The sequence below is a fragment of the Variovorax sp. GW458-11-26-14-LB1 genome, assembly GCF_059423965.1.
Map to the genome: position 1 here is coordinate 1 of NZ_JBWKYW010000012.1, position 57671 is coordinate 57671.

The following is a 57671-nucleotide window of genomic DNA, read 5'->3' on the forward strand; positions in this document are numbered from 1 at the left end:
CCCCCGTTCTGCCCGCCCTGCCCCACCGTCACCGCCATGGCGGTGCCGGGCGTGACCGACACGGTGCCATCGGCGAAGCCGCCGGCGCCCCCGTTGGCCGAGTTGCCGCCGGCCGCCGTGGACCCGCCGCCGCCGGCGCCCCACATCGTGACGCGCACCGACGACACGCCCGCAGGCACCGTGAAGGTCTGCGCCGAGCCCGAATGGGTGAAGGTCACGCAGCTGTTGTAGCCCGACTGCGGCGTGCACGCAGCGGTTGCAGCCTGCGCACCTGGCATGGCAAACATCCACAAGGCCGTCGCGGCAAGCACACCCTTCAACACCCCGCCGAGCCGCGCCATCCCGACCGCTTCGTTTCTCGTTCTGCTTTGCATCATGGTCTCGTTCAGCGGGTTTCTTGCGCGGCCGCGGCGATCACGACCCAGCGGCTCTTGGCGCTGCTGTCATCGCCCGCGACAGGCTGCGTGTCTTCTTTGGTGTCGGTGCGCAGGCGCAGCACATCCACGCCGCGCCCGATCAGGTAGCTGCGCACCGCGTTGGTCCGCTGCGCGACCAGCTGCATGCGGTCGTCGGCACTGCCTTGCGCGTCCGAGTGGCTGATGTGGATCACCACCTGCGCCTCGGTCGCCTTGATCTGCGCGGCCAGCGTGTTCAGCGTGTCGTGTGCCTGCGGCTTGATGAAGGACTTGGCGGGCTCGAACAGCGCCTCGGCCTGCAGCACGGTGCGCATCGGCAGCGGCGCCACTTCCGGCGCATCCGCAGCCACCTTCTCTGCCTTGGCAGCCTTGGCCGTGTTCGTCTCCCCCGTCGAAGCGAAGCCCAGATGCGTCTCATCGAACTTGAAGCGCAGCCGCACATAAGCGCCCTTGCTCGTGTACTCGTTGGCCGTCAGGTCGCGGTCGTTCAGGCCCACGAAGTTGTAGCCCGCCGACACCCACATGTTCTTCTGCACCTGGTAGCCCACCTCGACGCCGAAGGTCTTCTGCAGCGCGCCGCCCTTGCCGTACAGCAGGCCGGCCTGCACGCCGAAGTCCCAGTCCTGGTTGATGTCCTGCGTGTAGCGTGCCTGCACCAGGTGCGCCCAGTACTTGCTGGCCAGCGTGCCGTCGTCGGCGCGGCTGAGCTTGAAGGCGTAGCGCGCCATCACCGCCTTGCCCGGCTCGGGGTTGTAGTTGACGTGCGCCGAGACAATGTCTGCGCTGGTCTTGCCCGGCAGGCTGGCGCCGTTGTCGGCGCCGAAGACGCTGCTGCCCTGCAGCGCGCCGGCCGCATTGCCCGCGCCCACCACGCGCTCCGAACGGCGCTCGTAGCGCGCCAGCGCGTTCCAGGTGTCGTCGTCCACGGGGCGGTAGGCAATGCCGATCTGGTGGCGCTGCAGGTGGCGCTCGTTGCCCGCGTTGGCGCCCTGGCCTTCGCTGTCGCTCACGATGCTGCGCGCCAGCAGGCTCCAGGACGGATCGAGCTTGAAGCCGAAGCCGGCGCTGAACAGGCGCGTGTTCGCATCATCACCCCGGCGCGCTTCGTACACGCCCGAGGCCTTGATCCGGTCGGTGATGTACTCGATGCCGCTGGTGATCGCGGTCGATTCGCCCAGCCCACCGGCATAACCCGTGCCGGTGTTCTTGCTGTTGCTGTAGCCGCTCATGTCGCGCGTGTGCTCGATGCCCCCGGTCACGCGGATCTGCTCGTTGACCTTGAAGGTGTTGCGCACCCCGATGGCCGCCTGCACGCCGCGCCCTTCGGCGCCGTCGGCGATGCGGTACTCGTTGTACACGCGACCGCCTTCCATGTAGTTGCTCTCGATGCCGACGATGCCGGTGTTGTTGCGCTGCGTGCTGTCCAGCTCGTAGGGGCCGTTGAGCGTGGAGATCAGCTCGTAGCGGCCGTACACGCGCGTCTTGTCGGTGATGGCGTAGTTGCCGCCGACGGCCAGCACGTGGCGCTTGCCGTCCTTGAGGTCCTGCTCGCCTTCCACGAACACCTGCGCGCCGGCCACGCCGGGCACCTCGGTCGACAGGCGCCCGCGCACGGTGGTCTGGCTCTGCGTGTCCACGCCGGCTGCGGCGGCGGCCGCGCCCAGCGTGGTCACGCTGTTGGCGCCGATGCTGCTGCCCATCTGGCCGTTGTAGGTGGAGATCTGGCCGTAGTCGAAGCCCGAGCTGGAGCCCAGCGCGTTGTTGCTCTGGCCGTGGCGCAGGCCCACTTCGGCGACGGTCTTGTCGCTGAGCTTCTTCTGCACGCTCACGGTGGCGCCCTTGCGCTCGTCGACCTGGGTTGCGTCCTTGCTGTAGAGCACCTCGCCGCGCACGGCCAGGGTCGGGTCGACGCGGTACTCGGCGCGCGCCGAGGCTTCGGTGTGGCCGGCCGAGAAGCTCGCGCCGGGGTTGTCGAAGCCCTTGCTGGTCTTGGCCGCCAGGGCCACCACGGCCAGCTTCTCGTCCTGGTAGCGCGCTTCCACGCGCGCGCCGTGGCCGTTGCCCTTGTCGTCGGAATCGGTCTTGACCAGCTCGCCCGCCACGCTGGTGTTCTGGCCGATGCGCGCCACGCCCGTGAGCGCCTGCAGGTTGCGCTTGTTCTGCGGGTTCTGGTCGGTGGAAGCCACCACGCCCAGCTGCAGGTTCTCGCTGACCTTCACTTGCACGTCGGTGCCGGCCACGGTGAACTTGGGGCCGCCCGAGTCCACTTCGTAGGTGACGCGGATCGACTGCGGGTTCAGGTTCGCGTCGATGGAGGCGATGGCGTGCGTGAACAGGATGCGGCGCGTGAGCGGCTCCACCGTGTAGTCCACGAAGCGCGCCACGGCCGTGCGCTGCAGCACGATGTTGGGCTGGTTGCGGTCGCGCACCACGATCTCGATCTGTTCGCTGTTGTCCACGAACTCGCCGTTGCTGGCGCTCAGGTAGTACGGGCCCGAGGTGCCCAGCGCGCGGAACTCCTCCACCTGCTGCGTCTGCGCGGTGCGCGAGACATAGCTGGTGGCGCGCACGTTCTCGTCCTCGTACACGTGCTTCAGGCCCGTGAGCGAACGGTTGCTCTGGCTCAGGTTGCGCACCTCGGTGCTGCTGGCGGTGGTGAAGTCGCCGTACAGCAGGTAGGAGCGGTTCTTGTCGATGCGCACGTAGAGCTTCTGCGTGCTCTGGGCGTCGAAGCCCTTGACCGCGGAGTCGCCGTAGATCGGATAGAACTCGTCCGGACGGATGTCGCGGAACAGGCGGTCCTTGCGGGTCTTGTCGGAATCGTAGGCGGCGGTGAGCAGGTACTCGCCCTTGACGGTGCCCTTGAAGAAGAAGGCGGCGCGACCGCTGGCGCGGCTGTTGGTGCCTTCGTCCTTCAGGCCCGAGAGCTCGGCTTCGAAGGCGGCGCCGGCGGGCATGGCGCCGATCGGCAGCTTGCCGCGCTTGGTGAAGTCCAGCACGCCTTCGACGATGCCCACGCCGATCATGGGGCGCATCTCGGGCAGCAGCGCCAGGCGCACTTCCTTGACGAAGGTGCCGGCGCTCACGCGCAGGCGCGCATCGCCCGGTTCGCCCGGGGGCATCAGCTGGAACTCTGCAGCGCCGCCGTCCATGAAGACCTGCGTGCCGGGTTCGGTCGGGTTCAGGTCTTCGGCCAGCCAGCGGCCACGGTCGGTCTCCAGCGTGAGCTGCGTGCGGGCGGTGACGGGCACGCCGGCCGCGTCGATCAGGCGCACCTTGACGACGACGGGCGTGCGCAGGTCGGCGCGCGCCACCTCGGGCAGGTCGACCTCGATGGCGCCGAGCTTGTCGGGAGCAATGACGGTGATCTCGTCGGCCGAGCTGCGCACGTTGCCGAAGCCGTCCACGGCTTCGAGCTTGAGGGTGTTGGTGCCGGGGCGCAGGGCCACGCCGATGTACTCCCAGGCGGCGATGTTCTTCGATGCCAGCTGGGTCTTCTTGCCGACGCGGCGTTCTTCCAATGCACTGCCGTTGACGCTCAGGCGCAGGCTGGTGCCGGCCGTGCCCTTGACGCGCACGTTGATCGACTGGCCGGCGACGGTGTCGCGGTCCTTCAGGCCGATGAAGGCCAGCGTGTTGTTCTCCAGCTGGGGCAGCAGGGTCTCGAGTTCGATGGGACTCGGCGTGGCCTGGGGCAGCAACGGGTTGGCGCGCGGTTCGAGCATCGCGCCGCCGGTGCCGATGGGGCGCATGGCCTGCGCGCCGACGCCGGTGGCCGAACCGCTGGTGGTCGACGACGGCAGGCCCGAGGTGGGCACGCCGTTCAGCGGCGAGAACAGGCTGCCGGTGGGGATCGCGGGCTGCACGCCCAGCGTACCGCCCATGCTGCCGCCACCGCCGCTGACGAAGCTGCTGGCGTTGGCCGGGGCCACGGGCAGCGCGATCAGCGGCGCCGAGGTGGGCTGCACGGCGCCGGTGCTGCCGCTGGCCAGGGCCTGGCCGGTGGCCGGCAGGCCGCGCACGTCGCCCACGGGCACGACCTTGCCTTCGGGGTCCAGGCGCAGGCGCACCTGGGCTTCGGCCTCGGTGTCGGGGCGCGCGGCAATGGCGGCGCGGCGCGCGGCCACGTCGGCAATGACGCTCTTCTCATCGCAGTTCGTGATGATGAAGTTGGCCTTGTGGAACTCGCCCTTCTTCAGGTCGACGAAGCGGCTCTCGGGGGTGCCCGAGTTGCGGTTGTCGAGCACTTCGAGCTTGGCGCCCAGCGGCAGCGTGGTCTGGTCCAGGCGCAGCACGTGGGTGACGGGCTTGAGGCCGTACAGGCTCCACTTGCCTTCGATGTCGGTGACGACGTGGGTGCCGTCTTCCATGTACAGGCGCACGCCGGGCACGCCGATCTCGTCGGCGCCCTCTTGCCTGCCGTCACGTTGGCCGTCGCGCTTGCAATCGAGGTACACCTTGCCGAAGGCGAAGGCGTCGTCGGAGAACACGCCGCCCGTCACGCGCACGGTCCAGTTGGCCAGGTTCGACTGGATGGGGCCCGAGGTGGCGCGCGCGCGGTTGATGGCGTCGCCGTTGGTGGGCGCGCCCACGCCGATGCGCACGCGGTAGCGCACCATGGCCGACTGGTCGGGGGCCACCACCAGCGTGGGGTAGTTGAAGATCAGGCCCGGGCCAGCGCCGCCGGCGGGGTTGGGCACCACTTGCCCATTGAGGCGCACGCTGTTGGCCACGTAGGCGAAGCCCGGGGGCAGCGTGTCGTTGAAGGTCAGGCCGGTGACGGGGAAGCCGGTCTTGTTGGTGACGGTGAGCGCGTAGTCGATGAAGTCGCCGAACTCGACCTGCCGCTTGCTGCCGTCCTTGCGCAGCACCAGGCCCAGGATGTTGCCCGGATCGAGCGGAATGTGGTTGTGCACGGCGTCGCACGGCGTGCCATCGGGCTTGGCGCCGGCCTGCACCTGGAAGTAGTAGCTGGTCGGGTCGGCGTCCTTCGGCGGCACGGCACTGGGCACGACGGTGCCGCAGCTGGCGAACGAGCCACCGGTGACGGGGATCAGTTGCGAGGGGTAGACGTAGCCACTGCCGGCCGGGGGCGTGACCGAGAGTGCGTACGTGCACAGGCCCGTCACGGGCGGCGTCTGCAGGTAGAACTGGTAGGCGCCGTCGGCACCCGTGGTCATGGAGACGCTGCCGTTGGGGTTGAGCGTGTAGGTGCCCGAGTCGGCGCCGTAGACCTCGGCCGCGGTGATGGGGCCGGCCGTGCCGCTGCTGCACGACTGGCGCGTGTAGGTGACCAGCGCGCCGGCCACAGGTTGACGGGTCAGTGCGTTGTAGACCGTGCCTTGCGGATCGACCAGCAGCGCCTGCACCGAGGTGGCGGTGGCGGCCAGCAGCATGGTGGGCGTGACGTTGACGGTGTTCTGCTCGAAGGCGGCGGCCCAGGCCTTGTTGGTGAGCGACACGCGCCCGCCGATGGCCGATGCCTTCTCGGTGATGCGCACGCTCAGGCGGATCTGCTCGCTCTGGCCCGGGGCCAATGCACGGCTTCCATCCGTCAGGCTCAGCGCCACTTCGGTGGGCAGCTGGAAGGGGTCGGCGCTGTCCTGCGTGCTGCGGTTGCAGGTGGCGCGGCCGGTGAAGCCGGTGGCGGCGTTGAGGTTGCCGTTGGCGGCCTTGGGCGGGCCCAGCAGTTCCCACGACGCGACCTGCCCGCTCGACTTGTCCATGTCGAAGGTGCAGTTCAGGTTGTCGATCACGCGCACGTTGGGCGCGGCGACGGCGCCGGTGTTGGTGACCTTGAAGGTGTAGTCCAGCTCGTAGACGCCGGGCGACACGCGCCGTGCGATGGAGGCCTGCTTGGTCAGCGTGAGCGTGGGCAGCTGGGTCGACACCGGCGTGGGCGAGGTGTCGTTGTTGGGGTTGCCGTCGCCGTCGGCGTCGGGGTTGTCGCCGTTGACGGAGTCGTCCAGGGCCACCGCGGGGCCGCCGGCATTGAGGGCGCCCGAGGCCTTGACGGTGTTCAGCAAGGTGCCGGTGCGGCCGGTGAAGTTGATGCGGGCATCGAACTGCACGGTGAACTGCCCGCCCACGGGCAGCACGGCGCCGTCGGCCAGCAGGTTCGAGGCGGCGGCGGTGCCCTTGAAGGCGGGGTTCGGCGCGGCGACGGTGCCGCCGCTGGGTGCGGGCGCGATCACGATCGAGCCGGGCACGATGGTGTACTGGTTCGCGCCGGGCACGGCGGCGGCCGTGTAGGTGCCGAACTGCGTGGCGCCCGCGCCTTCCATCACGTCGGCGGCCTGCACGCCGTACAGCCACGAGGTGCCGTAGTTGCGCACGTTGACGCTGAAGCGCACGGTGGCGGTGCCGTCGGTCTTGCCGTCGGCGTTGCGGTTCACGCGCGGGGTGGATGCGGCCTTGGCCACACCGATGCGCGCCTGGGTGGAGCTGATGACGATGGTGTTCGAGGGCACGGTGGCCGGGCCCGTGCCGTCGTTGTACTGGCTGTGCGCGGTGTTGCGGATCTCGCCCACCTGGTCGGCGTTGACCTTGACGGCGAACTGCATCGCGATGGACACATTGCGTGCCACGGGCGTGGAGATGCCGATGGCCACTTCGACGGCCGAGGCGTCTTCGGCGGTGCGGTAGCTGAACGCCGGATCGTTGGCCAGGCGGTACAGCTTGACGGCGTTGGCGGCGGTGGTGCGCAGCGTGCCGGGCACGTACTGGGTGCCGGCGGGCACGGGGTCGCGCACGAGGACCAATGCGCTGGGCGCGCCGTTCACGAGCAATGGCGTGTTGGTGGGCGCGATGACGTTGCTCGGCTGCGCGTCCTGCGCGCCGATGTTGGTGCCCGAGACCGAGAAGTCGATGCGCGTCTGGCCGGGAATCACGTTGCCGGGGTAGCTGGCCGACTTGACCAGCTGCAGCGCGGCGGCGTTGCCGACGGTGACGGTGTCGCGGTTGATGGCGGTGAGGCCTTGCAGCGCGGTGGTGGCCGTCAAACCGACGCAGGCCACGCCCGTGGCTGCGGTGGGGATCGTGCCCTGCACCAGCAGCGCGGCGGTCTCGCCGGGCTTGAGCGCGATGGCACCTGCAGCATTGAGTTGCACCACCGGATCGGCCGCATCGACCACGCCGTTGTTGTTGCTGTCGCGCACCACGCGCAAGGCGGCCAGATCGAGCGTGTCGGCCGCGCAGCCGCCAGCGTTGTTGGCCAGCGCCAGCGTGTAGGTGGAGGCGACGTTGCCGGTGTTGGTGAGCAGGTGGCTCAGCGTGACGATGCTCGCGGGCGGGCGCGACAGCGACTGGTCCTGCGTGAGCACCAGCGCCTCCACGGGCAGCACCGTGGCGATCACTTCGTTGGACGAGATGGTCTCGGTCTGCGCCAGGCCGTTGGGCACGTAGGTGCCCGTGGCGATGCTGCGGATCACGATGCCGGCGGGGGCCGGCGCGGCGTTCGCTTCCTGCACGGCACCACCCAGCAGCAGCAGCGCCGCGCCAGCAGCGAGCGCGGCAGCCCATCCGCGCCACGATGGCCGGTGTGTGCTCCTGGGATTGAAAGTGAACAGCATGCCGCGAACCCTTGATCGATCACCGCGTGGGGATCAGAAGAAACGAAAGAACTTTTTCGTTTGCGCCCTCGCCTCGACAGAGGAAGAGAGGGAAGGCGCAAAGGAAAAACGCACAGGCTTTCGCATGCCCTGTGCGAGGGAGCCGACGGGCTTGCGCTCGTCGGCTCCGCTTCACTCAGGTGAAGCTCAGTTGTTGACCTTCACGGAGAACAGCAGCGTGGCGCTGCCGCCAGGTGCCACGGTGTTGCTTGCGCTGCCGCAAGCCACGGTGGTGGCGGTGCTGCTGTAGGCCAGGGCCGTACCAGACACGCCGGTGGACGTGCACTGGGTGGGGGCCGGAGGCTGCGTCGCACCGGTGAAGGAGGTGTAGGCCGGCACCGCGTCGTTGATCGACATGTTGGTGACCGGTGCCACGCCTTCGTTGGTCGCAACGACGCGGTACACGATGCACTCACCGGGCTTGGCGACCAGCGGAGCCGACGAGGACGGGACCTCGGCGCCATCGCAGTTCGTGTCCAGTGCCTGCGTCTTCACGAGGCGCATCTGGCCCGTGATGACCGTGGTCACGTCGGTGGCCGAGGGCGTGCCGCACGAGGTGGCGCCTGCCGGGAAGGTCACCGTGACGGTGGCCGTGTCCACGGCACCTGCCGAAGCGCCGCCCGGTGCGAACACCTTGACGAGCAGCTTCTGCGTGCCGTTGGCCGCCAGCGGGCCCGGGATCGTGCCGGTCACCAGCGTGTCGCCGCTGCCGATCTGGCCGTCGCCGTCCACGTCGATGTACAGCGCGGTGGTCCAGCCAGCCGTCACGTCTGCCGCCGGCAGCGTGGCCGACACCGTGTACGGGCCTGCGCAGCTTTGCGTGCCGGTGTTGGTCAGCGTGTGGGCGTACACGACCGAGCCGCCGGGGGCGATCTGGCCGTTGTTGTTCGGCGTCAGCGTCGCACCGTAGGTCACGGCCTGGGTCACGGTCACCGCATCGGTCTTCGTGTCGATCGCCACGGCGCCCGTCGAAGTCACGATGGTGGAACGCACCTGGAAGTACACCAGCTGGCCGGTGACGGGCGTCTGCGAAGCAGGCGGCGTCACGCAGGCATCGACCGGCGTCTGCGCGTTGGCTGCAACGTCCACCGTGGTGATCGCCGCCCCCGTGCAGGTGCCACCCGCCGCCACGAACTTGACGGTCCAGCCCGCGGGCAGGCTGCCCGGGAAGCTGTTGGTCTGGCTCGCCGCCAGGCTGTAGGTGTTGGCCACCGTGTCGTTGTTCTTGACGAACAGCGTGAAGATCGCGCCGGTGCCGGCAGCGGTCGTCTTCGTGGTGGTCGGCTGCGGGCTCGGGCCCGTGCCCACGTCGCCGTTGCCGGTGTTGCCTGCGGTGCCGTTACCGGTGGCCGTGTTGGTCAGGTCGACCAGCACGCCGATCATGGCGTTCAGGGTGTCGCGGGTGGATTCCGTCTTCGTGCTGTCGCCCGTCGAGGTACCCGTCACGATCGCGCTGAACGGACCGGTGGGCAGCGTGCCGGGAGACGGCAGCGTGGCGGCGAGCACGAACTGCACGCTGCCGTTGGCCGCGACCGGACCGGTGTCGGGAATGCCGTCGCTGTTGTTGTCGATCAACGGCGTGACGCCGTCGGCGGCAAAGAACTTGAAGGTCGTTCCGGCCGGGAAGGTGCCCAGGGCGGCCGTGAGGTTCACGACGTCCGTGGCATTGCCCGTGTTGAACACCGTCTGCGTGAACTTCACCGTGGCGCCCATGGCCGCGCTGGCGACAGTCGTCGTGTCGGCCGCGGTCGTGTTGGGGTTGCCCACCGCCGTGTCCAGCGAGGTGGTCGGGCTGCCGGAAGCAGAACCGAGCACGATGCCGAAGGTGCCGATGACGTTGTAGCTCGCGGGGTTGGTCGGCGAGCCCGTCGTGCCCGGGTTGTCCGACGTGACCGTCGTCGGCACAGTCACGGGGTTGTACTTGGCCGTGTTGGTCGTGGTCGACGTGCCGATGGCCGCCGTGTTGTTGACCATCACGACGAAGCTCACCGTCTGCGTGACGTTCGGCGGCAGCGAGGCCACCACGAAGGCCAGCGTGTTGCCGGTCGCGGTGAAGTCGATGGCGTTACCAGCCACATCACCCTGCGGTGCGTCCGTGAGCGCCGTGCCCGGTGCATTGCTCCAGACGGCCGAACCCGGCACGTACGTGAAGCCTGCGGGCAACGTGTCGGTCATGACGAACCGGCCAGCCGCACCACCCGTGTTGTTGAACTTCAACGTATAGGTGGTGTAGACGCAGCCTGCTGCGGGTGCGCCAGCTGCCGTGGTGGTAGCCGCGCAACCTGCAACCGAGCGCGGACCGCTCACCGATGCCGCGGGCCAGGTGCCGCCATTGGCCGACCAGGCGACCGACGGAACGCTCAGGCTCTTGGTGGCGTTGAAGGCCGCCTGATCCGTGAGGTTCACGTTGTCGACGTCGGCCGCTTGCGTGTTACCCGCCGCGTACAGCGCCGGCGTGCCTGCGGTGGCCGTGATGGTCGCGGCCACCGGCGAGGTGAACGTGCCCGACGAAGCGGTGCTCGGGATCGAGTACGCCACGACGAACGGGAACGTGCCGTTGCCACCCGCCACGGTCTGGGCCGGGACGTTACAGACCGCACCCGGAACGACCGAGCACAGCGCGGTCGTGCTGTCGGGCACGCCGTCGGCGTTCGCGTCGGCGAACACTTCGACCTTGGTGAAGCCGTTCGGGCTGGCCGGTGCGGCCACGCTCAGCGTGAACGTGTCGGTGCCGTTGCCGGTGTTGGTCAGCACGTGCGGTGCATACACGGTCGTGCCTGCAGCGCCGGTCTTGGTATTGACCACATTGGTCGTCACCGTGGTGTAGGTGTCCAGGTTGAACGAGCCGACCTGTTGCACCGTCGTCTGCACGAGGTTGGAGGTGGCCAGCTGGCTGGCGCCGTTCGGGTCCAGGTAGGTGGCCGAAGCCTGGTTACCGATGATGGTGTTGGCGGGTGGAGCCGCAGCGAGTGCGCCGGAACTTCCAAAAAGGAAGCTCAGCGTCAGGGCTGCTGCGCCCGCCCAGAGCGCGCGCGGCGCGGGGCCGGTGCGACGGGCAGACAAGGTAGGGATCACTTGGGTTTCTCCTCGGGGGTTGGGGTCAAAAAAGGTCAAAAAAAGGACGAACTCACCCCGGCCGGGGATTTCCGCAAACGGAAACCGGCAATGGAAAAACCAGCGGGGTTTTGAAAAAGAGAGAACCGGCCGTCAGCGCGGCTCAGGGCCGCCGACGGTCGTCGTCAGCGCGGGAAGCTCAGGGCGTGCTGCGCGCAACCTTCTGCGCGTCGGCACCGGCGGCTACCGGCGCGGGCGGCACCACCGTCTCGACCTTGGCGCGCGCGGTCACCGCGGCCGAGCCGTTGGCGGGCAGCTGACCCAGCGTCCAGCGCAGCGAGCGGTACTCGTTGTAGGGAACCGGCTCCGACTTGCCGTTGACGACGCGCGCCAGCGGCTCGGCGGCAAAGGCGCCGTCCTTGGTCGCGGCCTTGACCAGCGTCGCGCCGGGCTTGGCGGTCTTGGGCAGGTACTCCAGGCCTTCGGGGATCGGCAGGTTGGCCACCAGGCCGGTGACGGCCTTGCCCGTGTGGTTGGTGTAGGTGGCCGTGTACTCGAGCACGTCGCCCGGCTTGACCGAATCGGCCGCCACCAGCTGCTCCTTGCCCTGCGCGTCCTTGACCACCTTGGCCTGCGTCAGCACGACCGCGACGGTCTTCTTCTGCGCGGCCTCGGTGGGCGCGGGCGCGGCCTTCGTGCCCTGCGCGGCGGCCATGCCGCCCAGCCCCAGGGTCATGGCCACGCCGAGCCCCAGGCCGAGGCGAACGGTCAGCCGGACCACCGGCGACATGAATGAATTCACTTGAGACGAACTTCCGATAGACATAGACAACTCCTAAAAAACAACTTCAAAGCCAGACCGAGGCAACACGAAGATCAAACCGACTTGACCTGTGGCCTCGCGAATTGGCGTCGAAGCCATTTCCCAGCCACTTGCAGCACACCACTGACACACCGGCATCGGCGACGACCGCCTCCGATGCCCACGCTCGGCCTCACGCAAGCACGCCCTTTTCGAGCCGCTTCCATGAGCCATTTACCACGTTCATATTATTTTCTGAATGTTTACAAAAACAATCGAACGTCCGCGATCCGCCACTTGCAATGGCCGAGGGTTCCGTGAAAATGTCACGAGAGGCCCCCCAAAGTTAACAACTGTGAATACAGATGTAATCTGGACGCTCGCTTAGATTGTGAATAAACCTGCAATTGAAGTGTGATCAATCTCACAAGCGGATCGCCTCCAAGTTGTTGATGCGTTTGAATAATTTCACTTCCGCACCAACCCGCCGCCTCACGATCACCCAGTGTTTCAAGGGAGAAACGAGGCCCTTCGAGCGGCTTCGGACTGGCCCCTTGGGGCCACTTCGAAACTAAATTTACAAATTCACAGGCTGTGTAATCAGGCACCGCGAATTTCAGGGACTGCATGCGCGCCCTGTCCCCCAATGGTTTCAATCACGGGCAGCGTGAAATACGGCTTGATGAATTTTTCAAAATCCAATTCCATTCAAACAGGCACGGCTGCGCCATTGGCCTGAATTCAATTCAAGCCAATCCCAGCCGGCTCACTTCGCCGGAATTCATTCGTTGGTCTGCCGACACCCGGCCTCAATTCAGAGGCGAATGGGCGGGCGTATTTTTTCAAGGTGACCTTGCGTCACCCCTTCGGATGCCGCGGGCGCTGCCCGCGAAAACTCACTTGCCGTGCCGGTTGTGCGCGCGCTCCAGCGTGTAGCCCACGCCGTAGAGCGAGCGCACGCGGAATTCGCCCGCCACGATCGATGCCAGCTTCTTGCGCACGCGCGACACCAGCGCATCGAGCGACCGGCTGGCGCCCAGCTCCCCGTTGCATCGGGGCCCCTGGGGCAGTTGCTGCCGCGACACGGGCGTGTCGAGGTGGCGCACCAGCACCCGGGCGATCTCGAATTCGCTCGGCGTCATGATGGCTTCGCGGCTCGCGTACTCGACCGCGAGGCGGCTGCGCACGAGCTGGAAACCGTAGAGGCCGTGCGGCTTCGCGTTCCTGCGCAGCGATTTCCTGCCGCACAGCGTCGACACGCGCGCCACGACCTCTTCCGCGTTCCAGGGGCTCACCAGGAAATCGTCGACGTCGAACACCGACACGCGGGGCGTTTCAAGCACGCCGCGCGACCGGGTCAGCACGACCACCGGCGCGGTGGCCGCACGGCTGGCGCCGATGCCGAACAGGATTTCCGGCAGCGCGCCCTCCATCGCCTCGCCCATCAGCAGGAAGAGCCCGACGCCGGGCATCGAGGCGGCCTCCAGCAGGTCTTCCTCGTTGACCACACACAAGGGGCTGAAGCCGGCGTCCTTCAACCGGCCTCGCAGCCAGTCGATCTCTTCGCCGGAGTCCGTCAGCACCACCACACGACCGTTTTTCTGTTCCACCCTGTCCACCATCGCTTCCCTTTTCATCGCTCCCCGCATGCCTCTCACAATGGAGTGGAATGTATTAACGTTTATGTACAGTCGATAGGGAAAAGTGCCGATATTGACCAACGGAAACAGGTAGCCCTGTTCTTTTGTCATCGTGTGCAAACAAACTCACACTAATGGGGCGTCACCCCCTCGACACGGGCGGATGGAATCCCGGATCAGCCTTCCATTCCGCGAAGGCCGATCGCTCATCAACCCCTCTGGGAAGTAGCCTCGGACGCAGGGGCAGCCTTGCGCGCGGACAGCCTTTCGAGCAGCCCGACGAGCCAGCACATCGGACAGCCGCGCAGCAGCAGCAAGGCGCCGACGAGGGCTGGCGGCGCGATCCAGGGATGGGCGGACGACAGCAGCACAGCCAGCGCGATGAGCGCCAGGGCGCCCGCGCCGCGAAGCAGATGCCAGGTGATGGAAACAGAACACATGGTGCAGGGCTCCTTGGGAATGGACACCTGCAAGAGAGGCGGCGAAACGCCGAAACGGTTCGCGGGCCCCCTCCTCACCCCGCGGCCGGCTCGAGCACGAACGCGAAGTCCAGCGTGTGGAACGGCCCGGCCTGCACGCTGCCGTCGGGCGCATGGCCCGGCGCGTGCGCGGCGAAGTCGCCGATGAGCGAGCTGCGCACGCCGAACACCGCGTCGCTGTCGAGGTACGGATCGCCCTCGCGGAAGACGTGCGTGATCAGCGTCTCGTAGCCCGGCGCCTGCACCATGAAGTGCACATGCGCGGGCCGCCACGGATGGCGCCGGGTCGCGCGCAGCATCGCGCCCACCGGCCCGTCGGTGGGAATCGGATAGGCCACCGGCGCCACGCCGCGAAACCACAGCCGGCCCTGCGCGTCGGTGCGCAGCACCGCCCGCCCCTGCATGGGGCCGCCGGGCCGCTGCACGTCGTAGAAGCCTTCGGCGTCGGCCTCCCACACGTCGACCACCGCATCGGCGACGGGCTCGCCGTCGCGCCCGTGCACGGTGGCCTGCACGAACAGCGGCTCGCCCACCGCGCCGGCCGCGATGTCGCTGCCCAGCGGCAGCTGCGGCGCGCCGGCCACGTGAAAGGGGCCGAACACGGTGGCCTCGGTAGCCTGCGGGCTCTTGGCGTGGTTCATGGCCACCGTGAGCATCGACAGGCCCAGGGTGTCCGACAGCAGGATGAACTCCTGGCGCTGCGCATCGCACTTCTGGCCCGTGGCGGTGAGGAAGTCGATGCCCGCGGCCCACTCGGCCTCAGTGAGTCGCACCTCGCGCGCGAAGTCGTGCAGGTGGCGCACCAGCGCCGACAGCACCTCCTTCAGCCGCGCGTCTTCGCAGCCGGCCATGCGATCGAGCACGGCGGCGGTGATGGTGTGTTCATCGATGTTGCGCATGGGCGTCGGGCTCCAGGGGGGAAGAAGGCGCGTGCGCCGCCAGGCGCCGCTGCGTCGGAAACAGGGACCAGGCCCAGCGCTGCTGCGCCCAGCCCCACAGCCCCTGCTTGAAGAAGATCGTGGCCACGATGGCCAGCAGCCCGAGCCCGAGCAGGTACCAGGTGCCGTAGTCGCTCAGGAACTTGTTCAGCGCCCAGAACACCAGCGCGCCCACCAGCGGCCCTTCGATGCGGCCGATGCCGCCGATGACGACCATGAAGATCGCGAAGGCGGTCCAGTTCGGCGCGAAGGCCGCGTCGGGGCTGATGCGCAGGTTGCCCACGAAGTACAGCGCGCCCGCCAGCCCGGCGCCGAAGGCCGCCACCACGTACACCGCGAGCTTCATGCGCGCCACCGGAATGCCCTGCGATTCGGCGGCCATCTCGTTGTCGCGGATCGCCAGCAGCGCCAGCCCGAAGCGGCTGCGCAGGAACAGGTAGACCAGCGACACCGCCGCCACCACGCAGCCCAGCGCCATCCAGTAGGTGACGCTCTCGCGCGTGGCGCGCTCGATGCCGCGCAGCGCCGTGAGCGTGGTGCCCGAGCCCCCGCCCACCGCCGACACGTTGGCGAGGCTGAGCCGGAACACCTCGGCGATCACCCAGGTGCCGATGGCGAAGTAGCCGCCCGACAGCCGGAACGCCACGAAGGACACCGGCACCGCGATCAGCGCGGCGGCCAGTGCCCCGAGCGGAATCGCCACGAACGGGTTGACGCCCGCGAAGTTGCCCAGCATCAGCATCACGTAGCCGCCGAAGCCGAAGAAGGCCTGCTGCCCGATGCTGACCATGCCGCCGTAGCCGGCCAGCAGGTTCCACATCATCGCGAAGATGAAGTAGCAGGCGATCTCGACGAACTCGCGCATCCAGCTGGGCTCGCCCCAGAAAGGCAGCGTGGCGGCCACCGCCACCAGCGCGGCGGCGGTCCAGCCCGCGCGGCGGCTGCTGCCGGTGTCGATGGTGACGACGACGCAGGTCATGGCGCTCAGTCCAGCTGCAGCTGCACGCGCGCGGCCACCTGGCCCCAGCGCTGGTGCTCGGCGCGCAGGCGGCGCGCGGCCTCCTCGGGCGGGTTGGCCACCACCTCGAGGTCCATGGTGGCCAGCCGCTCGCGCAGCTCGGGCGCGGCCAGCGCCTTCGCCACCTCGGCCTGCAGCCGCGCCACCACGGCCGGCGGCGTGGCGCGCGGCATGGCCATCATCTCGGCGAAGCTGGCGTCGTAGCCCTGGATGCCCGCCTGCGCCACGGTCGGCACCGTGGGCTGGCTGCCCAGGCGCTTGCTGCCCGACACGGCGATGGCCACCAGCTTGCCGTCGCGGATGATCGGGCCGACCGTCGGCGAGGCCAGGAAGCCGCAGGGCACCATGCCGCCCATCACGTCCTGCATGGCCGGGCTCGGGCCGCGGTAGGGCACGTGCTGCATCTGCATGCCGGCGTCGGCCAGCAGCATCTCCATGGCCATGTGGCCGGGCACGCCGGGGCCGCCCGAGGCGTAGCTCATGGGCTTGGCTTTGGCCGCGGCCAGCAGCTCGGGCAGGGTCTTGATGCCAGCGCCGGGAAAGCACACCAGCTCCTGGCTGAACGCGGCCAGCTGGGTCACGGGCACCAGGTCTTCCATCGGGCGGATGGCGAGCTTGCGGTACAGGTGCGGGTTGATGGTCAGCATGGTGTCGGGCCCGACCAGCACCGTGTGGCCGTCGGTGGCGCGCGCCACCTCCTGCATGCCGATGTTGCCGCCCGCCCCCGGCTTGTTGTCGACCACCACGGGCTGGCCCAGCGCCTTCTGCAGGGCGGGCTGCATCAGCCGCGAGACGATGTCGCCGGGCGCACCGGCCGGGAAGGCCACCACCAGCCGCACGGGCTTGGTGGGCCAGGTGTCGGCGGCGTGGCCGGGCGCGATGGTGGCGAGCACGGCGGCTGCCGCCATGCAGGCCGCGAGGGGGCGGCGGAAAACGTTCATGGGATGTCTCCTTTTTTGAAATGGGGTGCGCGGATCGGCCGGCGTGGCCTACCAGGCGCCGATGAGGATGCCGGCCGCCAGCTCGCGTTCGTTCCAGCGCGCGATGTCCTCGGGCGCCACCGTGGGAAAGCGCCGCCGCTGGCGCAGCCAGCCGAACAGCAGGCCCAGCATCTGCTCGCGCACCGCGGCCAAGGCCGGGTCGCGGCCCAGGTCGACCAGCTCGTCCGGGTCGGCCTGCATGTCGAACAGCTGTGGCGGCAGGTCTTCGAAATGCACGAACTTCCAGCGGCGCGTGCGCAGCATCGTCATGTGGCAGCGCTCGACGGGTTGGGCCAGCGGCAGCCGCACCTCGTCGCGAAAGGCGAAGCTGTTCTCGCACACCACCAGGTCCTTGCCGGCCGCGCCGGCGTGGCCGTGCAGCAGCGGGCGCAGCGACTGGCCTTCGAGCCATTCGGCCGGCTGCGGCAGGCCCAGCGCGTCGAGCATGGTCGGCACGAGGTCGATGCACTCGACCAGCGCGTCGCTCACGGTGCCGCGGCGCGCATCGGCTTCGGCGCGCGGATCGACCACGATCAGCGGCACCTTCACGATCGGGTCGTGGAACAGCTCCTTCTCGCCCAGCCAGTGGTCGCCCAGGTAGTCGCCGTGGTCGCTGGTGAAGACCACCAGCGTGTCGCGGTCCAGCCCCTGTTCGGCCATGAAGGCGAAAAGCCGGCCGAGCTGGTCGTCGACCTGCTTCACGAGCCCCATGTAGGTCGGCACCACCATGTTGCGCACCTCGTCGCGGCTGAAGTTGCGGCTCACGGTCTCGCGCCGGAAGCCTTCGACCACCGGGTGGGCGTCGATGCGCTCGGCCTCGCTGCGCACCACCGGCAACATGTCGTCGGGCCCGTACATCGCGTGGTACGGCGCGGGCGCCACGTAGGGCCAATGCGGCTTGATGTACGACAGGTGCAGCACCCAGGGCGCGTCGCCGGCCTCGCGCATGAAGTCGATCGCGCGCTCGGTCGTGTAGGGCGTCTCGCTGTGCGCGCCGGCGATGTGCGCGGGCCGGTCGGCCCAGCGCATCTGCCAGCCGCTCAGGATCTCGCCGTCGGGGCCGCGCCCCGAATTGGCGAAGTCGTGCCAGGGGTTGTCGGAGTCGTAGCCCTGCGCGCGCAGCCAGTCGCAGTAGGCATTGCCCGTGACCTTGAAGCCCGGCGGCCAGATGCCGTCGTCGCGCGCATAGGGCTCGAAGCCGCCTTCCATCGCGAGCCGGCCCGCGCCCTGCGTCGGGTCGATGCCCAGGCGCCGCGCGCCCTCGGTGTCGGCCTCGACGTGCGTCTTGCCGACCAGCGCGCAGCGCACGCCGTGCGGGCGCAGGTGGTCGCCCAGCGTCTTCTGCCCCACCGACAGCGGCACGAAGTTCCACATCGTCCCGTGGCTGCTGACATAGCGGCCGGTGTAGGCCGACATGCGCGAGGCGCCGCAGACCGCGCCCTGCGCATAGGCATGGCTGAAGCGCACGCCGCGCGCGGCCAGCGCATCGATGTGCGGCGTCTGCAGGCGCGGATGGCCGTAGCACGAGAGGTGGTCGGCGCGCAGCTGGTCGCACATGATGAACAGCACATGCCTGAGCGGCGCGGGGGAGGTCTTGTCGGTCATGTCAGCAGGTCAGCGGGTCTTGGGGAACAGTCCCTGCGGCCGCAGCACCAGCACCGCGAGGAACACGAGATGGCCGAACCAGATGCCCCAGCCCGGATCGATGCGAAAGCCGATCTGCTGCGCGATGCCCAGGATCATGGCGCCGGCCAGCGTGCCCCAGAACGAGCCCATGCCGCCGATGATCACGGCCTCGAAGGCAAACAGCAGCAGCAGCGGGCCGTCCGACGGCGACACCGTGGTGCGCATGCCCTGCAGCGCGCCGGCGATGGCGATCAGCACGAAGGCGATGCCCGTGGCCAGCGCATACACCTGCTTGGCCTTGAGGCCCATCAGCTCGGCGATCTCGCGGTCGTCGGACACCGCGCGGAAGGTGCGGCCCAGCGGCGTGCGCGTGAACATCCACTGCATCGCGCCCGTGGCCGCCACCGCGACCGCCAGGATCACCAGCGGCAGCGCCCCCAGCGCCAGCGTGTCGCCCAGCGACACCGACGCGGTGGCCAGCGCGCCGACCTCGATGGCGCGCGGGTCGGCCGAGAACAGCTCCAGCAGCAGGTTCTGGATCACGATCGACAGGCCGAAGGTCACGACCAGCGAAGGCAGCGGGTCCTTGCCCAGCGTGCCGTTGAGCACGTGGCGCTGCAGCAGGTAGCCGAAGCCGAAGGCCAGCGGCAGCACCGCGAGCACCACCAACCATGGCACAGATGCGCCGGTCATCGAGACGCCGGCGATCACCGCGAAGGCGCCCAGGATGATGAAGTCGCCCTGCGCCGTGTTGGTCAGCCGCATGACGCCGAACATCAGCGACTGGCCGAGCGCGAACAGCGTGTAGAGGCCGCCGAGCAGCACGCCCTGGAGCAGGGTTTCAAGCATGGTGCTCCTCGATGCCGAAATAGGCTTGCGAGATCTGCTCGGGCGTGAGTTCGCCCGAGCGCCCCGTGAGCGACACGCGCCCGTCCTGGAAGCAGTACACGCGCTGCGACACCTGCCGCGCCATGCGCACGTCCTGCTCCACGATCACGACCGTCATGCCCTCCCCCGTGATGGCCGGCATGGCCGCGTAGATCTCGCGGATGACGACCGGCGCCAGGCCGAGCGAGAGCTCGTCGCACAGCAGCAGCTCGGGGTTGCTCATGAGCGCGCGGCCCAGCGCCACCATCTGCTGCTGCCCGCCCGAGAGCGAAGTGGCGGGCTGGCGCCGCTTCTCGGCCAGGATGGGGAACAGGCCGTACAGGCGCTGCAGGTTCCACGGCCCCGCGCGGCGCGGCGTGGCGCCCATCAGCAGGTTCTCTTCCACGCTCAGGCTCGGGAACAGGCGCCGGCCTTCGGGCACCATCGCCAGGCCGCGCCGCACGATCTCGCCGGGCGGCAGGCCGCCGATCGGTTCGCCCTTGAAGCGGATCGCTTCGGACGGCGCGCGCAGCAGCCCCGTGAGGCTCTTCAGAAAGGTCGACTTGCCCGCGCCGTTGGCGCCGATGATCGCCACCAGCTCGCCCGCCGACAGCGTGAAGTCGATGCCGAACAGCGCCTGCGCATCGCCGTAGAAGGCCTGCAGACCGTGGGTGTCGAGCAGCGCGCTCATGCCTCGATCCCCATGTACACGCGCCGCACCTCGGGGTCGTTCATCACCGCGCGCGGCGCGCCTTCCGCCAGCTGCTGCCCGAAGTTGATGACGAACAGCCGGTCGGCGAGCGACAGCAGTGCATGCACGACGTGCTCGATCCAGATCATGGTCACGCCGCGCGCCTTGATGCGTTTCAGTTCCGCCACCAGCACCGCCGCCTCGGGCTCGGTGAGCCCGCCCGCGATCTCGTCGAGCAGCAGCAGGCGCGGCTTGGTCGCCAGCGCGCGCGCCAGCTCCAGCCGCTTGCGGTCGAGCAGCGTGAGCCCGCCGGCCGGCTTGTTGGCGTGCGGCGCCAGACCGGTCTGGGCCAGCACCTCGTGCGCCGTCTCCCAGGCCTCGCGCTCGGCCTGCTGGCCGCCGAAGCAGGCGGCGGTGACGAGGTTCTCGAACACGCTCATGTGGCCGAAGGGCTGCGGCACCTGGTAGCTGCGGCCGATGCCGGCGCGGCAGCGCTGGTGCGGGCGAAGCCGCGTCACGTCGCGGCCCGCGTACTCCACGCGGCCGGCATCGACGCGTGCGTCGCCCGAGATCAGGTTGAACAGCGTGGTCTTGCCCGCGCCGTTGGGCCCGAGGATGCCCAGCGTCTCGCCCTCGGCCACCGCCAGCGTGATGCCGTCGGTGACCTTGAGCGCCCCGTAGGACTTGCTCACGCCGTGCAAGGCCAGCAGCGTCATGGCAGCCGTCACTCAGAGCAGGCGCAGCGCGCCGCCGGTGGGGATCGCCTTCGCGGCCTCGTTGTTCACCAGCGTCAGCTCCACCTTGCGCTGCTTGCCCTTGCCCCACTGGCCGAGCACCAGCGGCGTCTTGCTGACGTTCTTGAACGGGCCCTGCCCGCCCCATTTCACGGGGCCGACCACGGAGTTGATCGAGGTCGCGGCCACGGCGTCGCGCACGTCGCCGGCCTTGAGCGACTTCGATCGCGACAGCGCGTTCGCCGCCACCTCGAACAGCGCATGCGCGAAGCCGATGGGCTGCGTCCACTGCTTCTTCGTGCCGGCCTCGTAGGCCTCGGCCAGCGCCTTGGCGCTTTGCTGCGTAAGGCTGGAACTGAACGGGTGCGACGGGCTCCACCACACCTCGGTCGAGAGGCCCTCGCCCAGCTCGCCCAGGGCCTCGATGGCGCCCGGGAACAGCAGCGCCTTGCCCAGCGTGATCACCTTGGGCCTGAAGCCCTGCTGGCGCGCCTGCGTGAGGAAGGTCTTGGCGTCGGGCGGGATCACCACGCCGGTGACGATCTCGACGTTGTCGCGCTTGAAGGCGGCGATCTGCGCGCTGAAGTCCTGCGTGCCGTTCTGGAAGCGACCGGGGTCGGTGAGCGTGAAGCCCATCTGCGCGAGCGGCTTGGGAAAGCCCAGTTCCTTGTCGCCCCAGGCGTTGCCGTCGCCGTCGTTGGGGAACAGGCCACCGACCTTCTTGTTGGTGGCCACAGTCTTCCATCCATTCGTGAAGGTGGCGATGACATCCTCCAGGCCCCAGAACAGGTGGTAGGTCCAGTTGAAACCCTTGGCCGGGTCGCCCTTGCGGCCGAAGAACCAGGGCTGCCACGGCACCACGCTGGAGATGCACGGCACCTCGTTGAGTTCGCAGGCATCGCTCACCGGGTTGGCGGTCTCGGGCGTGCCGGCGGTGAGCACCAGCGCGACCTTGTCTTTCAGGATCAGGTCGTTGGCCACCTCGCCCGTGCGGTTGGGGTTCGACTGGCTGTCCTTCAGCACGATCTGCACGGCGTACTTCTTGCCGCCCACGCTGATGCCGTCCTTGAAGGCGGCCTTCATCTGCTCGATCACCCACTTGTCGGCCTCGCCGAAGGGCGCGAGCGGCCCGGTCTGCGGCGACACGTAGCCGATCTTGAGCGTGTCGGCGGCGAACACCAACGGCGCGGCGCCCGTGGCGGCGAGCGCGGCGGCGGCCTGCGTGAACTGTCTGCGGTTGAATGTCATGGCTGTCTCCTTCGTTGTTCGTGTGTGTCTTCGATGCCCGCGCCGTGTGCTAGCCCGGCGGCTCGCCGTCGAAGGCGCGTTGCAGCAGCGCGCGGATCGCGTCGCGCTCGGCCGGGCCGAAGGGCCGCGGATTCCAGTACGGGTTGGCGACGGCGATGTCGGCCGCGCGGTCGAGGTCGGCGGCGCGCATGCCGATGTCCTTCAGCGCCACCGGCGCGCCGTTGTCGCGCGCCAGCGCAAACACCGCCGCCGGCGCCGACACGCCGCCGAGCGCGCGCGCGATGCGCGCCATGGCACGCGGCGCGGCCTGCGCGTTGAAGGCGAGCGCATGCGGCAGCACCACCGTGTGCACCTCGGCATGCGGCAGGTTGAAGCTGCCTCCCAGCGTGTGGCACAGCTTGTGGTGCAGGGCCATGCCCACCGCGCCGAGCACGCCGCCGCAGAGCCAGGCGCCGTACAGCGCGTCGGAGCGTGCCGCCAGGTCGTCGGGCTGCACGCGGATGGCGGGCAGTGCACGTGCGAGCGCCGCGATGCCCTCCTCGGCCATCAGGTCCATCACCGGGTTGCTGTCCTGCGCGTACAGGCCTTCGGCCGCGTGCGCGATGGCGTTGATGCCGCTGGTCACGCTCAGGCCCACGGGCAGCGTGCGCGACAGCTCGGGGTCGTAGATCACGGTGCGCGGCAGCACGCGCGGGTCCTTGCCGGTCTTCTTCAGGCCGTTCTCGGTGAGGCCGTAGATCGGCGTCATCTCGCTGCCCGCGTAGGTGGTGGGAATGGCGACGATCGGCAATCCGGATTCCAGCGCGATGGCCTTGCCCAGCCCCGTGGTGGAGCCGCCGCCCAGCGCCACCGCGCAGTCGGCGCCGAGCTGGCGTGCCAGGTCGCGGGCCTCGCGCGCCGTCTCCACAGGCACGTGCATCACGGCGCGGTCGAACAGGCCGGCCGCCTGCGCGCCGAGCGAGGCCGCCACGCGCTCGGCCTGCGGGCGCTGCTCGGGCGTGCACAGCACCAGCGCCTTTTTCGCGCCCAGCGCATCGATCTCGCGCGCCAGGTGGCGCAGCGAACCGGCGCCGAACACCACGCGCTGCGGGTGGGTGGTGTGGATGAAGTCGTGCATGGCGCGCTCCCTTCTGTCTGGCTATTCGAGGTTCAGGCGGCGCTCGCGCACCAGCCGGGTCCACTTGTCCTGCTCGGTGCGCAGCACGGCGGCGAACTGCTCGGGCGTGTTGGCGATGCCCGTCAGGCCCTGTTCGCGCAGCCGTTGCTGGAACGCGGGCTCGGTCACGATCTTTCGCACCTCGGCCTGCAGCCGGTCGACCACGGCGCGCGGCGTGCCGGCCGGGGCCAGCAGGCCGACCCAGGAGTTCACCTCGAAGCCGGGGTAGCCGCTCTCGGCCACGGTGGGCACGTCGGCATAGGCGGCCACGCGCTGCGCGCCGGTCTGGGCCAGGGCGCGCAGCCGGCCCGCATTGACATGCGGCTGGGCCAGCACGGCCGAGAGGAACATCATCTCGACCTGCCCGCCCAGCAGGTCCTGCTGGGCCGGCCCCCCACCGCGATAAGGGATGTGCGTGACGAAGGTGCCGCTCACGGCCTTGAAGTACTCGGCCGTGAGGTGGTTGCTCGAGCCCGGCCCGACGCTGGCGTAGTTCAGGCGACCCGGCTGCGCCTTGAGCAGGCCGACGAAGCGCACGAAATCCTTGGCCTCGACCTTCGGGTTGACCACCAGCACCAGCGGGTTGCTCGCCACCTGCGTCACGGGCTGCAGGTCTTTGGCGATGTCGAAGCTCAGCTTCGGATAGACCAGCGGGTAGGTCGCATAGCTGTCGAACACCATCAGCAGCGTGTGACCATCGGGCGCCGCGCGGGCCACCTCGGCCCCCGCCAGCGTGCCGCCGGCGCCGCTGCGGTTGTCCACGATCACGGTCTGGCCGAGCGCGGCCTGCAGGCGCGGCTGCAACTGGCGCGCGACGGTGTCGACGATGCCGCCCGGCGGAAAGCCCACGACCAGCCGCACCGGTTTGGTCGGCCAGGCCGGCGCCTGGGCCTGCGCGGCCATGCCCCACAGCAAGGTGCAGGCAACCAGGGCCCGGGAGAGGATCGAGAAAGACATCGTGTGCGTCCGTCGGGTTGGGAAGAAAAAGGAAGACGTCAGCGCACGAAGTGCGGCGGAATCTGCGCGTCGACGTTGACCCACACGCTTTTCACCTGCGTGTACTCGCGCATCGCGTCGAAGCCCATCTCGCGGCCGTAGCCGCTCTGGCCCACGCCGCCGAAGGGCGAGCCGGGGTTCACGCGCTTGTAGCTGTTGATCCAGACCATGCCGGCGTGCAGGTCGCGCGCCACCTTGTGGGCGCGCTGCAGGTCGCGGGTCCACAGGCCGCTGCCCAGGCCGTAGTCGGTGCCGTTGGCGATCTGCATCGCCTCTTCGTCGCTCTTGAAGGTGAGCACGGTGACGAAGGGGCCGAACACTTCTTCCTGCGCCACGCGGTCCTGGTACGAGCGGGCGCGCACCACGGTCGGCTGCACATAGCAGCCCTGCGCCAGGTCGCCGCCGGGCGCGCCGCCGCCCGCCAGCACTTCGCCGCCCTGCGCCTGCGCCACCTCGACATAGCTCAGCACGCGGTCGCGGTGCTGGGCGCTGGTGAGCGGGCCCATCTCGGTGGCCTCGTCGAGCGGGTTGCCCAGGCGGATCGACTGCGCGAGCGGAATGAACTGCTCGAGGAAGGCGTCGGCGATCTTCTCGTGCAGCATCAGCCGCGAGCCTGCGATGCAGGCCTGGCCCTGGTTGTGGAAGATGGCCCAGGCGCTGCCGTTGACGGCGGCCTGCAGGTTGGCGTCCTCGAACACGATGTTGGGGCCCTTGCCGCCGAGCTCGAGCTGCACCTTCTTCAGGTTGCCCGCGCTGGCCTGCACGATGCGCCGGCCGGTGGCGGTGCTGCCGGTGAAGGCGATCTTGGCGATCTCGGGATGCTCGGCAATGTACTGGCCCGCCACGCTGCCCAGGCCCGGCAGCATGTTGACCACGCCGGGCGGCACGCCGGCCTCGGCCATCAGCTCGGCGATGCGCAGCGAGGTGAGCGGCGTGATCTCGGCCGGCTTCATCACGATGCAGTTGCCGGCCGCGAGCGCGGGCGCCATCTTCCAGCTCGTGAACATGAGCGGGAAATTCCACGGCACCACCTGGCCGACGATGCCGACCGGCTCGCGCAGCGTGTAGTTGAGAAAGCCCTCTTCCACCGGAATGGTCTCGCCCTGGAACTTGTCGGCCATGCCGCCGAAGTAGCGAAAGCACGCGGCGGTGCGCGGCACGTCGAGCCGGCGCGAGTCGCGGATCGGGTGGCCGGTGTCCAGCGATTCGAGCCGCGCGAGTTCTTCGCCGTTGGCCTCGATGAGGTCGGCCAGCTTCAGCAGGATGCGCCCGCGGTCGGCGGCGGCCATGCGGCTCCATTTGGGGAACGCGCGCTTGGCGGCGGCCACGGCCTTGTCGACGTCGGCCTTGCCGGCCAGCGCGACCTGGGCGATGGGCGTGTTGTCGTGCGGGTTCAGCGTGGCGAGCGTCTCGCCGGATTCGGCGTCGACGAAACGGCCGTCGATGAAAAGCTGGTGACGGATGGAAAGAGCAGGCATGGGTTCTCCTCGCCCTCCCCGCGCGGGGAGGGCTGGATGGATGAATGGCGGGAAGAAGGAAGCGGCGGGCCGGCCGCTCAGAACTCGACCGGGATCTCGGGCGACTCGCCCTTCTGGATCTCGTAGACCAGGCTGGGCGAGCCGTTCTCCCACACCAGCAGCATCGAGCGCTTGGGGCTGAAGCCCTGGTGGCGGCAGTAGGCGGGCATGGCGGCCATGTCGCCGGCCTTCATGATCACGCGGGCCATGGGCTTGCCGGTGTTCTTGTCGCCGCAGTCCCAGTGGATCTCGTCGGTCATCTGGAAGAACCACTCGACGCGGTCGTTGCCGTGGATGATCGGCAGGATGTGCTCCTCGGTCGTCGGGCACATGTAGCTGTGCTTCACCACCGAGGTGAAGCTCGGGTTCCACGTGACCTGCGAGCGGCTCAGAAAGCCGAAGAGGTTGAAGGCGTGCACCTCGTTCTCGAAGCCGGGCTCGGGGTGCAGCTCGGGCTGGCCCTGCGGCACGTCGGCGAAGGCGCGGTTGACGGGCGCGCCGCGCGCGTCGCTGCGCAGGTCGAGGTCGCCCTTCAGGCCCACGCAGCGCTTGGCCAGCTCGCGCGCCCGGGTGATCTTGGCGGTGTTGTTGCCGCTCTTGCGGCCGTAGGGCGAGCCGGTTTCCTGCGGCGCGGCGAAGGGGTCGAAGGCCTCGTTGGTCCAGTCGTCGAGCATGGCCTCGAAGGTGGCGCGGATCTGCGCCGTGGGGAAGTTCTCGAGCAGGTCGATGCCCGCGTCCTTCATGGTGCCGTTGAAGCTGCCGGCGTACAGGTCGACCGAGTCGTAGTGGTTGATGGTGCCGAACACGTTGTCGAAGTTGACCCAGCCGTAGAAGAAGCCCCAGGCCACGTCGCGCATCAGCGCACGCAGGTAGTTGCCGGCGTCCATGGTGTGGCTCATGGGGCGGCCGTCTCGGGTCTTCCAGGTGATGTGGGCGAAGTACTCGTCGCGGCGGAAACCGAAGCTGCCGAGCGAAAAATCCTTGTAGCCGAGCGTGGCATCGGGCTGCGATGCGATGACCTTGGCGAGTTCTGCGGGTGCGTTCATGGTGTGGCTCCTGGATAGCGGGTTCAGTGCGTCTGGCAGATGTCGGCCCACTTCTCGATGGAGAGGTCGCCCTTGCAGGTCTGCAGCACGATCACGCCGGGGTCGCCGGCCACGCGGAACTGGTAGGCCGTGTTCTTGGGCAGCAGGCCCTGGTGGCCGCGCGAGAGCTTCATCCAGCCCATCTTCCTGCCCTGCGGCTCGCCCTTCACGCGCACGGCGCCGTTCTTCTCGGTGTCGGCCACGGTCTGGGCCGCATCGAGCTGCACGAGGTGCACTTCGATTTCGCCGTCCATCACCAGCGCGAACTCGTCGTGGGCGCAGGTGAACCAGGGCGAGGTGCCTTCGGCGCGCAGCGTTTCCAGCACGTAGATCTGGTTCTGGCCGAACACGACCTTCTCGTAGGGCTGGCTGATGCTGGCGATCTCGAAGCAGTTGGAGAACGCGTAGTGGCGCACGTCGTCGTCGATGGGCTCGACGTGGCCTTTCTCGAAGTGCTTGAGGGACCCGAAGCGGGTCTGGTATGCGACGGTCATGGGTGTCTCCTGAGGTGCCGGACGATGCAGCGTGGTGGCTGCGATGTGTGCACTGTAGGAAACGGAGGGCGCGAGCGGTAGGCCCGAAACGCGGGCCGCATTGTTCGGCAAATCCGTTCAATGCACAGGGTTTACCCCGGAACGGACGGCGCTCGCGTCAGGCGTCCCAGATCAGGCCCGGCGGCAGCAGCCCGCGTTCGATCATGGCCGCGTCCCACGGCGGCACCTTCGAGAACGCCTGGGTCAGGTGCTCGATGAACAGGCGCAGCTTGAAGGCATTGCGCGAGGTGCCCGCGTACACCGCGCTGAGCGAGAACGACGACAGCTGGTGCGCCGGCAGCACCACTTCCAGGTCGCCGCGCAAAATCGCTTCACCGGCCACCAGCGTCGGCAGGCAGACGATGCCGGCGTGCTCCATGGCGTACTCGCGCAGCAGGTGGACGCTGTTGGTGAGCAGCGCCGCGCTCATGTACAGCGTGACCTGTTCACCGGCGTGATGGAAGGTCCAGCGGTCGCGCGTGGGGTAGCCCGAGTACAGGCCGAGCGTGTGCTTGTGCAGCTCGCGCGGGCTCGCGGGCCGGCCGTGCGCGCGCAGGTACTCGGGCGTGGCGCAGAACACGCGGCGCACCGGGAACAGCGGGCGCGACACCAGCTCGGTCGACGCCGCCGGAAAGATCTGCAGTGCGCAATCGACGCCCGCCTTCACCGGGTCGACCACCGCGTCGCTCACGATGAGCTCCAGGTGGATGTCCGGAAAGCTCACCTGGAAGGCGCGCAGCAGCGTCGCGAAATGCCCCAGCACGAAACCCGTGAGCGCATGCACGCGCAGCGTGCCGGTGGGCCCGTCCTTGGCGTCGCGCATCTGGTCCATGATGTCGTTGGCCCGCCCGACCAGCTCGACGCAGTCGCGCAGGAAGGCCTGCCCCACGTCGCTGAGCCGGACCACCCGCGTGCTGCGGTGGAACAGCGGCGCGCCGACGTGGTCCTCGAGCTGCTTCACGCGGCTGGTCACCACCGATTTCGACACCCGCAGCTGGCGCGCGGCCTCGGCAAAGCTCTGGGTCTGTGCGACCCGCACGAAGGTCTCTATGTTCTCGAGGCGGTCCATGGGGCATGCAATGTAGCGGTTGCGCGGCGGCGGCCGGTCGGCCGCACGGGTGTGAAGTACTGCGCAATCCCGCTCGGAGATTGACCGCACCCTTCTCAATTCGCCCACAAATGTGAGCATTTCCCTGTGAGATTGTTAATACGGCAACTATTGTCCTGCCCCGAAGCACCCCGGGTGCACAAGAAATCGAAGCAGGGAGTTCCCATGACCAAATCCACGATCACCGTGATGCTCGCGCTGGCGGCATCCGTTCTCATGAGCGCCTGCGTGCACCACCACGCGCCGCCGCCGCGTGCGGAGCCCGCGCCGGCGCACAAGGGCGGCAACTTCTGCCCGCCGGGCCAGGCCAAGAAGGGCAACTGCTGATCGCCCGCCATGCTGAACCCGTTCCTGCGTGACATGACGCCCGACGAACTGCCGACCGGCACCGCGCGGCCGGCCTACATCGCCCTGCTGCCCGTGCTGGCCTATGTGCTCGTCGCCATCGCCTTCCTGAGCATGTCGGTGGTCGTGCCGAGCCTGCTCGTGGCCTGCCTGTTCGCGACCGCGGCGGCCATGTCGCTGGGCGCGGGCGTGGTGCTCGGCATGAGCATCTGGATCTTTCCGCAGCTGTCGAGCTGAGGGCCGCACGCGATGACTACTTCGAACGCTTCCGTCTTCCGCGTCCAGAGCTGGCGCACGACCCTGCTTGCGGCCTCGGTCGTGCTGCTGATCGTGATGGCGCTGCTCATGAAGTGGCTGGTCGAGCTGCAGGTGGAAACCGCGCAGGAACGCCAGCTGCGCGAAGCCGTCGCGCGCGAGGCGGACGCCCGCTGCTTCGTGCTGCCCACGCGCCAGGAGGTCGACACCTGCCGGGCCGTCAATGCGGCGGGCCTCACGCCCTGACCAACGCGCCGCTCAACCGAAAGTGAACGCGTAGGCCTGCGCGCCGGGGTCGAGAAACTCGATCTCGAACAGCCGCTCCTTGCCGCTGCCCGCCGACTGCCGCACCAGCTGGTACAGCTTCTGCGCATCGACCACGCCGTGGCCCTGGGCATCGGTGTCGGCGCCGTGGTCCGCCAGCGGCGGCTGGCCGTCCACCCGCACCGTGAAACGCACCGGCTTGCCGTCGGCCATCGGGCCGAGCACGAGGTGCAGGTCGCGCGCCTTGAAGCGGTAGGCGATGCGGCCATTGGCCTGGTTCAGCACGGCCCGTTCGCCCTCCACCGTCCAGTCGCCGCCCAGCGACCACTGGTTGGTGCGCAATGAGGAAGCCATGGGCTCGTAGGCCTTCGCACGGTCGCGCGCGATACCGCCGGGCGACGCGAAGCCATGTGCGCGCGCATGGCCCAGGTAGGTTTCGCCGGACTGCGCCGGCTCGGCGCCGGGCGCGGCCTGGGTGCCCTGCCCCTGCGGCGCCACCAGCCCGGAATTGATGCTGTTCGCCTGCCCGGCCTCGGCCAGCAGCTGCTGGATCACCTGCTCGGCCTTGTCGTAGCGGTTCTCGCCGAACTGGTGATGGCGGATGCGCCCCTGCGCATCGACGAAATAGAACGCCGGCCAAGCCTGGTTGTCGAAGCCGCGCCAGATCGAAAAGTCGTTGTCCAGCGCCACCGGGAACCCGATGCCCAGGTCTTTCACGGCCTTGCGCACGTTGGCCGGGTTCTTCTCGAACGCGAACTCCGGCGCATGCACGCCCAGGACGACCAGGCCCGCGTCCCTGTACTTCTCGGCCCAGGCACGCACGTAGGGCAGCGTGCGCAGGCAGTTGATGCACGAGTAGGTCCAGAAGTCGACCAGCACCACCTTGCCGCGCAAGGCCTCGGGCGTGAGCGGCGCCGAGTTGATCCACTCGGTCGCGCCCGCCAGCGAAGGCAGGCGGCCTTCGACGCGGAGCTCGCGCGCGGGCACCGGGGCCGGGCGGGTGTCCGAGACGCGCACGAAGCCGGCGTCTGCGCGCTGTGCCTGCGGCGCGTCCTTGCGCAGCGTGTCCACCAGCGCCTGCTCCAGCGCCGACGTGGTGCCCAGCGACAGGCGCGCGAGCCAGCCGGTGTCCAGCCCCAGCGCGATGGCGCCCACGCCGGCCAGCACGGCGGCGCCGGCGATGCGCCGCACGCCGTCGCCGGTCGGCAGCGTGCGCTTCAGCGCCGAGAGCAGCCGGCCGCCGGACAGCAGCGCCACCGCAAGCGAGGTGCACGCGCCGGCCGCGTAGGCGAGCAGCAGCAGCGAGGTGCCGACGCTCGCGCCGTTGAGCGCCGCGCCCGTCAGGATCAGCCCGAGGATCGGCCCCGCGCACGGCGCCCAGAGCAGGCCTGTGCCCACGCCCAGCCACAGCGGCGAGAACACGGAGGCCTGCCGCTCATCGGAAATGCGCAGGCCCAGCGCCACCAGCGGCCGGCTCAGGCGCTCGGCCACGCGCGGGAACAGCAGCGTCGCACCGAACAGCGCGAGCAAGGCCATGGCCGCGTAGCGCCCGTATTCGTTGAGCGTGACGATCCAGCCGCCGCCCACCGCCGCCAGCGTGGCGACCACGGCAAAGGCCAGCGCCATGCCCACGAGCATCGGCAGGCCGTGCGAGCGGAAGGGCCGGTCGGCGCGCGCGAACACGAAGGGCAGCACCGGCAGGATGCAGGGGCTCAGGATCGTGAGCACCCCGCCCAGGTAGGCGATGAAGAGGATGAGCATCGGGATGTGAAAGATGGGGGGTCGGGTTCAGCGAGCGGGCGCAGCGGCCAACGCCAGCCGCGCCTCGAGCCCGCCTTCGGGTCGGTTGTGCAACGTGAGTTCGGCGCCCATCGCCATGGCCAGCTGGTGCGCGATGGCCAGGCCCAGGCCGGTGCCGCCGGTGCTGCGGTTGCGCGAGCTTTCGACGCGGTAGAAGGGCTTGAGCACCGCGTCGAGCTCGTCGGGGGGAATGCCCGGGCCGTTGTCGAGCACGCTCACCACGAGGCGGCCATCTCTGGTTTGCACACGAAGCGTCACGTCGGTGCCGAACTTCAGCGCGTTGTCGATCAGGTTCATCAGGATGCGGCGCAGCGCGTTGGGGCGGCTCACGATCGGCGCACCGGCCCGGCCGTCGAGCCGCACCTGCTGGCCCACGTCTTCGTAGTCGGCCACCATGCTCTCGAACAGCGCGTCGGCGTCGATGCGCAGCGGCGGCTCGGTGGCGCCGTGCAGCGTGCGCGCATAGGTCACGCCTTCGCGCACCAGTGCGTTCATGGCGTCCAGGTCCTGTCGGAATTTCTCGCGGTCGTGCGTGTCGTCCATCAGGTCGGTGCGCAGGCGCATCCGCGTGATGGGCGTCTGCAGGTCGTGCGAGATGGCCGCCAGGATTTCGACGCGCTCCGCCATGTAGCCCGCGATGCGCTGCTGCATGGCATTGAAGGCGCGCGCCGCGTGCGCCACTTCGGTCGGGCCCTCTTCCACCAGCGTGCGGCCCTTCAAATCAGGACCGAGCTGGTCGGCCGCCGCGGACAGCTGCGCGAGCGGCCGCGTCACCAGCCGCACCGCGACCCAGGCGCACACGGCCAGCACCAGCAACTGGCCCGCCAGCAGCCACATCACCCAGCCCGACACCGGCATGCCCACGCGCATGGCGTGCACGACCACCGACGAGCCGTCGCCCAGCCGCACCTCGATCTGCAGGCCTTCGGGCGGCCAGGCCACCTCGCCGACCTTGACGACCGGGAACGGGCGCATCGCATCGACGATGGCCGCGGCAAACTGCTGCGAAGCCTCCGAGCGGGGCGCGCTGCCCTGCGCATTGCCGCCCAGCACGAAGCGGTAGTTGCGCCGTTCCAGCCGGTCGAGCCAGCCGGCGCGCTCCGCCGCGGGGAGCCGGTCGAGGATGGCGACCGAGCTCGCGATGTCGCGCTCGATGCCGATCATCATCAGCTCGCGAAGCGCCATGTTCCGCTCGTAGCGGATCGCCGCGAAGGTGAGCAGCTGCGCGATCGCCAGGCCCACCACGATGATCAGCGTCACGCGGGAGAACAGCGAGCCGGGCAGCAGCCGGCGCCAGCGCGGTGCGGCGGCGGCCGGGTTTGCAGATGCATTCGCGGAAGTGGACATGAACAGCTTCTTCGTCAGGCGGCGTGGCGATGCGTCATCGGCGCAGCGGGCTCACACCAGGTGGATGGCAACGTCGATGTTGCCTCGGGTCGCCTTGGAATAGGGGCAGGTCTGGTGCGCGGCCTCGGTGAGGGCCTGCGCCACCTCGCGGTCCAGGCCCGGCAGGCTCACGTTCAGGCGCGCCTGCAGAAAGTATTCGCCACCGGCGGTGCCCAGGTCGACCTCGGCATCGACGGCCAGGTCGGGCGGCAGCGCGACCTTCATCTTGCCGGCCGCCTTGCCCATCGCGCCGATGAAGCAGGCCGACCAGCCGGCCGCGAACAGCTGCTCGGGGTTGGTGCCGGTGCCGGCGCTGCCGGGCGACGAGAGCTTGATGTCCAGGCGGCCATCGGAGCTGCGCGCCTCGCCGTCGCGGCCTCCCGAGGAGGTGCGGGTCTTGCCGGTGTAGAGGACTTTGTCGATGCGGGTCATGGGGTTCCTTGAATGCAGGGTGGTTGGAAAACGCACGGATTGTTGGGCCGCCCACCCCCTGCCGGATCGCCTTCTGTATGCCTGTGTATCTGGCCCGTACATCCACACACTACGTTTCCACGGCCCCCCCGGCGCGCCGCCGGAACGCTACATTGCGGCTGCGGCGCCGTGCCGCCAATGCCTTCCTTGCCATGACGCCCAAGACCTCCGACCACATCCTCATCGTCGACGACGACCGGGACATCCGCGAACTGCTCACCACCTATCTGGTGAAGAACGGCCTGCGCGTGGTCGCGGTGCCCACGGGGCGCCACATGCGCGCCGCGCTCGAGGCGTCGGGGCCCTTCGACCTGATCATCCTGGACCTGATGCTGCCCGGCGAAGACGGGCTCACGCTGTGCCGCGACCTGCGCACCGGCAAGTACAAGGCCACGCCCATCCTCATGCTGACCGCGCGCAGCGAGGAAGCCGACCGCATCCTGGGCCTGGAGATGGGCGCCGACGACTACCTGGCCAAACCCTTTTCCGCGCGCGAGCTGCTGGCGCGCATCCGCGCCGTGATGCGGCGCACGCGCATGCTGCCGCCCAACATGGGCACCGTCGAGCCCTCGCAGAAGCTGGGGTTCGGCGAATGGCAGGTCGACACGGTGGCGCGCCACCTGATCGACGACGCCGGCGTGATGGTGGCGCTGAGCGGCGCCGAGTACCGGCTGCTGCGCGTGTTCCTGGACCACCCGCAGAAGGTGCTCAGCCGCGACCAGCTGCTGAGCCTGACCCAAGGGCGCGAGGCCGAGCTCTTCGAGCGCTCCATCGACCTGCTCGTGAGCCGGCTGCGCCAGCGCCTGCGCGACGACGCGCGCGAGCCCCGCTACATCAAGACCGTGCGCAGCGAAGGCTACGTGCTCGCTTCGGCGGTCGAAGCGAGAGACTGACCGACGCCACGCTCTGGCACTGGGTCGGGTGGCGCACCTCGTGCGCCAGCCCGCCCGCGAAGAACAGCAGCGCGAACCAGAGCTTCTTGAATCCGCGAGGGCGCGTCATGGGGATTTCCTTCGGGCGATGAGTGGAGGACGGGCGGATTGTTGGCCGCCTTCTCACCGTGCAACGGGCATTGCGTATGCCTGTGTATCCCGGCCCGACATCGACACACCACGTTTCGTCGAGGTGCCTTCGCGCGCCTGCGATTGAAATTTAGTGTGGCCGGAAGCGGCGCGGATACAGAGGCATACACAAGCCGATCAACAGGTGGGTTTCCCCCCGAACAATCGCGCCGTCACCCCCTTCGCATCCCAGGAGATTTCCATGACCGCCTCCCCCTCGCTGCCACGCCGCGCCTTCCTCGGCAAGGCCGCACTCGGCCTCGCCGCCACGCAGCTGACATCGATCGTTCCTGCCTTCGCCCAATCCGCCGCCACAGGCAGCACCCGTCGCCTCGAACCCCTCAAGAACATCGACGCCGGCAGCCTGCGCATCGGCTACTACGAAGCCGGCCCGGCCGACGGCGCGCCGGTGATCCTTCTGCACGGCTGGCCCTACGACATCCACATGTTCGTCGACGTCGCACCGCAGCTGGCCGCCACGGGCTTTCGCGTGATCGTGCCGTACCTGCGCGGCTACGGCACCACCCGCTTCCTGTCGGCCGACACGCCACGCAACGGGCAGCAGTCGGCGGTGGCCGTCGACATCGTGGCGCTGATGGATGCGCTGAAGATCCCCGTCGCCACCGTGGCCGGCTGCGACTGGGGCGCGCGCACTGCCTGCATCATGGCCGCGCTGTGGCCCGAGCGCGTGAAGGCGCTGGTGTCGGTCAGCGGCTACCTCATCGGCAGCCAGGAGGCCGGCAAGGCGCCGCTGCCGCCGCAGGCCGAGCTGCAGTGGTGGTACCAGTACTACTTCGCGACCGAGCGCGGCCGCGCGGGCTACGAGAAGAACCGCCACGACTTCGCCAAACTCATCTGGCAGCTCGCCTCGCCGAAGTGGAATTTCGATGCCGCCACCTTCGAGCGCAGCGCCGTCGCCTTCGAGAACCCCGACCACGTGGCGATCACGGTGCACAACTACCGCTGGCGCCTCGACCTGGCCGAGGGCGAGGCGAAGTACCAGGCGCTGGAGAACCGGCTCGCCCAGGCGCCGGTGATCGGCGTGCCGACCATCACGCTCGAAGGCGACGCCAACGGCGCGCCGCATCCGGAACCCAGCGCGTATGCGAAGAAGTTCTCGGGGCGCTACGAGCACCGGCTGGTCAGCGGCGGCATCGGCCACAACCTGCCGCAGGAGGCGCCCGAAGCGTTCGCGAAAGCCGTGATCGACGTGGCGCGCGGGTAGCCGCGCAGGCTCAGTCGGCGGTGAGCGCCTGCGTCAGCGGCTCGGCGTCGAAGCGCTCGAACCCGCAGTAGCACAGGAAGTGGCGGTTGGCCGCGCGGCCGAACAGCGTCATGCCGAGCTTCGTGGCCAGCTCGTGCCCCATCGCGGTGACGCCGTTGCGCGAGACGACGATCGGCACGCCCATGTGGGCCGACTTCATCACCATCTCGCTCGTCAGGCGGCCCGTGGTGTAGAAGACCTTGTCGCCGCCGTCGATGCCATGCACCGCCATCCAGCCGGCGATGGTGTCGATGGCGTTGTGCCGTCCGACGTCCTCCGCGAACACCAGCATCTCGGTGCCGCGGAACAGCGCGCACCCGTGCACCGACCCGGCGTGCCGGTGCACGCTGTTGCGCGATTTCATCTGCTCGAGGATGCGTGCCAGCGTGCCCTGCGCGATGCGCGCCGACTGCGCGGCCGGCAGCCGCACGGCGCCGATCTGCGCCATGGCGTCGCCGAAGACGGTGCCTTGTCCGCAGCCGGTGGTCACGACCCGGTGCGCGGTTTTTTCGGCGAGGTTCGCGATGCCGCGGTGGGTCTTCACGGCGGCCGCCTCCACGCTCCAGTCGACGTCGATGCTCTCGACCTCGTCGGCGCGCCGCACCAGGTCCTGGTTGAGCAGGTAGCCCAGCACCAGCAGCTCGGGCGCGGCGCCCAGGGTCATGAGCGTCACGAGTTCGCGCTTGTCGACGAAGACGGTCAACGGCCGCTCCGCCGGGATGTCGATGTCGCGGCGCTCGCCGTGCTGGTCGACGATCTCGATGCGGCGCAGCAGCGGGCCGCGCGCCGGGTTCAGGCGCGGCGCACCCGCGCGCCGGGGCAGCGGGACCGCATCGAAAGCCAGCGGTGTGTCGTCTTCTGCGTCGTCTTCACGTGGGGCCATGCGGAATCCTACGCCACCGCTGCGAGCGGAGCTCGAAGGGGTACTGCTCGCGAACGGGCGCGCCATCGGCTATGGTTCGTTCATGCCTTCTTCGGACACTCCCGCGACCGCGCCCACGGGCCGCCCGACGCTCGACGTCGCGGTGGTCATGCGCCGCGAACGCCTGCACGGCCCCTCGAGCCACTGGCAGCCCTGGCGCTGGACGCTCGACAGCGTGCTGCCCGACGAGCCCGGCTTCGGCACCGAACCGCGCCTCCTGCGCGACGACGACGGCGAGCAGCACTGGCTGCACCCCGGCTTCCAGGTCGAGCTGTACCGCGACGAGGCCGAGGGCTACCACCTCAACGCGATCACGCCGACGCCGTGCTGGTTCGTGCTGTGGCGCATGGACGAAGAGCCCACGCTCGCGCCGCTGCCCATTCCGCGCCCGGTGGTGGTCACGCTCAGCTACTACGAGGCCGGCCGCTGGCTCGATGCGCAGGAAACCGTGGAACAGGTGCCGGCGCCCGCGGAGGTGGTCGACTGGGTGCGCGCCTTCGTCGACGAACACTACGTGGTCGAGCCCAAGCGCCGCCGCCGGCCCGAGAGCTTCCGCTCGCTGGTCGACCGCTTCGGCAACGCCGCGAGCGTGACGACCGAGAAGAAACGCGGACGGGGCGCGGGCGATGTCTGAAGGTTTCCTGGGACGCTGGTCGCGCCGCAAGCAGGAAGTGCGCGCGGCCGAGACCGCCGTGGAAGAAAAGACCCTGCCAGCCGTGGAACCCGTTGCGGTGCCGGCGCCAGTGCCAGCACCCGCCGCGCTCGCCGAGCCCCCCGCCGCCGAAGGCGATCAGGACACCGCGCCGCCATTGACGCTCGCGGACGTGGATGCGCTCGACATCGGCTCCGACTTCAAGCCCTTCCTCACGAAGGAGGTCGCGCCCGAGGTCAAGAACGCGGCCTTCCGCAAGCTCTTTGCCGATCCGCATTTCAATGTGATGGACGGCCTGGACACCTACGTCGACGACTACTCCCAGTCCACCCCGGTGCCCGAGAGCGTGCTGCGCCAGATGGCCAGCGCCAAGTTCCTCAAGCTCTTCGACGAAGACCCCGAAGACATTCCCCCGGAAACCCCCGACGACGCCGAAACGGCGGACGTGGCACAGTCCCAGGGTTCCGAAACGCTTCCCAGCCCGCCGGTTGCCGCGATGCAACCCGCCAGCCAAGAAACCGATGACCACCACGCTGATTTGCGACTGCAACCAGACGATGCCGCTCGAGCCGAAGACGCTCGGCGCGGCACTGGCTGAAACCCTCCCGCTGCATTCGTCGCTGTGCCGCCGCGAGGCGACCTCCTTCCAGCGCGCCATCCAGTCCGGCGACGACGTCGTGGTCGCCTGCACCCAGGAAAAACGGCTGTTCGGCGAACTCGCCACGCAGACGCCCAACGCCACCTCGCCGATCCGCTTCATCAACATCCGCGAGACGGGCGGCTGGAGCCGCGACGCGAAAAGCGCGATGCCGAAGATCGCCGCGCTGCTGGCCGCCGCCAGCCTGCCCGAGCCCGACCCCGTCTCGACCGTGAGCTACACCAGCCAGGGCCGGCTGCTGATCATCGGCCCGCTCGACGCGGCCGAGCGCGCCGCGGCGCTGGTCGGCGACACGCTCGACGTCACCCTGCTCGCGCAGGGTCCCGGTGCAGACGGTGGCGCCCAGGCGCGCCGCTGGCCGGTGATCGCCGGGCGCATCGATTCGCTCACCGGCTGGCTCGGCGCCTTCACGCTGCGCTGGACGCGCGACAACGCGATCGACCTCGACCTGTGCACCCGCTGCAATGCCTGCGTGGTCGCCTGCCCCGAGCAGGCCATCGGGCTGGACTACCAGATCGACAACGCGCGCTGCACCTCGCACCGCGACTGCGAACGCGCCTGCAGCGTGGCCGGCGCCATCAATTTCAGCCGCGAGCCGCAGGCGCTCGACGCGGCCTTCGACCTCGTGCTCGACCTCGGCGTCGCGCCGCAGATCGACTGGCACGCGCCGCCGCAGGGCTACTTCCACCTGCCCGGCGGCGTCGCGCAGGCCGAGGGCCTGCAGACGCTGCTGCGCCTGCGCGAGCTGGTGGGCGAATTCGAGAAGCCCAAGTTCTTCGACTACAAGCAGAAGCTGTGCGCGCACAGCCGCAACGAGGTGGTCGGCTGCAACGCCTGCGTCGAGGTGTGCTCGGCCCATGCCGTGAGCAGCGACCCGCAGCGCCAGCGCATCGTGGTCAACCCGAACCTGTGCGTCGGCTGCGGCGCCTGCACCACGGTGTGCCCGACGGGCGCGCTGGGCTACACCTACCCGCGCGCGCCCGACCAGGGGCTGAAGCTGCGCAAGCTGCTCAGCACCTATGCCGCGGCGGGCGGGCGCGATGCGGCGCTGCTGCTGCACAGCCAGGAAGGCGGCCAGGCGCTGCTCGAACAGCTCGGGCGGCAGGCGCAGCTGGGCAAGGCCCAGGGCGTGCCGGCGCGCGTGATGCCGGTCGACCTTTTTCATGCGGCCAGCACCGGCATCGACCTGTGGCTGAGCGCCGTCGCCTTCGGCGCCTCGCAGGTCGCCGTGCTGTGCACCGGCGAAGAGGCGCCGCAGTACCTCGCGGCGCTCAAGCAACAGAGGGACGTCGCGCAAGCGCTGCTGCTGGGCCTGGGCTACACCGGCACGCACTTCCACGTGATCGAGGCCGATTCGCCCGCCGCGCTGGACGGCGCGCTGGCCGGCCTGCGCACGACCACGCAGCGCGTGCCGGCCACGGCGGCCCGCTTCGCCGTCGGCGCCGACAAGCGCGACCGGCTCGAGATGGCGCTGGACCACCTGATGGGCGCAGCGCCCGCCCTGCAGGCGCCCGCCGAGTCCCCGCTGGCCTTCGCGCTGCCGGCCGGATCGCCGCTGGGCGCCGTCGCGATCGACAAGGACAAGTGCACGCTGTGCCTGGCCTGCGTCAGCGCCTGCCCGTCGGGCGCGCTGCTGGACAGCCAGAGCGCGCCGCAGCTGCGCTTCATCGAGAAGAACTGCGTGCAGTGCGGCCTGTGCGAAACCACCTGCCCCGAGGACGCCGTCTCGCTCGTGCCGCGCCTGCTGGCCGCGCCCGAACGCAAGCAGCAGGTGCTGCTGAACGAGGCCAAGCCCTGGGCCTGCATCCGCTGCAGCAAGCCCTTCGGCACGCAAAAGGCCATCGAGGCCATGCTCGGCAAGCTGGCCGGGCACGCCATGTTCCAGGGCGAGGCGCTGGAGCGCCTCAAGATGTGCAGCGACTGCCGCGTCATCGACCTGTACAGCGCCACCAACGAAGTGAAGATCGCCCCGCTATGAGCCAGACCTTTCCCGCCACTTCCGCGCTCGACGAGGAGGTGGCCCGGGCCGAGCTCTACGGCCTGCTCGCGCGCCTGTGGTACGCCGCGCCCGATGCCGAATTGCTGGAAGCCTTCCAGGTCGCGCCCACCGAGGCGCCGGCCGCGGGCGCCTTCCTGGAAGAGCCGTGGCGCCAGCTGGTCGGTATCGCGCGCGACACCGACGCGGCCGCCGCGCACGAGGAATACGACGCGCTCTTCGGCGGCATCGGCAAGCCCGAGGTCTTCCTGTTCGGCTCGCACTACCTGAGCGGCTTTCTCAACGACAAGCCGCTCGTGCAGCTGCGCCACGACCTCGACAAGCTGGGCCTGGCGCGCACCGAGACCACCTACGAAACCGAGGACCACATCGCCTGCCTGTTCGAGGTCATGCGCTACCTGATCGCCGGCGAGGACGTGGCGGTGGCCAACCTCACGCAGCAGCAGGCGATGTTCTCCAGACACATCCAGCCGTGGCTGCCCGCCTTGTGCGATGCTGTGTTGCAGCATCCGAAGGCGCGGTTCTACGCGGCGCTCGCCGCCTTCACGCGCGCGTTCGGCGACGTCGAGGCGCAGGCCTTCGACATGCTGGACTGAAGCGAACGAATGCGAGGGGTATTCAGGTTGCTCACACCTTGTTGCTGGTCTAGTATCCACAAGGCCGACCGGGTTTCCCCTCTCTCGTCGCGCCCAGCCACTCCTGGAGTCAATATGCAGGACAGCCAAAACACCGGCATCAAGCCGGCCTCCCGCCGCGGATTCTTCATCGGTGCCGCTACCGCCGGCGCCGCCGCGGTGGCCGTCACGTCGCTGCCAAACATGGCCGAGACACCCGTCGCCGCCGTCGCCCCCTCTTTGCCGCCCCCGCCCGAAAACGGCGGCGGCTATTCCCTGAGCGAACACGTCAAGCGTTACTACGCCACCACGTCAGCCTGAGGAGACCCCGTGCTTCTGACCAGAAAATCCCCAGGCACCGCGAGCCCGCGGGCCTCCGACGCGTCGCCCTTCGTTCACAGCCTGCGGCGCGGTCTCGCGAACGCCTTGCCGACCATGGACCGGCGCGCCTTCCTGCGGCGCTCCGGCCTGGGCGTCGGCGTGGGCCTGGCGGCCAGCCAGCTCACGCTGATCCAGAAGGCCAAGGCCGCCGACGGCCGGCCCACGGCCATCGGCGCCGGCAAGATCGAAGTGAAGCGCACCGTGTGCTCGCACTGCTCGGTCGGCTGCGCGTCCGACGCGGTGGTCGAGAACGGCGTGTGGGTGCGCCAGGAGCCGGTGTTCGACTCGCCCATCAACCTGGGCGCGCACTGCGCCAAGGGTGCGGCGCTGCGCGAGCACGGCCACGGCGAGTACCGCCTGCGCTACCCGATGAAGCTCGTGAACGGCAAGTACGAGCGCATCAGCTGGGACACCGCGCTCGACGAGATCACCGCCAAGCTGAAGGAACTCACCAAGGCCAGCGGCCCCGACGCGATCTACTGGATCGGCTCGAGCAAGCACAGCAACGAGCAGGCCTACCTGCTGCGCAAGTTCGTGAGCTTCTTCGGCAGCAACAACTGCGACCACCAGGCGCGCATCTGCCACTCGACCACGGTCGCGGGCGTGGCGAACACATGGGGCTACGGCGCCATGACCAATTCGTACAACGACATGCGCAACGCGAAGATCGCGATGTACATCGGCTCGAACGCGGCCGAGGCGCACCCCGTGAGCATGCTGCACATGCTGCATGCCAAGGAAAACGGCTGCAAGATGATCGTGGTCGACCCGCGCTTCACGCGCACGGCGGCCAAGGCCCACGAGTACGTGCGCATCCGCTCGGGCTCGGACATCGCGTTCCTGTTCGGCATCCTGCACCACATCTTCAAGAACGGCTGGGAAGACAAGCGCTACCTCAACGACCGCGTCTACGGCATGGAAGAAGTGCGCGCGGAAGTCATGAGCAAGTGGACGCCCGACAAGGTCGAGGAGGCCTGCGGCGTGAGCGAGGCGCAGGTGCTGAAGGTCGCGACCATGCTGCACGAGCACCGCCCCGGCACCGTCGTGTGGTGCATGGGCCAGACGCAGCACAGCATCGGCAACGCCATCGTGCGGGCCTCGTGCATCCTGCAGCTGGCGCTGGGCAACGTGGGCACCTCGGGCGGCGGCACCAACATCTTCCGCGGCCACGACAACGTGCAGGGCGCGACCGACGTCGGTCCCAACCCCGATTCGCTGCCGGGCTACTACGGCCTGGTCGAAGGCTCGTGGAAGCACTTCGCCGCCACCTGGGGCGTGGACTTCGAATGGATCAAGGGCCGCTTCGCCTCGCCCGCGATGATGAGCAAGCCGGGCATCACGGTGTCGCGCTGGATCGACGGCGTGCTCGAGAAGAACGAGCTCATCGACCAGGACTCGAACCTGCGCGGCGTCTTCTACTGGGGCCATGCGCCCAACTCGCAGACGCGCGGCCTCGAGATGAAGCGGGCCATGGACAAGCTCGACCTGCTGGTCGTGGTCGACCCGTACCCCTCGGCCACAGCCGCCATGGCCGCGATGCCGGGCCGGCCCGAGGACGCCAACGCGAACCGCGCGGTGTACCTGCTGCCCGCGTGCACGCAGTTCGAGACCAGCGGCTCGGTGACGGCGTCGAACCGCTCGATCCAGTGGCGCGAGAAGGTCATCGAGCCGCTGTGGGAAAGCCGCACCGACCACATGATCATGCAGCAGTTCGCCGACCGCCTGGGCTTCGGCAAGGAGCTCAGCAAGAACTACAAGATGCAGAAGGTCAAGGGCATGGACGAGCCCGTGCCCGACGACATCCTGCGCGAGATCAACAAGTGCTGCTGGGCCGTCGGCTACTCGGGCCAGAGTCCCGAGCGGCTGCAGGCGCACATGCGCAACATGGCCGCCTTCGACGTGCGCACGCTGCGGGCCAAGGGGGCGGTCAAGGACAAGGTCAACGGCTACGACATCTCGGGCGACTACTTCGGCCTGCCCTGGCCCTGCTACGGCACGCCCGAGCTCAAGCACCCCGGCTCGCCGAACCTGTACGACCCGTCCAAGCACGTGATGGACGGCGGCGGCAACTTCCGCGCGAACTTCGGCGTGGAGCGCAACGGCAAGAACCTGCTGGCCGAGGACGGCTCCCACTCGCTGGGCGCCGACATCACCACCGGTTACCCCGAGCTCGACCACCTGCTGCTCAAGAAGCTGGGCTGGTGGGACGAACTCACCGAGGCCGAGAAGCCCAAGGCCGAAGGCAAGAACTGGAAGACCGACAGCTCGGGCGGCATGATCCGCGTGTTCATGAAGAACCACGGCTGCCACCCCTTCGGCAACGCGAAGGCGCGCGCGGTGGTGTGGAACTTTCCCGACGCGATCCCGCAGCACCGCGAGCCGATCTACGGCACGCGCCCCGACCTGGTCGCCAAGTACCCGACGCACGACGACAAGATGGCCTTCTGGCGCATGCCCACGCTCTACAAGACGGTGCAGCAGAAGAACATCGCCGACAAGATCGCCGAGAAGTTCCCCTACATCATGACCTCGGGTCGGCTCGTGGAGTACGAGGGCGGCGGCGAGGAAACCCGCTCCAACCCCTGGCTGGCCGAGCTGCAGCAGGAGATGTTCATCGAGATCAACCCGAAGGTGGCGGCCGAAAAGAACATCCGCAACGGCGAGCGCGCCTGGGTGCACACGCCCACGGGCGCCAAGCTCAACGTGCAGGCCCTGGTGACCGAGCGCGTGGGGCCCGACACGGTGTTCATGCCCTTCCACTTCTCGGGCCGCTGGCAGGGCGAAGACCTGCTGGCCTATTACCCGAAGGGCGCGGCGCCCATCGTGCGCGGCGAGGCCATCAACACGGCCACCACCTACGGCTACGACAGCGTCACCATGATGCAAGAGACCAAGACCACGGTCTGCAACATCGAGAAAGCATAAGGAATCACCATGGCAAGAATGAAGTTCGTCTGCGATTCCGAGCGCTGCATCGAGTGCAACGGCTGCGTCACGGCCTGCAAGAACGAGAACGAGGTGCCCTGGGGCGTGAACCGCCGCCGCGTGGTCACGCTCAATGACGGCCTGCCGGGCGAGAAATCGATCTCGGTGGCCTGCATGCACTGCTCCGACGCGCCCTGCATGGCGGTGTGCCCCGTGCAATGCTTCTACCGCACCGACGAAGGCGTGGTGCTGCACGACAAGGACGTGTGCATCGGCTGCGGCTACTGCTCGTACGCCTGCCCCTTCGGCGCGCCGCAGTTCCCGTCGCAGGGCACCTTCGGTGCGCGCGGCAAGATGGACAAATGCACCTTCTGCGCCGGTGGCCCCGAAGCCAACGGCTCCGAAGCCGAGTTCGAGAAGTACGGCCGCAACCGCCTGGCCGAAGGCAAGCTGCCGGCCTGCGCCGAGATGTGCTCGACCAAGGCCCTGCTGGCCGGCGACGGCGACGTGGTGGCCGACATCTTCCGCACCCGCGTCGTGCACCGCGGCACGGGCGCCGAGGTCTGGGGCTGGGGCACGGCCTACGGCTCGCAGCAGGCCGGCACGCCGCCCACCGGAGGCACCAAGTGAAGCGCGCGGTCGTGATGCTCGTCGCGCTCGCCTCGGGCGCGATGCTGCTGGCGGCCTGCAGCGAGAAGCCGCAGACGAACGCCGAGGGCGTCAAGCACGACGCGGTGCCCTGGAGCGGCACGGGCACGCAGGCCAACACCGGCACCGCCTTCACCGCGCCCGGCTGGAAGGTGGGCGACAAGACGGCGTGGGAGCAGCAGATCAAGACGCGCTCCAACGGCCAGAACGAGTACACCCGAGAAAACTGAACCGGAGGCCGCATGAGCGTCACCATTCGCACCAGGCACGCGTTCCACGCGCTGCTGGCGACCGCGCTCCTGGGCTGGGCGGCGGTGGCGCCGGCCCAGGAGGCCAAACCGGCCGCGAGCGGCGCCGTGACCGCATCGCCCGCCCCTGCTTCGCCTGCCGCTGCCACGGCAGCAGCACCGAAGGCCGAGGGCGGCATCCGCAGCCAGAACATCTTCGACGTCAAGCCCGAGGCCAGCGCCGATCCCAACTACCTCAACCAGACCAACGGCGAGCGCAACAAGGTGCAGCCCGGCAACAACGCGCCGATGTGGCGCCAGGTGAGCGGCGGCGTCACCGGCTACAGCAGCCTGCCGGTGAGCCAGGCGCCCGAGGCCGGCAACCTGATCCAGCGCTTCGTGCAGTACCCGGGTTCGCGCTTCACCAACGCGGGCGAGGCCTGGCGGCAGGTGCGCAACGACTGGATCATTCCGTACGGCGCGGCGCTGCTCTTCGTGACGCTGCTGGCGCTGGCCATCTTCTATTTCACGCGCGGGCCGATCCGCCTGCACGGCACCGAAACCGGCCGCAAGATCGAGCGCTTCACGCCGTTCGAGCGCGCCACGCACTGGTCGAACGCGCTGGCCTTCGTCACGCTCGCGATCTCGGGCATCGTGATGGCCTTCGGCAAGTTCTTCCTGCTGCCGGTGCTGGGCAGCGCGCTGTTCGGCTGGCTCGCCTACGTGCTCAAGACGGTGCACAACTTCGTGGGGCCGCTGTTCGTGGTGACCACGCTGTTCATGATCTTCACCTTCATCCGCAGCAACTGGCCGAGCAAGGACGACTTCACCTGGCTGCGGCACGGCGGCGGCCTGTTCGGCGGCAAGGAGCCCGCGTCGCACCGCTTCAACGCCGGCGAGAAGGCGGTGTTCTGGGGCGGCGTGCTGTTCCTGGGCAGCATCGTCATCGCCTCGGGCCTGTTCCTGGACAAGCTGCTGCCCGGCTTCGTCTACACGCGCGGCGAGATGCAGGTCGCGCACATGGTGCATGCGGTGGCCACGCTGCTCATGATGGCGATGATCATGGGCCACATCTACATCGGCACGCTGGGCATGGACGGCGCCTACAAGGCGATGCGCGAAGGCTATGTCGACGAGGCTTGGGCGCGCGAGCACCACAAGCTCTGGTACGACGACATCCAGGCCGGCAAGATCCCCGCGCAGCGCTCGCAACCCGCCGGCGTACCCGAGCCCGCACGGCCGGCGACGGCGCAGCAAGGAACCTCCGCATGAAGCACACGCTGACCCTTCTTCTGTGCGCACTCGCTGCGACCTCCGCTGTCGCCAAGCTCCCCCCGCCCACGCCGGAAGCGCAGGCCAAGGCCGCCGAGGCCGCGGCCCGCACCGCGTGGAGCGCCAAGACCGACGGCTACCTGCTGTGCAAGTCACAGGACCAGGTCGCCGCCAAGTACCGCGCGAGCGCGCAGGCCGCCGGCAAGCCGGCACCGACCGCGGTGGCCACGCCGCCCTGCGTGGACCCGGGGCCTTACGCCGCTGCCCCCAAGGTTGAAACCAAGCCCATCGAGGCATCGGGCGCCCACTCCCCGGCCCCCACGGCCGCGTCGCCGCCGAGTTCGAACCAGACCTCGGCACAGACGAATCCCGCACCCAAGAAGTAAGCCGGCGGCGCACCGCGCGTGCGCGGACGCGGCTGAAGAAAAAACGACCGCAAATGGCCCGCCGGCAAGGTCCGGCACGGCCGCCTTGTGCATGGCTGTCGGGTGCCATGCCCGACCACGCCGGCGACCTCCAACTTCTATACTGGCCCCGATGCCCACACCCGAACGAACTGCCTCGACCGATGTGCGTATGCGCGGCTTCACGCAGCGCGCCGAGGTGCCCACCGCCCTCGCCTGGATCGACGCCCACACGCCCTTGCTGCCCGGTGAATCCGTGGCCGTCGACGAGGCCACGGGGCGGGTGCTGCTGCAGGAGGTGATCGCGCCCATCGCGGTGCCCGAGTTCGACCGCGCGGCCATGGACGGCTATGCGCTGCGCGGCGGCGAGACCACGGGGGCCGGCGAATACAACCCGCTCGAATTTCCGATCGCCGGCCACGCCTGGCCCGGCCGTCCCTTCGAAGGCGAGGTGCCCGCGGGCGCCGCCATCCGCATCATGACCGGCGCCCCGGTGCCGCGCGGGCTGGACGCCGTGGTGCCCGCCGAGTACGCGAGCGAGCAGGACGGACGCCTGGCCATCACGCGCGCCGTCGCGCCGGGCCAGCACGTGGGCCACGTCGGCGAGGACATCGCGCGCGGCAGCACCGCGCTGGCCACGGGCCGCCGCCTGCGCCCGCAGGACGCGGGGCTGGCGGCGTCGCTCGGCCTGGCGCAGTTGCAGGTGGTGCGCCGGCCGCGCGTGCGGCTGCTCGTCACCGGCAACGAGGTGCGCGCGCCCGGCACGCCCAAGGGCCCGAGCGAGATCTACGACGCCAACTCCGTCACCTTGCGCGGCCTCGTGGCGCGCGACGGCGGCCTGCTCGAGTCGCACCAGCGCCTGGGCGACGACCCGCAAATCATCGCGCAGGCACTGGCCGCGCCCGGTGCCGACGTGGTGCTCATTTCCGGCGGCTCCAGCGTGGGCGCCGAGGACCACGCGCCGCGCCTGCTGGCCGAACTCGGCGAACTCGCGATCCACGGCATCGCGATGCGGCCCTCCAGCCCGGCCGGCATGGGGCGCATCGGCGACACGCTGGTGTTCCTGCTGCCGGGCAACCCGGTCTCCTGCCTGTGCGCCTACGACTTCTTTGCCGGGCGTGCGATCCGACTGCTCGGCGGCCGGCCCGCCGACTGGCCCTACCCGCGCACGCGCGCCACCGTGGCGCGCAAGATCGTCTCGCAGGTGGGGCGCGTCGACTACGTGCGCGTGAAGATCGGCGCCGACGGCGTGGAGCCGCTCGCGCTCTCGGGCGCCTCGGTGCTGAGCTCGACCACGCGCGCCGACGGCTTCGTGATCGCCCCCGCCGAAAGCGAAGGCTTCGGGCCCGGGACCGACGTCACTGTTCATCTGTACGAGTGCCTGTGAAAGCCCAATCGCAATTTCTCGATGTCGTCACGCGGGACGAGGCCGAGCGCCGCTTCCGCGAACACCTGCGCCTCGCGCCGCTGGGCCGCGAGACCATTCCCCTGCACGCGGCGCTGGGCCGGGTGCTCGCCGACGACGCGGTCGCCGCCATCGACGTGCCCGGCTTCGACCGCTCCAACGTCGACGGCTTTGCCGTGCAGGCCGCCGACACCTGGGGCGCGATGGAAGAACAGGTCCGCGCGCTGGCCCTCGTGGGCGAGACGCTCGCACCGGGCATCGTGCCGCAGCGCGAAGTGACGCCCGGGTGCGCCACGGCGATCGCCACCGGCGGCATGCTGCCGCGCGGCGCCGACGCGGTGGTGATGGTGGAACACACCGACCTCGACGGCGGCAACGTGCAGGTGCGCCGCGCCGCCACGGCCGGCGAGAACGTCAGCTACGCCGGCACCGACATCGCGCGCGGCGAGACCGTGCTGCGCGCCGGCCAGGTGCTGAGCTCGCGCGAGATCGGCGTGCTCGCGGCGCTGGGCCTGGCCGAGGTCGGCGTGTGGCGCAAGCCGCGCATCGCCATCTTCTCCACCGGCAACGAGATCGTCGCGCCCGGTGCGCCGCTGCCCATGGGCGCGGTGTACGACTCCAACGCCGCCATCATCGGCGCCGCGGTCGAGGAACTGGGCGGCGAGCCGGTGCGCCTGGGCGTGATCCCCGACGACGAGGCCCTGCTGTCGGCCGCGCTCACGCAGGGCCTGGCATGCGACGCCGTCGTCTTCTCGGGCGGCACGTCCAAAGGCGAAGGCGACCTGTCGTACCGTGTGGTGGCCGCCCTCGGCGACCCGGGCGTGGTGGCGCACGGCGTGGCGCTCAAGCCCGGCAAGCCGGTGTGCCTGGCGGTCACGGGCGGCAAGCCGGTCGTGATCCTGCCGGGCTTTCCGACCTCGGCGGTCTTCACCTTCCACGAGTTCCTGGCGCCCGTGATCCGCGCCTTCGCGGGCCGGCCGCCGCAGCGGCACGCGCACGTGGCGGCCACGCTGCCGATGCGCGTGAATTCCGAGCGCGGCCGCACCGAGTACCTCCTGGTGGGCCTGGTGCCCACCGACGACGGCGTGGCCGCCTACCCGATGGGCAAGGGCTCGGGCTCGGTCACCACCTTCAGCAGCGCCGACGGCTTCATCACCATCGGCCAGCACACCGAGATCGTCGACGCCGGCGCCCCCGTGCAGGTGCAGCTGCTGGGCCAGGGACTGGACGCCGCCGACCTGATCTTCATCGGCAGCCATTGCGTGGGCCTGGACTGGCTGGCCGGCGAGCTGATGCGCCAGGGCATCCGCATCAAGGCCATGAACGTGGGCAGCACCGGCGGGCTGATGGCCGCCAAGCGCGGCGAATGCGACGTGGCCGGCATCCACCTGATGGACCCGACCACGGGCGTCTACAACCGGCCGCTGCTCACGCCGGGCCTCGAACTGGTGACGGGCTACGGCCGCATGCAGGGCGTGGTCCATCGCCCCGGCGACACGCGCTTCGAGGGCCTGGACGCCGCCGCGGCCATCGCGGCCGCGAGCGCGCAGCCCGGCTGCACCATGGTCAACCGCAACGCCGGCAGCGGCACGCGCATCCTCATCGACCGCCTGCTCGGCGGCGCGCAACCGCCCGGCTACGGCGTGCAGACCAAGTCGCACAACGCGGTGGCGGTGGCCGTGGCGCAGCAGCGCGCCGACTGGGGCCTGGCCATCGACACGGTCGCGCGGCAGTACGGGCTGGGCTTCATTCCCGTGCAGGAGGAACGCTACGACTTCGTGGTGCCCCAGGCACGGCTTGGGCGCGCGCCGGTGCAGGCCTTCATTGCGTTGCTGCAATCGGCCGATGCGCGCGAGGCGCTGGGCCGGCTGGGCTTTCGCGTCGATGCCGCCGCTTGATGGCCGAACCGCTTCTTTCTTTCACTCTCGAGGACTGACACGATGACGATGGCTTCGCGCAGACGCTTCACCCTTCTCGCCCTCGCCGGCGCACTTGCTGGTGCGCTGCTCGCGCCGATGGCGCACGCCCAGGACAAGTTCATCGTGCTGGCCTCGACCACCTCGACGGAACAGTCGGGCCTGTTCAAGCACCTGCTGCCGCAGTTCACCAAGGCATCGGGCACCGAGGTGCGCGTGGTGGCGGTGGGCACCGGGCAGGCGCTGGACATGGCGCGCCGCGGCGACGCCGACGCGCTGTTCGTGCACGACCAGCCCGCCGAAGAGAAGTTCGTCGCCGAAGGCTTCGGCCTGCCGCGTCGCCCGGTCATGTACAACGACTTCGTGCTGATCGGGCCCAAGTCCGACCCGGCCGGCGTGCGCGGCAACGACATCGCGGCGGCGCTCAAGCGCCTGGGCACCACGGGCGGCGCCTTCGTCTCGCGCGGCGACAAGAGCGGCACGCATGCGGCCGAACTGCGCCAGTGGAAACTCGCCGGCATCGACCTGGCCGCCGCCAAGCCGGCCGGCTACAAGGAATGCGGCTGCGGCATGGGCCAGGCGCTCAACATCGCGGCGTCGACCAATGCCTATGTGCTGTCCGACCGCGGCACCTGGCTCAACTTCAAGAACCGCGCCGACCTGGGCATCGTGGTCGAGGGCGACAAGCAGCTGTTCAACCAGTACGGCGTGATCGTCGTGAACCCGGCCAGGCACCCGCACGTGAAGAAAGACCTGGCGCAGGCGTTCTCCGACTGGGTCGTGTCGCGCGACGGGCAGGCCGCGATCGCCGCGTACAAGATCGGCGGCGAGCAGCTCTTCTTCCCGAACGCGGGCCAGTGAACGGCGCGCCGGTCGATGGCCGGGCCGGGCCACGCGATGAACACCGCCTCGCGGTGGCGATGAAGGCCGTCCCTCGATGAACACCGTGACCGAAGGCTGGGCGCTGGCCTGGCGCCTCATCACCGGCGCCGACCCCGAACTCGTGCGCATCACGGCGCTCTCGCTGCAGGTGAGCGCCACGGCCTGCCTGATCGGCGCGCTGTTCGGCCTGCTGCTGGGCGCATGGCTGGCGGTGGCGCGGTTTCCGGGGCATGCGCTGGCCGTGTGGCTGGTGAACACGCTGCTGGCCCTGCCCGCCGTGGTCGTGGGCCTGCTGGTGTACCTGCTGCTCTCGCGCTCGGGGCCGCTGGGCGAACTGGGCATCCTGTTCACGCCGTCGGCGATGGTGGTGGCGCAGAGCGTGCTCGTCACGCCGCTGATCGCCGCGCTGTCGCGCCGGCTCGTGATGGCGGCGCTGGCCGACGGCGGCGACCAGCTGCGCTCGCTGGGCGCCGGGCCGCTCGCCACCGCCCTGCTGATGCTGGTGCACGACCGGATGGGCGTGGCCACCGTGCTGCTCACGGCCTTCGCGCGGGCCATCGCCGAGGTCGGCGCCGTGATGATCGTCGGCGGCAACATCGCCGGCGTCACGCGCGTGATGACCACCACCATCGCGCTGGAGACCAGCAAGGGCGACCTCGCGCTGGCCCTGGCGCTGGGCATCGTGCTGCTGGCGGTGGTCGGCGCGGTCAACGGCGCCATCGGGCTGCTGCAATGGCTGGCCACGCGCCCGCTGAGCACCGCCCCGCCGGCGAAGCCGCGCGCGGTGCGCCGCACGCCCGCCTCGCACACGCCGGCCGCGGTCGGCACGGTGCCGCTGATCCGGCTCGAGCGCGCCACGGTGCGCTTCGGCGCGCTGGTCGCGCTGGACGAGGCCTCGCTGACCCTGCACCGGAGCGACCGGCTCGTGCTCGTGGGCGCCAACGGCTCGGGCAAGACCACGCTGCTGCGGCTGCTGCACGGGCTGCTGCCCTGCGAAGGGCGCTGCGAGCGCCTGCCGCTGCGGCCCGAAGGCCGCCTGCCGCGCGCGGCCATGCTGTTCCAGCGCCCGTTCCTGCTGAGCCTCTCGGTGTGGCGCAATGTGTGGGTGGGCCTGTGGCTGGCGGGCGTGCCGGCCGCCGAGCGCAGCGAGCGCTGCGGCCTGGCGCTGGCGCGCGTGGGCCTGCTCGAACATGCCGAGCGCTCGGCGCGTTCGCTGTCGGGCGGCCAGCAACAGCGCCTGGGCCTGGCGCGCGCCTGGGCGCTGCAGCCGGACATCCTGTTCCTGGACGAGCCCACGGCCAGCCTGGACCCTGGCGCCAAGAACGAGATCGAGGCCCTCATCGAAGAAGTCGCCCACAGCGGCGTGACGATCGTGATGAGCACGCACAACCTCGGGCAGGCCAAGCGCCTGGCCACGCGCGTGGCGTACCTGCACGCGGGGTGCATCGTGGTCGAGCGGCCTGTGGCGAGCTTCTTCGACTCGGACGATCTGCCGCCCGAGGCCGCCCAGTTCCTGCAGGGCGAGCTGGGCTGGTACCTTCAGCCCTAGCGCCGGCGGGCGGGTCGGCGGTTCCGCGCCCCTCGCCTTCGCTTACACGGCATCCCGATCCAGCGAGGCAAAATACCGCGATGGAAATCACTGTCGCGGTCTCGCTGCCGACACGCCTTCCTTCCGGGTCTGGGCGCGGCCACTTCCTTCGCCTGCACAGAGACCTCACCGACCGGCTGCGAACGCACGACCGCCCCCGATAACCGAATACGCAGAGCCCTCATGAAAATAGCCACCTGGAACGTCAACTCCCTCACCGCGCGCCTGCAGCATGTGCTCGACTGGCTCATCGCCAACCCGGTCGATGTGCTGTGCCTGCAGGAGCTCAAGATGACCGACGACAAGTTTCCGCTCGAGGTGCTGAAGTCGGCCGGCTACGAAGCGGCGGTGTTCGGGCAGAAGACCTACAACGGCGTCGCCATCCTCAGCCTGGCGCCGGTGCGCGACGTGGTGAAGAACATCGAGAACTTCGCCGACGAGCAGTCGCGCGTGATCGCCGCCACCATCGAGACGCCCTCGGGCCCGCTGCGCGTGATCAACGGCTACTTCGTGAACGGCCAGGAACCGGGCAGCGAGAAGTTCGCCTACAAGATGAAGTGGCTCGACGCGCTGCACGCCTACATTGCGCGTGAACTCGCGGCGCACCCGAACCTCGTGCTGCTGGGCGACTTCAACGTCACGCCCGAGGACCGCGACAGCTTCGACCCCGTGGGCCTGAAGGAAACGATCCACCACACGACCGAAGAGCGCGACCACTTCAAGGCGCTGCTCGGCCTGGGCCTGACCGACAGCTTCCGCATGTTCGAGCAGCCCGAAAAAAGCTTCTCGTGGTGGGACTACCGCATGCTGGGCTACCAGAAGAACCGCGGCCTGCGCATCGACCACATCCTCGTGAGCGAGCCGCTGCGGCCGCTGGTGAAGGGCTGCGTCATCGACCGCGTGCCGCGCAAGTGGGAAAAGCCGAGCGACCACGCCCCGGTGGTGCTCGAACTCGGCGCGGGCGCCTGACGGCCATGACGACGCCGATCGCCGCACGCCTTGCCCGTTCCGCCGCGATCGCCGCCGCGGCGCTCGCGCTGGCCGCCTGCTCGGTGCTCAAGCCGGGCGGCGGATCGGAAAGCGGCACAGGCAGCACATCGCCCGGCGGCGCAACCGCCACCGAAGGCAGCCGCGACGTGCCGACCGTGCGGCTCATCACCGCGCAGACGCCCGCGATCCGCACCTACCGCAAGACCGGCGCACGCCACATCTACAAGGCGTATGCCAGCCGCATCTACAAAGGCAAGATCCCGCCGCTGGTGTACGCCGTGGTGGTGGTCGAGACCGAGATCGATGCGAACGGCAAGGTCACCAACGTCACGTTCAGCCGCGTGCCCAGCCATGCGCCCGAGGTGCCGCCGATGATCGCGGAGCTGGTCAAGGCGACCTCGCCCTTGCCGAGCCCCGGCAAGCTGGGCGGTCACACGTACGTCGACACCTGGCTCTGGGACAAGAGCGGCAATTTCCAGCTCGATTCCCTCACGCTCGGCCAGCGCAGCCGGTAATAAAAAAAAGGCCCTGGGAGGGCCTTTTCATTCGATACCGAGTTCCTGGATTTTCCGGGTGATGGTGTTGCGCCCGATGCCCAGCTTCTGGGCCGCCTCGATGCGCCGGCCGCGCGTGTTGGCCAGCGCGGTGAGGATCAGCCGCGATTCGAAGCGACGCGTGAGCACGTCCCACACGTCGGTGCGGCCTGCGGCCAGCAGCGCCTGAGCCTCGGCCTCGAGGCCGCTTTCCCAGGCGCTGGGGCCCGTCGGTGCGCCTGGCACCGCCTCGGGGGCCGCGACCACCGGCGCGGACGCGTCGCGCTCGACGGCCAACGGCGCTGCAGCCTGCACGGGCGCCGCCGCCTCGGCCACCGCCGCATGCACGTCCGCCCCGCTGCCCGCCATCACTTCGGGCGGCAGGTCTTTCGACTCGATCAGCTGCGCGGGCGCCATCACGGTCAGCCAGTGGCAGATATTCTCGAGCTGGCGCACGTTGCCCGGGAAGTTGAAGGCCGCAAGCCTGGCCAGCGCCGCATCGGAGATGCGCTTGGGCTCGACGCCCAGCTGGCGCGCGCTCTGCTGCAGGAAGTGGCGCGTGAGCGCGGGCACGTCTTCGCCGCGTTCGCGCAGCGCGGGCAGGCGCAGGCGGATCACGTTGAGGCGGTGGAACAGGTCTTCGCGGAAACCGCCGAGCTTCACGCGCTGCTCGAGGTCCTGGTGGGTGGCCGCGATGACGCGCACGTTGGCCTTGACCGAGTTGTGGCCGCCCACGCGGTAGAAGTGGCCGTCGCTGAGCACGCGCAAGAGGCGCGTCTGCAGGTCGAAGGGCATGTCGCCGATTTCGTCGAGGAACAGCGTGCCGCCCTCGGCCTGCTCGAAGCGGCCGCGGCGCATGGTCTGCGCGCCGGTGAAGGCGCCGCGCTCGTGGCCGAAGAGTTCGCTCTCGAGCAGGTCTTTCGGAATGGCGGCGGTGTTGATCGCCACGAAGGGGCCGTTGGCGCGCGGCGAGTGCTTGTGCAGCGCGCGCGCCACCAGCTCCTTACCCGAGCCCGATTCGCCGGTGATGAGCACCGTGACGTTGCTTTGCGACAGCCGGCCGATGGCACGGAACACGTCCTGCATCGCGGGCGCCTGGCCGAGCATCTCGGGCGCAGCGACCATGCGCTCTTCGGACACCTCTTCGCGCTGGCTTTCGTCGACGGCGCGGCGGATGAGTTCCACGGCACGCGGCAGGTCGAAGGGCTTGGGCAGGTATTCGAAGGCGCCGCCCTGGAAGGCCGAGACCGCGCTGTCCAGGTCGGAGAAGGCGGTCATGATGATGACCGGCAGGCCGGGGTGCTTGGCCTTGATCTTGTCGAGCAGGTCGAGCCCCGAGCCGCCCGGCATGCGGATGTCGCTCACCAGGACCTGCGGGCCCTGCTGCTCGTCGCCTTCGGCCTGTTCGAGCGCGGCCAGCACTTCGCGTGTGTTCGTGAAGCTGCGCGTGGGCAGGTCTTCGCGCAGCAGTGCCTTCTCGAGCACGAAGCGTATCGATTGGTCGTCATCAACTATCCAGATCGGCTTCATGCATCTCCTCTGTTGCCGGGGCTGCGCTAGGGCAGCGGAATCAATATCTTGAAATCGGTTCGGCCCGGGACGCTGTCGCACTCGATCACGCCGTGATGCTGTTGCACAAAAGTTTGCGCAAGCGTCAGTCCCAGCCCGGTCCCGCCTTCCCTGCCCGAAACGAGCGGATAGAAGATGCGGTCCTTGATCGTGTCCGGCACACCCGGTCCATTGTCGATGACATGCAATTCCAGTGCCAATCGATACCACTGCTTGTTGAAGATCACCTGGCGGGCCACACGGGTCTTGAAAGTGATCTGCGCATCGCCCGCCGCGCGGCGCTCGGCCAGGGCCTGCGCCGCGTTGTGCGCGATGTTGAGCGTGGCCTGGATGAGCTGCTCGCGGTCGCCGCGGAACTCGGGAATGGAGACGTCGAAGTCGCGCTCGATGTGCAGGTCGCGCGGAAACTCGGCCAGGATCACCGAGCGCACGCGCTCGCACACCTCGTGGATGTTCACGTCGCCCACCACGTGCGGGCGCCGGTGCGGCGCCAGCAGCCGGTCGACCAGCGTCTGCAGCCGGTCGGCCTCGTGGATGATGACCTGGGTGTACTCGATGAGGTCGCGCGACTCGACCTCCATCTGCAGTAACTGCGCCGCGCCGCGGATGCCGCCCAGCGGGTTCTTGATCTCGTGCGCGAGGTTGCGGATGAGTTCCTTGTTGGCCTGCGCCTGGTCGATCAGGCGCTCCTCGCGGTCCTGGCGCACCTGCTGCTCCAGCGGCGACATCTCGATGATGAGCTCGCCCTTCTTGTCGCCGTGCGCGAGCGTGACCTGCACGGGCATCAGCTCGTGGTTCACGCGGCGCAAAAAGGCCTCGTAGCGCAGCGTGGCGAAGTCGTTGCTGCTGGCGCCGTCGAGCGCGGTGCGCAGCACCTGCGGCTCATGGAAACAAGCGCCGAACTGCGAGCCCTCGAGCGTGCGCCGCGAGGTACCCAGCGCGTCTTCGAGGCCCGCGTTGGCGAACAGCACCGAGCCGTCGCTGTTGACCACCGCGATCAGCGTGGACAAGAGGTCGAAGGCGCGAAAGCGCGGATTGGCGCCAGTCGCCTTCTTGCCGAACACCATGGACTGCGCGCCGCTTACTGCGCTTGCGGCTTGCCGGGCAGGCGGCCGATTTCGCGGCGGATGCCGGCGATGTCGCTCTCGTTGCGCGCGAGTTCGGCCTTCATCTCGGCCACGCGGTCCAGGTACTTCTGGTAGTTGCGGCCTTCGCTGCCCTGCTTCTCGGGCTCGCCGTTGTTGTATTCCTTCTTGAGCTCGGTCTGGCGGGCCTCGGCCTTGCGCAGCTCGGCCTCGAGCACCGAGCGCGCCTCGCCGTCGCGGGCGCGCTGGTCGACGCCTTCGACGCGCGGGCTGCCCGCCGGGGCGCGCGCGGCGGATGAACCGCCCGACGACGACGCGCTGCCACCACCGCCGCCCGAAGGCTTCGTGCCCTGCACGACGGTGACGTTGCCGCCTTCCATGATCTTGCAGCCCTTTTGCTGGGCCACGGTCGCGTTGTTGGTGTACTCGTTGCCGCAGCGCCAGACGCGCTCTTGCGCGAGCGCCGCCGTGGCGGTGGCGAACGAGGCGGCGGCCAGGAAAATCAGGGAAGCAGTCTTCATTTGGATCCGGAGAGGGCGCGACAAACGCGCATTTTGATGCAATTCGGGCCCGCTCACGACAGGGTGTTCCGCACCAAGGAAAAAGGACGGCCGGGGCCGTCCTTTTGTCTTACTTGCCCGCCGAGGCGGGCTTGCTGTGGCGCTTTTTACAGCGAGTAGTACATGTCGAATTCGACCGGATGGGTCGCCATGCGGAAGCGCGTGACTTCCTGCATCTTGAGGTCGATGTACGCGTCGATGTACGAGTCGGTGAACACGCCGCCCTTGGTCAGGAACGCACGGTCCTTGTCCAGGTGCTCCAGGGCCTGGTCCAGGCTGTGGCAGACGGTCGGGATCAGCGCGTCTTCTTCCGGCGGCAGGTGGTACAGGTCCTTGCTGGCGGCTTCGCCCGGATGGATCTTGTTTTCCACGCCGTCCAGGCCGGCCATCAGCAGCGCGGCAAAGCCCAGGTACGGGTTCATCAGCGGATCGGGGAAGCGCGCTTCGACGCGGCGGCCCTTCGGGTTGGCCACGAACGGGATGCGGATCGAGGCCGAGCGGTTCTTGGCCGAGTAGGCCAGCTTCACCGGGGCTTCGAAGCCGGGCACCAGGCGCTTGTAGCTGTTGGTGCCGGGGTTCGTGATGGCGTTCAGGGCACGGGCGTGCTTGATGATGCCGCCGATGTAGTGCAGCGCGAAGTCCGACAGACCTGCGTAGCCGTCGCCGGCGAACAGGTTCTTGCCGTCCTTCCAGACCGACTGGTGCACGTGCATGCCGGAGCCGTTGTCGCCAACGATGGGCTTGGGCATGAAGGTGGCGGTCTTGCCATAGGCGTGGGCCACGTTGTGGATCACGTACTTCTGCAGCTGAACCCAGTCGGCGCGCTGCACCAGCGTGCTGAAGCGGGTGCCGATCTCGAGCTGGCCGGCGTTGGCCACTTCATGGTGATGCACTTCGACCGGGATGCCCAGCGATTCGAGCACCAGGCTCATTTCGGAGCGCATGTCCTGGAAGCTGTCGACCGGGGGCACCGGGAAGTAGCCGCCCTTGACTGCGGGACGGTGGCCGCTGTTGCCGTGCTCGAACTCCTTGTCGGTGTTCCACGAGGCTTCTTCGGACTCGATCTTCACGAAGCAGCCCGACATGTCGTTCTTCCAGCG

Annotated in this window: 49 protein-coding genes (1 of these 49 running past the window's edge); 21 read left to right on the forward strand and 28 right to left on the reverse strand. The window is 69.2% G+C overall.

All coding sequences use genetic code 11. The features are described 5' to 3' along the window. The 20 genes from AC07YS_RS10660 to AC07YS_RS10755 form a co-directional block, all read right to left on the reverse strand. Positions 1–287, reverse strand: a 287-nt coding sequence (locus AC07YS_RS10660) for a glycine-rich domain-containing protein (RefSeq protein WP_495275710.1), incomplete at its 3' end; no start/stop codon positions are given. Positions 288–385: 98 nt separating this feature from the next. After that, on the reverse strand, positions 386–7987 hold the full coding sequence (locus tag AC07YS_RS10665) for an OmpA family protein (protein ID WP_495267661.1): 7602 nt from the start codon (positions 7985–7987) through the stop codon (positions 386–388). 186 nt (positions 7988–8173) lie between these two features. After that, complete coding sequence (locus AC07YS_RS10670; RefSeq protein ID WP_495267662.1) at positions 8174–11089, reverse strand: beta strand repeat-containing protein; 2916 nt, start codon at positions 11087–11089, stop codon at positions 8174–8176. Positions 11090–11279: 190 nt separating this feature from the next. After that, positions 11280–11870, reverse strand: coding sequence for a hypothetical protein (locus tag AC07YS_RS10675; protein ID WP_492685063.1), 591 nt, complete (start codon positions 11868–11870; stop codon positions 11280–11282). A gap of 908 nt (positions 11871–12778) precedes the next feature. After that, positions 12779–13492, reverse strand: a complete 714-nt coding sequence (locus AC07YS_RS10680; protein ID WP_157754996.1) for a response regulator transcription factor — start codon at positions 13490–13492, stop codon at positions 12779–12781. A 239-nt stretch (positions 13493–13731) separates the two neighbouring features. Continuing rightward, a complete protein-coding gene (locus tag AC07YS_RS10685; protein WP_492729646.1) occupies positions 13732–13962 on the reverse strand; it encodes a hypothetical protein in 231 nt (76 codons plus the stop codon). Between the two features lie 74 nt (positions 13963–14036). Then, the gene (locus tag AC07YS_RS10690) at positions 14037–14900 is read right to left on the reverse strand and encodes an intradiol ring-cleavage dioxygenase (RefSeq protein ID WP_495267663.1); all 864 of its coding nucleotides are present in this window, start codon (positions 14898–14900) and stop codon (positions 14037–14039) included. Then, entirely contained in the window at positions 14884–15918 is a 1035-nt protein-coding gene (locus tag AC07YS_RS10695; protein ID WP_495267664.1) for a branched-chain amino acid ABC transporter permease, read from the reverse strand. The genes AC07YS_RS10690 and AC07YS_RS10695 overlap by 17 nt, the downstream gene beginning before the upstream one ends. A gap of 5 nt (positions 15919–15923) precedes the next feature. Further along, positions 15924–16898, reverse strand: coding sequence for a Bug family tripartite tricarboxylate transporter substrate binding protein (locus AC07YS_RS10700; protein ID WP_495267665.1), 975 nt, complete (start codon positions 16896–16898; stop codon positions 15924–15926). Between the two features lie 48 nt (positions 16899–16946). Continuing rightward, on the reverse strand, positions 16947–18542 hold the full coding sequence (locus tag AC07YS_RS10705; protein ID WP_495267666.1) for a sulfatase-like hydrolase/transferase: 1596 nt from the start codon (positions 18540–18542) through the stop codon (positions 16947–16949). Positions 18543–18551: 9 nt separating this feature from the next. Next, positions 18552–19412, reverse strand: coding sequence for a branched-chain amino acid ABC transporter permease (locus AC07YS_RS10710; RefSeq protein WP_495267667.1), 861 nt, complete (start codon positions 19410–19412; stop codon positions 18552–18554). Continuing rightward, positions 19405–20121, reverse strand: coding sequence for an ABC transporter ATP-binding protein (locus tag AC07YS_RS10715; RefSeq protein ID WP_495267668.1), 717 nt, complete (start codon positions 20119–20121; stop codon positions 19405–19407). Before AC07YS_RS10715 ends, AC07YS_RS10710 begins: the two co-directional genes overlap by 8 nt. Continuing rightward, a complete protein-coding gene (locus AC07YS_RS10720) occupies positions 20118–20837 on the reverse strand; it encodes an ABC transporter ATP-binding protein (protein WP_062479592.1) in 720 nt (239 codons plus the stop codon). The genes AC07YS_RS10715 and AC07YS_RS10720 overlap by 4 nt, the downstream gene beginning before the upstream one ends. Before the next feature lie 12 nt (positions 20838–20849). Then, positions 20850–22103, reverse strand: a complete 1254-nt coding sequence (locus AC07YS_RS10725; RefSeq protein ID WP_495267669.1) for an ABC transporter substrate-binding protein — start codon at positions 22101–22103, stop codon at positions 20850–20852. 49 nt (positions 22104–22152) lie between these two features. Then, positions 22153–23220 (reverse strand): maleylacetate reductase, encoded by a 1068-nt coding sequence (locus AC07YS_RS10730; protein WP_492738377.1) that lies wholly within the window; start codon positions 23218–23220, stop codon positions 22153–22155. Positions 23221–23241: 21 nt separating this feature from the next. Beyond that, positions 23242–24216 (reverse strand): tripartite tricarboxylate transporter substrate binding protein, encoded by a 975-nt coding sequence (locus AC07YS_RS10735; RefSeq protein WP_495267670.1) that lies wholly within the window; start codon positions 24214–24216, stop codon positions 23242–23244. A gap of 38 nt (positions 24217–24254) precedes the next feature. After that, positions 24255–25718, reverse strand: coding sequence for an aldehyde dehydrogenase family protein (locus AC07YS_RS10740; RefSeq protein ID WP_062479615.1), 1464 nt, complete (start codon positions 25716–25718; stop codon positions 24255–24257). A 92-nt stretch (positions 25719–25810) separates the two neighbouring features. Then, on the reverse strand, positions 25811–26818 hold the full coding sequence (locus AC07YS_RS10745; RefSeq protein WP_070059783.1) for a hydroxyquinol 1,2-dioxygenase: 1008 nt from the start codon (positions 26816–26818) through the stop codon (positions 25811–25813). 23 nt (positions 26819–26841) lie between these two features. After that, positions 26842–27351: a cupin domain-containing protein gene (locus tag AC07YS_RS10750; RefSeq protein WP_495267671.1), complete on the reverse strand. Its 510-nt coding sequence runs from the start codon at positions 27349–27351 to the stop codon at positions 26842–26844. 157 nt (positions 27352–27508) lie between these two features. After that, on the reverse strand, positions 27509–28459 hold the full coding sequence (locus tag AC07YS_RS10755) for a LysR family transcriptional regulator (protein WP_062479604.1): 951 nt from the start codon (positions 28457–28459) through the stop codon (positions 27509–27511). Positions 28460–28663: 204 nt separating this feature from the next. Here AC07YS_RS10755 and AC07YS_RS10760 point away from each other — a divergent pair, with 204 nt between their 5' ends. The 3 genes from AC07YS_RS10760 to AC07YS_RS10770 are packed head-to-tail and all read left to right on the forward strand — an operon-like array spanning position 28664 to position 29344. Beyond that, positions 28664–28825 carry a hypothetical protein gene (locus AC07YS_RS10760; RefSeq protein ID WP_167395000.1) on the forward strand — a complete coding sequence of 54 codons (162 nt, stop codon included), beginning with the start codon at positions 28664–28666 and terminating at the stop codon, positions 28823–28825. Between the two features lie 9 nt (positions 28826–28834). Beyond that, the gene (locus AC07YS_RS10765) at positions 28835–29080 is read left to right on the forward strand and encodes a hypothetical protein (protein ID WP_062479607.1); all 246 of its coding nucleotides are present in this window, start codon (positions 28835–28837) and stop codon (positions 29078–29080) included. Between the two features lie 12 nt (positions 29081–29092). Continuing rightward, positions 29093–29344: a general secretion pathway protein GspL gene (locus AC07YS_RS10770; protein ID WP_095949983.1), complete on the forward strand. Its 252-nt coding sequence runs from the start codon at positions 29093–29095 to the stop codon at positions 29342–29344. Between the two features lie 12 nt (positions 29345–29356). Here the strand turns inward: AC07YS_RS10770 and AC07YS_RS10775 are convergent, their stop codons facing one another. Genes AC07YS_RS10775 through AC07YS_RS10785 form a run of 3 tightly spaced genes read right to left on the reverse strand, consistent with a single transcriptional unit; the run spans position 29357 to position 32980 of the window. After that, a complete protein-coding gene (locus AC07YS_RS10775; protein WP_495267672.1) occupies positions 29357–31123 on the reverse strand; it encodes a cytochrome c biogenesis protein DipZ in 1767 nt (588 codons plus the stop codon). 27 nt (positions 31124–31150) lie between these two features. Further along, on the reverse strand, positions 31151–32509 hold the full coding sequence (locus tag AC07YS_RS10780) for an ATP-binding protein (RefSeq protein ID WP_495267673.1): 1359 nt from the start codon (positions 32507–32509) through the stop codon (positions 31151–31153). A gap of 51 nt (positions 32510–32560) precedes the next feature. Beyond that, a complete protein-coding gene (locus AC07YS_RS10785; RefSeq protein WP_307589588.1) occupies positions 32561–32980 on the reverse strand; it encodes an organic hydroperoxide resistance protein in 420 nt (139 codons plus the stop codon). Positions 32981–33171: 191 nt separating this feature from the next. On the opposite strand from AC07YS_RS10785, the gene AC07YS_RS10790 reads away from it, so the two are divergent. Both AC07YS_RS10790 and AC07YS_RS10795 read left to right on the forward strand, forming a co-directional pair. Then, positions 33172–33912 (forward strand): response regulator, encoded by a 741-nt coding sequence (locus AC07YS_RS10790; protein ID WP_062470956.1) that lies wholly within the window; start codon positions 33172–33174, stop codon positions 33910–33912. Positions 33913–34282: 370 nt separating this feature from the next. Next, positions 34283–35305: an alpha/beta fold hydrolase gene (locus tag AC07YS_RS10795; protein ID WP_495267674.1), complete on the forward strand. Its 1023-nt coding sequence runs from the start codon at positions 34283–34285 to the stop codon at positions 35303–35305. A gap of 10 nt (positions 35306–35315) precedes the next feature. Here AC07YS_RS10795 and AC07YS_RS10800 read toward each other — a convergent pair whose 3' ends face one another. Further along, complete coding sequence (locus AC07YS_RS10800) at positions 35316–36227, reverse strand: formate dehydrogenase accessory sulfurtransferase FdhD (protein ID WP_495267675.1); 912 nt, start codon at positions 36225–36227, stop codon at positions 35316–35318. 82 nt (positions 36228–36309) lie between these two features. On the opposite strand from AC07YS_RS10800, the gene AC07YS_RS10805 reads away from it, so the two are divergent. From AC07YS_RS10805 to AC07YS_RS10880, 16 genes are all read left to right on the forward strand, one after another. Beyond that, the gene (locus AC07YS_RS10805; protein ID WP_095744485.1) at positions 36310–36900 is read left to right on the forward strand and encodes a DUF3305 domain-containing protein; all 591 of its coding nucleotides are present in this window, start codon (positions 36310–36312) and stop codon (positions 36898–36900) included. Then, positions 36893–37516, forward strand: a complete 624-nt coding sequence (locus AC07YS_RS10810; RefSeq protein WP_495267676.1) for a DUF3306 domain-containing protein — start codon at positions 36893–36895, stop codon at positions 37514–37516. The genes AC07YS_RS10805 and AC07YS_RS10810 overlap by 8 nt, the downstream gene beginning before the upstream one ends. After that, entirely contained in the window at positions 37476–39554 is a 2079-nt protein-coding gene (locus AC07YS_RS10815; RefSeq protein WP_495267724.1) for a 4Fe-4S dicluster domain-containing protein, read from the forward strand. Before AC07YS_RS10810 ends, AC07YS_RS10815 begins: the two co-directional genes overlap by 41 nt. After that, on the forward strand, positions 39551–40168 hold the full coding sequence (locus AC07YS_RS10820; RefSeq protein ID WP_159275130.1) for a TorD/DmsD family molecular chaperone: 618 nt from the start codon (positions 39551–39553) through the stop codon (positions 40166–40168). Before AC07YS_RS10815 ends, AC07YS_RS10820 begins: the two co-directional genes overlap by 4 nt. Before the next feature lie 114 nt (positions 40169–40282). Further along, entirely contained in the window at positions 40283–40507 is a 225-nt protein-coding gene (locus AC07YS_RS10825; protein ID WP_070059792.1) for a formate dehydrogenase, read from the forward strand. Positions 40508–40516: 9 nt separating this feature from the next. Continuing rightward, the gene (locus AC07YS_RS10830) at positions 40517–43492 is read left to right on the forward strand and encodes a formate dehydrogenase subunit alpha (protein ID WP_159275129.1); all 2976 of its coding nucleotides are present in this window, start codon (positions 40517–40519) and stop codon (positions 43490–43492) included. 9 nt (positions 43493–43501) lie between these two features. Continuing rightward, a complete protein-coding gene (gene fdh3B, locus AC07YS_RS10835; RefSeq protein WP_062470938.1) occupies positions 43502–44122 on the forward strand; it encodes a formate dehydrogenase FDH3 subunit beta in 621 nt (206 codons plus the stop codon). Further along, a complete protein-coding gene (locus AC07YS_RS10840; protein ID WP_082817975.1) occupies positions 44119–44370 on the forward strand; it encodes a hypothetical protein in 252 nt (83 codons plus the stop codon). The genes fdh3B and AC07YS_RS10840 overlap by 4 nt, the downstream gene beginning before the upstream one ends. Positions 44371–44382: 12 nt before the next feature. After that, positions 44383–45639, forward strand: a complete 1257-nt coding sequence (locus AC07YS_RS10845; protein ID WP_495267677.1) for a formate dehydrogenase subunit gamma — start codon at positions 44383–44385, stop codon at positions 45637–45639. Further along, entirely contained in the window at positions 45636–46025 is a 390-nt protein-coding gene (locus tag AC07YS_RS10850; protein ID WP_495267678.1) for a hypothetical protein, read from the forward strand. Before AC07YS_RS10845 ends, AC07YS_RS10850 begins: the two co-directional genes overlap by 4 nt. 151 nt (positions 46026–46176) lie before the next feature. Further along, positions 46177–47430 carry a molybdopterin molybdotransferase MoeA gene (locus tag AC07YS_RS10855; RefSeq protein WP_307694352.1) on the forward strand — a complete coding sequence of 418 codons (1254 nt, stop codon included), beginning with the start codon at positions 46177–46179 and terminating at the stop codon, positions 47428–47430. Continuing rightward, the gene (locus AC07YS_RS10860) at positions 47427–49346 is read left to right on the forward strand and encodes a molybdopterin biosynthesis protein (protein ID WP_495267679.1); all 1920 of its coding nucleotides are present in this window, start codon (positions 47427–47429) and stop codon (positions 49344–49346) included. Before AC07YS_RS10855 ends, AC07YS_RS10860 begins: the two co-directional genes overlap by 4 nt. Before the next feature lie 48 nt (positions 49347–49394). Then, positions 49395–50225: an ABC transporter substrate-binding protein gene (locus AC07YS_RS10865; protein WP_447742671.1), complete on the forward strand. Its 831-nt coding sequence runs from the start codon at positions 49395–49397 to the stop codon at positions 50223–50225. Positions 50226–50301: 76 nt separating this feature from the next. After that, on the forward strand, positions 50302–51795 hold the full coding sequence (locus tag AC07YS_RS10870; RefSeq protein ID WP_495267680.1) for an ABC transporter permease: 1494 nt from the start codon (positions 50302–50304) through the stop codon (positions 51793–51795). 222 nt (positions 51796–52017) lie between these two features. After that, the gene (gene xth, locus AC07YS_RS10875; protein ID WP_095744475.1) at positions 52018–52803 is read left to right on the forward strand and encodes an exodeoxyribonuclease III; all 786 of its coding nucleotides are present in this window, start codon (positions 52018–52020) and stop codon (positions 52801–52803) included. Positions 52804–52808: 5 nt separating this feature from the next. Continuing rightward, positions 52809–53339, forward strand: coding sequence for a hypothetical protein (locus AC07YS_RS10880; RefSeq protein WP_159277719.1), 531 nt, complete (start codon positions 52809–52811; stop codon positions 53337–53339). A gap of 27 nt (positions 53340–53366) precedes the next feature. On the opposite strand, the gene ntrC is transcribed toward AC07YS_RS10880, so the two are convergent. The 4 genes from ntrC to glnA form a co-directional block, all read right to left on the reverse strand. After that, a complete protein-coding gene (gene ntrC, locus AC07YS_RS10885; RefSeq protein WP_070059801.1) occupies positions 53367–54887 on the reverse strand; it encodes a nitrogen regulation protein NR(I) in 1521 nt (506 codons plus the stop codon). Positions 54888–54913: 26 nt separating this feature from the next. Next, positions 54914–55993 (reverse strand): nitrogen regulation protein NR(II), encoded by a 1080-nt coding sequence (gene glnL / locus AC07YS_RS10890; protein WP_062470910.1) that lies wholly within the window; start codon positions 55991–55993, stop codon positions 54914–54916. Between the two features lie 14 nt (positions 55994–56007). Beyond that, a complete protein-coding gene (locus tag AC07YS_RS10895) occupies positions 56008–56532 on the reverse strand; it encodes a hypothetical protein (protein ID WP_095744472.1) in 525 nt (174 codons plus the stop codon). 146 nt (positions 56533–56678) lie between these two features. After that, a protein-coding gene (gene glnA, locus AC07YS_RS10900; RefSeq protein ID WP_062470904.1) for a type I glutamate--ammonia ligase crosses the window boundary here: on the reverse strand, positions 56679–57671 show its 3' portion. Its footprint extends 423 nt past the window's final position; 993 of the gene's 1416 nt are visible here — the last part of the coding sequence; the start codon falls outside the window, past its right edge; the stop codon is at positions 56679–56681.

Coding starts and splice junctions, on each gene's coding strand:
- AC07YS_RS10770 (WP_095949983.1), top strand. CDS start 29,093: ATGACTACTTCGAACGCTTCCGTCTTCCGCGTCCAGAGCTGGCGCACG.
- AC07YS_RS10775 (WP_495267672.1), bottom strand. CDS start 31,123: ATGCTCATCCTCTTCATCGCCTACCTGGGCGGGGTGCTCACGATCCTG.
- AC07YS_RS10870 (WP_495267680.1), top strand. CDS start 50,302: ATGAACACCGTGACCGAAGGCTGGGCGCTGGCCTGGCGCCTCATCACC.
- AC07YS_RS10730 (WP_492738377.1), bottom strand. CDS start 23,220: ATGCACGACTTCATCCACACCACCCACCCGCAGCGCGTGGTGTTCGGC.
- AC07YS_RS10805 (WP_095744485.1), top strand. CDS start 36,310: ATGCCTTCTTCGGACACTCCCGCGACCGCGCCCACGGGCCGCCCGACG.
- AC07YS_RS10815 (WP_495267724.1), top strand. CDS start 37,476: ATGCCGCTCGAGCCGAAGACGCTCGGCGCGGCACTGGCTGAAACCCTC.
- AC07YS_RS10715 (WP_495267668.1), bottom strand. CDS start 20,121: ATGAGCGCGCTGCTCGACACCCACGGTCTGCAGGCCTTCTACGGCGAT.
- AC07YS_RS10665 (WP_495267661.1), bottom strand. CDS start 7,987: ATGCTGTTCACTTTCAATCCCAGGAGCACACACCGGCCATCGTGGCGC.
- AC07YS_RS10845 (WP_495267677.1), top strand. CDS start 44,383: ATGAGCGTCACCATTCGCACCAGGCACGCGTTCCACGCGCTGCTGGCG.
- AC07YS_RS10825 (WP_070059792.1), top strand. CDS start 40,283: ATGCAGGACAGCCAAAACACCGGCATCAAGCCGGCCTCCCGCCGCGGA.
- AC07YS_RS10850 (WP_495267678.1), top strand. CDS start 45,636: ATGAAGCACACGCTGACCCTTCTTCTGTGCGCACTCGCTGCGACCTCC.
- AC07YS_RS10685 (WP_492729646.1), bottom strand. CDS start 13,962: ATGTGTTCTGTTTCCATCACCTGGCATCTGCTTCGCGGCGCGGGCGCC.
- AC07YS_RS10735 (WP_495267670.1), bottom strand. CDS start 24,216: ATGTCTTTCTCGATCCTCTCCCGGGCCCTGGTTGCCTGCACCTTGCTG.
- AC07YS_RS10765 (WP_062479607.1), top strand. CDS start 28,835: ATGCTGAACCCGTTCCTGCGTGACATGACGCCCGACGAACTGCCGACC.
- AC07YS_RS10785 (WP_307589588.1), bottom strand. CDS start 32,980: ATGACCCGCATCGACAAAGTCCTCTACACCGGCAAGACCCGCACCTCC.
- AC07YS_RS10755 (WP_062479604.1), bottom strand. CDS start 28,459: ATGGACCGCCTCGAGAACATAGAGACCTTCGTGCGGGTCGCACAGACC.
- AC07YS_RS10800 (WP_495267675.1), bottom strand. CDS start 36,227: ATGGCCCCACGTGAAGACGACGCAGAAGACGACACACCGCTGGCTTTC.
- AC07YS_RS10745 (WP_070059783.1), bottom strand. CDS start 26,818: ATGAACGCACCCGCAGAACTCGCCAAGGTCATCGCATCGCAGCCCGAT.
- AC07YS_RS10710 (WP_495267667.1), bottom strand. CDS start 19,412: ATGCTTGAAACCCTGCTCCAGGGCGTGCTGCTCGGCGGCCTCTACACG.
- AC07YS_RS10695 (WP_495267664.1), bottom strand. CDS start 15,918: ATGACCTGCGTCGTCGTCACCATCGACACCGGCAGCAGCCGCCGCGCG.
- AC07YS_RS10675 (WP_492685063.1), bottom strand. CDS start 11,870: ATGTCGCCGGTGGTCCGGCTGACCGTTCGCCTCGGCCTGGGGCTCGGC.
- glnL (WP_062470910.1), bottom strand. CDS start 55,993: ATGGTGTTCGGCAAGAAGGCGACTGGCGCCAATCCGCGCTTTCGCGCC.
- AC07YS_RS10895 (WP_095744472.1), bottom strand. CDS start 56,532: ATGAAGACTGCTTCCCTGATTTTCCTGGCCGCCGCCTCGTTCGCCACC.
- AC07YS_RS10690 (WP_495267663.1), bottom strand. CDS start 14,900: ATGCGCAACATCGATGAACACACCATCACCGCCGCCGTGCTCGATCGC.
- AC07YS_RS10780 (WP_495267673.1), bottom strand. CDS start 32,509: ATGTCCACTTCCGCGAATGCATCTGCAAACCCGGCCGCCGCCGCACCG.
- AC07YS_RS10810 (WP_495267676.1), top strand. CDS start 36,893: ATGTCTGAAGGTTTCCTGGGACGCTGGTCGCGCCGCAAGCAGGAAGTG.
- AC07YS_RS10760 (WP_167395000.1), top strand. CDS start 28,664: ATGACCAAATCCACGATCACCGTGATGCTCGCGCTGGCGGCATCCGTT.
- fdh3B (WP_062470938.1), top strand. CDS start 43,502: ATGGCAAGAATGAAGTTCGTCTGCGATTCCGAGCGCTGCATCGAGTGC.
- AC07YS_RS10790 (WP_062470956.1), top strand. CDS start 33,172: ATGACGCCCAAGACCTCCGACCACATCCTCATCGTCGACGACGACCGG.
- ntrC (WP_070059801.1), bottom strand. CDS start 54,887: ATGAAGCCGATCTGGATAGTTGATGACGACCAATCGATACGCTTCGTG.
- AC07YS_RS10795 (WP_495267674.1), top strand. CDS start 34,283: ATGACCGCCTCCCCCTCGCTGCCACGCCGCGCCTTCCTCGGCAAGGCC.
- AC07YS_RS10880 (WP_159277719.1), top strand. CDS start 52,809: ATGACGACGCCGATCGCCGCACGCCTTGCCCGTTCCGCCGCGATCGCC.
- AC07YS_RS10700 (WP_495267665.1), bottom strand. CDS start 16,898: ATGAACGTTTTCCGCCGCCCCCTCGCGGCCTGCATGGCGGCAGCCGCC.
- AC07YS_RS10720 (WP_062479592.1), bottom strand. CDS start 20,837: ATGACGCTGCTGGCCTTGCACGGCGTGAGCAAGTCCTACGGGGCGCTC.
- AC07YS_RS10855 (WP_307694352.1), top strand. CDS start 46,177: ATGCCCACACCCGAACGAACTGCCTCGACCGATGTGCGTATGCGCGGC.
- AC07YS_RS10865 (WP_447742671.1), top strand. CDS start 49,395: ATGGCTTCGCGCAGACGCTTCACCCTTCTCGCCCTCGCCGGCGCACTT.
- AC07YS_RS10820 (WP_159275130.1), top strand. CDS start 39,551: ATGAGCCAGACCTTTCCCGCCACTTCCGCGCTCGACGAGGAGGTGGCC.
- AC07YS_RS10725 (WP_495267669.1), bottom strand. CDS start 22,103: ATGACATTCAACCGCAGACAGTTCACGCAGGCCGCCGCCGCGCTCGCC.
- AC07YS_RS10750 (WP_495267671.1), bottom strand. CDS start 27,351: ATGACCGTCGCATACCAGACCCGCTTCGGGTCCCTCAAGCACTTCGAG.
- AC07YS_RS10705 (WP_495267666.1), bottom strand. CDS start 18,542: ATGACCGACAAGACCTCCCCCGCGCCGCTCAGGCATGTGCTGTTCATC.
- xth (WP_095744475.1), top strand. CDS start 52,018: ATGAAAATAGCCACCTGGAACGTCAACTCCCTCACCGCGCGCCTGCAG.